The organism is Brevibacillus sp. WF146 (assembly GCF_001673705.2).
Taxonomy (GTDB): domain Bacteria; phylum Bacillota; class Bacilli; order Brevibacillales; family Brevibacillaceae; genus Brevibacillus; species Brevibacillus thermoruber.
The window spans coordinates 533357-591027 of record NZ_CP109943.1 but is presented as its reverse complement, the minus strand read 5'-3'; the positions used below and the strand labels follow the sequence as shown (position 1 = coordinate 591027).

At 55.2% G+C, this 57671-nt stretch carries 54 protein-coding genes and 1 pseudogene (2 of these 55 running past the window's edge); 5 read left to right on the top strand and 50 right to left on the bottom strand.

Annotation, left to right across the window (positions count from 1 at the left end; all coding sequences use genetic code 11):
* Together A6764_RS02960 and A6764_RS02955 are read right to left on the bottom strand one after the other, a co-directional pair.
* Positions 1-2707: the 5' portion of an RHS repeat domain-containing protein gene (locus A6764_RS02960; RefSeq protein ID WP_065067409.1), read on the bottom strand. It extends 2735 nt beyond the left edge of the window; only the first 2707 of its 5442 coding nucleotides appear in the window; its start codon is at positions 2705-2707; the stop codon falls past the left edge of the window.
* Between the two features lie 23 nt (positions 2708-2730).
* Entirely contained in the window at positions 2731-3495 is a 765-nt protein-coding gene (locus tag A6764_RS02955) for a hypothetical protein (RefSeq protein ID WP_264622390.1), read from the bottom strand.
* A 380-nt stretch (positions 3496-3875) separates the two neighbouring features.
* Here A6764_RS02955 and A6764_RS02950 point away from each other — a divergent pair, with 380 nt between their 5' ends.
* Positions 3876-4298 carry a DUF2243 domain-containing protein gene (locus A6764_RS02950; protein WP_319800799.1) on the top strand — a complete coding sequence of 141 codons (423 nt, stop codon included), beginning with the start codon at positions 3876-3878 and terminating at the stop codon, positions 4296-4298.
* Between the two features lie 326 nt (positions 4299-4624).
* Here the strand turns inward: A6764_RS02950 and A6764_RS02945 are convergent, their stop codons facing one another.
* From A6764_RS02945 to A6764_RS02930, 4 genes and pseudogenes are all read right to left on the bottom strand, one after another.
* On the bottom strand, positions 4625-7123 hold the full coding sequence (locus A6764_RS02945) for a C1 family peptidase (RefSeq protein ID WP_176703308.1): 2499 nt from the start codon (positions 7121-7123) through the stop codon (positions 4625-4627).
* Between the two features lie 148 nt (positions 7124-7271).
* Positions 7272-7376 (bottom strand): annotated as a pseudogene (locus tag A6764_RS02940) (transcriptional regulator); the annotation flags it as partial.
* A 75-nt stretch (positions 7377-7451) separates the two neighbouring features.
* The gene (locus A6764_RS02935) at positions 7452-7691 is read right to left on the bottom strand and encodes an ATP-binding protein (protein WP_319800810.1); all 240 of its coding nucleotides are present in this window, start codon (positions 7689-7691) and stop codon (positions 7452-7454) included.
* Positions 7692-7707: 16 nt separating this feature from the next.
* Positions 7708-8151 (bottom strand): IS21 family transposase, encoded by a 444-nt coding sequence (locus A6764_RS02930; protein ID WP_065067412.1) that lies wholly within the window; start codon positions 8149-8151, stop codon positions 7708-7710.
* Between the two features lie 99 nt (positions 8152-8250).
* On the opposite strand from A6764_RS02930, the gene A6764_RS02925 reads away from it, so the two are divergent.
* Both A6764_RS02925 and A6764_RS02920 read left to right on the top strand, forming a co-directional pair.
* Positions 8251-8973 (top strand): tyrosine-type recombinase/integrase, encoded by a 723-nt coding sequence (locus A6764_RS02925; protein WP_065067413.1) that lies wholly within the window; start codon positions 8251-8253, stop codon positions 8971-8973.
* An 18-nt stretch (positions 8974-8991) separates the two neighbouring features.
* The gene (locus tag A6764_RS02920) at positions 8992-9672 is read left to right on the top strand and encodes a helix-turn-helix domain-containing protein (protein WP_065067414.1); all 681 of its coding nucleotides are present in this window, start codon (positions 8992-8994) and stop codon (positions 9670-9672) included.
* Between the two features lie 139 nt (positions 9673-9811).
* Here A6764_RS02920 and A6764_RS02915 read toward each other — a convergent pair whose 3' ends face one another.
* From A6764_RS02915 to A6764_RS02905, 3 genes are all read right to left on the bottom strand, one after another.
* A complete protein-coding gene (locus A6764_RS02915) occupies positions 9812-12085 on the bottom strand; it encodes an Ig-like domain-containing domain (RefSeq protein WP_264622388.1) in 2274 nt (757 codons plus the stop codon).
* A gap of 199 nt (positions 12086-12284) precedes the next feature.
* Positions 12285-15455 (bottom strand): S-layer homology domain-containing protein, encoded by a 3171-nt coding sequence (locus tag A6764_RS02910; RefSeq protein ID WP_065067417.1) that lies wholly within the window; start codon positions 15453-15455, stop codon positions 12285-12287.
* A 440-nt stretch (positions 15456-15895) separates the two neighbouring features.
* On the bottom strand, positions 15896-17104 hold the full coding sequence (locus A6764_RS02905) for a TolC family protein (RefSeq protein WP_065067418.1): 1209 nt from the start codon (positions 17102-17104) through the stop codon (positions 15896-15898).
* A 280-nt stretch (positions 17105-17384) separates the two neighbouring features.
* Between A6764_RS02905 and A6764_RS02900 the strand changes: the two genes are divergently transcribed.
* Entirely contained in the window at positions 17385-18038 is a 654-nt protein-coding gene (locus A6764_RS02900; RefSeq protein WP_065067419.1) for a YigZ family protein, read from the top strand.
* A 127-nt stretch (positions 18039-18165) separates the two neighbouring features.
* Positions 18166-18417, top strand: a complete 252-nt coding sequence (locus A6764_RS22335) for a hypothetical protein (protein WP_413541981.1) — start codon at positions 18166-18168, stop codon at positions 18415-18417.
* A 348-nt stretch (positions 18418-18765) separates the two neighbouring features.
* Here A6764_RS22335 and A6764_RS02890 read toward each other — a convergent pair whose 3' ends face one another.
* From A6764_RS02890 to bioF, 41 genes are all read right to left on the bottom strand, one after another.
* Positions 18766-23304: an S-layer homology domain-containing protein gene (locus tag A6764_RS02890; protein ID WP_319800798.1), complete on the bottom strand. Its 4539-nt coding sequence runs from the start codon at positions 23302-23304 to the stop codon at positions 18766-18768.
* Positions 23305-23465: 161 nt separating this feature from the next.
* Positions 23466-24566, bottom strand: a complete 1101-nt coding sequence (locus tag A6764_RS02885; RefSeq protein WP_029100340.1) for a glycosyltransferase family 4 protein — start codon at positions 24564-24566, stop codon at positions 23466-23468.
* 16 nt (positions 24567-24582) lie between these two features.
* Complete coding sequence (locus A6764_RS02880; RefSeq protein ID WP_255309711.1) at positions 24583-25332, bottom strand: WecB/TagA/CpsF family glycosyltransferase; 750 nt, start codon at positions 25330-25332, stop codon at positions 24583-24585.
* A gap of 90 nt (positions 25333-25422) precedes the next feature.
* Positions 25423-25878: a 3-hydroxyacyl-ACP dehydratase FabZ gene (fabZ, locus tag A6764_RS02875; RefSeq protein ID WP_029100342.1), complete on the bottom strand. Its 456-nt coding sequence runs from the start codon at positions 25876-25878 to the stop codon at positions 25423-25425.
* A gap of 163 nt (positions 25879-26041) precedes the next feature.
* Positions 26042-26560 carry a CDP-alcohol phosphatidyltransferase family protein gene (locus A6764_RS02870; RefSeq protein WP_029100343.1) on the bottom strand — a complete coding sequence of 173 codons (519 nt, stop codon included), beginning with the start codon at positions 26558-26560 and terminating at the stop codon, positions 26042-26044.
* A gap of 188 nt (positions 26561-26748) precedes the next feature.
* Positions 26749-26997 (bottom strand): DNA-directed RNA polymerase subunit beta, encoded by a 249-nt coding sequence (locus A6764_RS02865; RefSeq protein ID WP_029100344.1) that lies wholly within the window; start codon positions 26995-26997, stop codon positions 26749-26751.
* Between the two features lie 28 nt (positions 26998-27025).
* The gene (locus A6764_RS02860; RefSeq protein WP_065067423.1) at positions 27026-27847 is read right to left on the bottom strand and encodes a flagellar hook-basal body protein; all 822 of its coding nucleotides are present in this window, start codon (positions 27845-27847) and stop codon (positions 27026-27028) included.
* Positions 27848-27864: 17 nt separating this feature from the next.
* Entirely contained in the window at positions 27865-28836 is a 972-nt protein-coding gene (locus A6764_RS02855) for a flagellar hook-basal body protein (protein WP_065067424.1), read from the bottom strand.
* Positions 28837-28842: 6 nt separating this feature from the next.
* Positions 28843-29859: a rod shape-determining protein gene (locus A6764_RS02850; protein ID WP_029100347.1), complete on the bottom strand. Its 1017-nt coding sequence runs from the start codon at positions 29857-29859 to the stop codon at positions 28843-28845.
* Positions 29860-29974: 115 nt separating this feature from the next.
* Positions 29975-30259, bottom strand: coding sequence for a sporulation transcriptional regulator SpoIIID (gene spoIIID, locus A6764_RS02845; RefSeq protein ID WP_003388385.1), 285 nt, complete (start codon positions 30257-30259; stop codon positions 29975-29977).
* 242 nt (positions 30260-30501) lie between these two features.
* A complete protein-coding gene (locus A6764_RS02840; protein WP_065067425.1) occupies positions 30502-31242 on the bottom strand; it encodes a M23 family metallopeptidase in 741 nt (246 codons plus the stop codon).
* 91 nt (positions 31243-31333) lie between these two features.
* Positions 31334-32338: a stage II sporulation protein D gene (gene spoIID, locus A6764_RS02835; RefSeq protein ID WP_065067426.1), complete on the bottom strand. Its 1005-nt coding sequence runs from the start codon at positions 32336-32338 to the stop codon at positions 31334-31336.
* A gap of 169 nt (positions 32339-32507) precedes the next feature.
* On the bottom strand, positions 32508-33833 hold the full coding sequence (murA, locus tag A6764_RS02830; RefSeq protein ID WP_029100350.1) for a UDP-N-acetylglucosamine 1-carboxyvinyltransferase: 1326 nt from the start codon (positions 33831-33833) through the stop codon (positions 32508-32510).
* An 18-nt stretch (positions 33834-33851) separates the two neighbouring features.
* The gene (locus tag A6764_RS02825; RefSeq protein ID WP_065067427.1) at positions 33852-34598 is read right to left on the bottom strand and encodes a YwmB family TATA-box binding protein; all 747 of its coding nucleotides are present in this window, start codon (positions 34596-34598) and stop codon (positions 33852-33854) included.
* Between the two features lie 139 nt (positions 34599-34737).
* On the bottom strand, positions 34738-34968 hold the full coding sequence (locus A6764_RS02820; RefSeq protein ID WP_065067428.1) for a DUF1146 family protein: 231 nt from the start codon (positions 34966-34968) through the stop codon (positions 34738-34740).
* Positions 34969-35091: 123 nt separating this feature from the next.
* Positions 35092-36618, bottom strand: a complete 1527-nt coding sequence (gene nuoN, locus A6764_RS02815; RefSeq protein ID WP_035296081.1) for an NADH-quinone oxidoreductase subunit NuoN — start codon at positions 36616-36618, stop codon at positions 35092-35094.
* Positions 36619-36621: 3 nt separating this feature from the next.
* On the bottom strand, positions 36622-38157 hold the full coding sequence (locus tag A6764_RS02810; RefSeq protein ID WP_044898613.1) for a complex I subunit 4 family protein: 1536 nt from the start codon (positions 38155-38157) through the stop codon (positions 36622-36624).
* Positions 38147-40063 (bottom strand): NADH-quinone oxidoreductase subunit L, encoded by a 1917-nt coding sequence (gene nuoL, locus A6764_RS02805; RefSeq protein ID WP_029100355.1) that lies wholly within the window; start codon positions 40061-40063, stop codon positions 38147-38149. The genes A6764_RS02810 and nuoL overlap by 11 nt, the downstream gene beginning before the upstream one ends.
* 18 nt (positions 40064-40081) lie before the next feature.
* The gene (gene nuoK, locus A6764_RS02800; RefSeq protein WP_029100356.1) at positions 40082-40393 is read right to left on the bottom strand and encodes an NADH-quinone oxidoreductase subunit NuoK; all 312 of its coding nucleotides are present in this window, start codon (positions 40391-40393) and stop codon (positions 40082-40084) included.
* Positions 40390-40899 (bottom strand): NADH-quinone oxidoreductase subunit J, encoded by a 510-nt coding sequence (locus A6764_RS02795; protein ID WP_029100357.1) that lies wholly within the window; start codon positions 40897-40899, stop codon positions 40390-40392. Before A6764_RS02795 ends, nuoK begins: the two co-directional genes overlap by 4 nt.
* A gap of 2 nt (positions 40900-40901) precedes the next feature.
* The gene (gene nuoI, locus A6764_RS02790; RefSeq protein WP_029100358.1) at positions 40902-41315 is read right to left on the bottom strand and encodes an NADH-quinone oxidoreductase subunit NuoI; all 414 of its coding nucleotides are present in this window, start codon (positions 41313-41315) and stop codon (positions 40902-40904) included.
* Positions 41316-41357: 42 nt separating this feature from the next.
* Positions 41358-42371 (bottom strand): NADH-quinone oxidoreductase subunit NuoH, encoded by a 1014-nt coding sequence (nuoH, locus tag A6764_RS02785; RefSeq protein ID WP_176703311.1) that lies wholly within the window; start codon positions 42369-42371, stop codon positions 41358-41360.
* On the bottom strand, positions 42368-43516 hold the full coding sequence (locus A6764_RS02780; protein WP_065067429.1) for an NADH-quinone oxidoreductase subunit D: 1149 nt from the start codon (positions 43514-43516) through the stop codon (positions 42368-42370). The genes nuoH and A6764_RS02780 overlap by 4 nt, the downstream gene beginning before the upstream one ends.
* A gap of 3 nt (positions 43517-43519) precedes the next feature.
* On the bottom strand, positions 43520-44584 hold the full coding sequence (locus A6764_RS02775) for an NADH-quinone oxidoreductase subunit C (RefSeq protein WP_264622387.1): 1065 nt from the start codon (positions 44582-44584) through the stop codon (positions 43520-43522).
* Positions 44581-45099 carry a NuoB/complex I 20 kDa subunit family protein gene (locus A6764_RS02770; RefSeq protein ID WP_029100362.1) on the bottom strand — a complete coding sequence of 173 codons (519 nt, stop codon included), beginning with the start codon at positions 45097-45099 and terminating at the stop codon, positions 44581-44583. Before A6764_RS02770 ends, A6764_RS02775 begins: the two co-directional genes overlap by 4 nt.
* Positions 45090-45461, bottom strand: coding sequence for an NADH-quinone oxidoreductase subunit A (locus tag A6764_RS02765; protein ID WP_029100363.1), 372 nt, complete (start codon positions 45459-45461; stop codon positions 45090-45092). The genes A6764_RS02770 and A6764_RS02765 overlap by 10 nt, the downstream gene beginning before the upstream one ends.
* Positions 45462-45713: 252 nt before the next feature.
* Entirely contained in the window at positions 45714-46454 is a 741-nt protein-coding gene (locus tag A6764_RS02760) for a DUF6042 family protein (RefSeq protein WP_029100364.1), read from the bottom strand.
* Positions 46455-46638: 184 nt separating this feature from the next.
* Positions 46639-47043, bottom strand: coding sequence for a F0F1 ATP synthase subunit epsilon (locus A6764_RS02755; protein WP_065067430.1), 405 nt, complete (start codon positions 47041-47043; stop codon positions 46639-46641).
* Positions 47044-47070: 27 nt separating this feature from the next.
* The gene (gene atpD, locus A6764_RS02750; RefSeq protein WP_029100366.1) at positions 47071-48480 is read right to left on the bottom strand and encodes a F0F1 ATP synthase subunit beta; all 1410 of its coding nucleotides are present in this window, start codon (positions 48478-48480) and stop codon (positions 47071-47073) included.
* A 47-nt stretch (positions 48481-48527) separates the two neighbouring features.
* The gene (atpG, locus tag A6764_RS02745; protein ID WP_029100367.1) at positions 48528-49391 is read right to left on the bottom strand and encodes an ATP synthase F1 subunit gamma; all 864 of its coding nucleotides are present in this window, start codon (positions 49389-49391) and stop codon (positions 48528-48530) included.
* A 75-nt stretch (positions 49392-49466) separates the two neighbouring features.
* Entirely contained in the window at positions 49467-50978 is a 1512-nt protein-coding gene (gene atpA / locus A6764_RS02740; protein ID WP_065067431.1) for a F0F1 ATP synthase subunit alpha, read from the bottom strand.
* A 29-nt stretch (positions 50979-51007) separates the two neighbouring features.
* Entirely contained in the window at positions 51008-51535 is a 528-nt protein-coding gene (locus tag A6764_RS02735) for a F0F1 ATP synthase subunit delta (protein ID WP_065067432.1), read from the bottom strand.
* Positions 51532-52035 (bottom strand): F0F1 ATP synthase subunit B, encoded by a 504-nt coding sequence (atpF, locus tag A6764_RS02730; RefSeq protein WP_035296097.1) that lies wholly within the window; start codon positions 52033-52035, stop codon positions 51532-51534. The genes A6764_RS02735 and atpF overlap by 4 nt, the downstream gene beginning before the upstream one ends.
* A 260-nt stretch (positions 52036-52295) precedes the next feature.
* The gene (atpE, locus tag A6764_RS02725) at positions 52296-52517 is read right to left on the bottom strand and encodes a F0F1 ATP synthase subunit C (RefSeq protein ID WP_029100371.1); all 222 of its coding nucleotides are present in this window, start codon (positions 52515-52517) and stop codon (positions 52296-52298) included.
* A gap of 48 nt (positions 52518-52565) precedes the next feature.
* Complete coding sequence (atpB, locus tag A6764_RS02720) at positions 52566-53381, bottom strand: F0F1 ATP synthase subunit A (protein WP_065067433.1); 816 nt, start codon at positions 53379-53381, stop codon at positions 52566-52568.
* Between the two features lie 76 nt (positions 53382-53457).
* Entirely contained in the window at positions 53458-53826 is a 369-nt protein-coding gene (locus A6764_RS02715; RefSeq protein ID WP_029100373.1) for an ATP synthase subunit I, read from the bottom strand.
* A gap of 11 nt (positions 53827-53837) precedes the next feature.
* The gene (locus A6764_RS02710) at positions 53838-54047 is read right to left on the bottom strand and encodes an AtpZ/AtpI family protein (RefSeq protein ID WP_029100374.1); all 210 of its coding nucleotides are present in this window, start codon (positions 54045-54047) and stop codon (positions 53838-53840) included.
* 204 nt (positions 54048-54251) lie between these two features.
* Positions 54252-55442: an acetyl-CoA C-acetyltransferase gene (locus A6764_RS02705; protein ID WP_065067434.1), complete on the bottom strand. Its 1191-nt coding sequence runs from the start codon at positions 55440-55442 to the stop codon at positions 54252-54254.
* Positions 55443-55533: 91 nt separating this feature from the next.
* Positions 55534-56367, bottom strand: coding sequence for a malonyl-ACP O-methyltransferase BioC (gene bioC / locus A6764_RS02700; protein ID WP_264622386.1), 834 nt, complete (start codon positions 56365-56367; stop codon positions 55534-55536).
* Positions 56348-57076 (bottom strand): alpha/beta fold hydrolase, encoded by a 729-nt coding sequence (locus A6764_RS02695; protein ID WP_264622385.1) that lies wholly within the window; start codon positions 57074-57076, stop codon positions 56348-56350. Before A6764_RS02695 ends, bioC begins: the two co-directional genes overlap by 20 nt.
* A protein-coding gene (gene bioF / locus A6764_RS02690) for an 8-amino-7-oxononanoate synthase (protein WP_065067436.1) crosses the window boundary here: on the bottom strand, positions 57073-57671 show its end. Its footprint extends 601 nt past the window's final position; 599 of the gene's 1200 nt are visible here — the last part of the coding sequence; its start codon lies off the right edge, out of view; its stop codon occupies positions 57073-57075. The genes A6764_RS02695 and bioF overlap by 4 nt, the downstream gene beginning before the upstream one ends.

Below are 57671 nucleotides of genomic sequence, written 5' to 3'. Positions count from 1 at the left end.
CCCTGCCCAATTCGTCGTAATCAAACTGGTACGTAAGGGTCTCCGTCGTTTCCGGAGACGTCTCTACTTTCATTTTGATGACCGTCGGATACAAGCCATAGCGGTCATAGGATTCAATTTTTTTATCAAAAATTTTCTCATCCGAACCTTTTGTAGCTTCCACTATCGTGGAAACCAGCTTCTGGCTGTTGTACTGGTACACGCGGCCAATTTCTTCCCGTTTCGTCGTCGTTCCATCCGGATACGAATCGACGATGTGCTCCGTTTCCAGCAATTTGTCAGCATTATAGGTATACGATTCCTCGTGAAAATGATTGGGATTTCCGGCTGCTGTCCGCTTTATCTTCGTTAGCAACCGCAGGTAATAGGTCGTCGGTGTGTAGGTCCATGTCGTTTCGTTGCCTTGCGGGTCCACCAATTTGGTCAAATCACCGTAGCTGTTGTAGCTGAACGCCGTGATCTGAGCGTACTTGCTCAGCCTGCTTGCAACACTGTCCAAACGATTGATGTCGGGTGCCAACAGAAATTGGTACACATCTGCATCGTCGGTAAACGAAGCGGGACGCCCCAAAAAACGGTACTCGTACCGTGGCTTCGTCTCTCGGCCGCTGTACAGATAGCTTACATAGCTGACGGGATGGTAGCGGTATTCTTTTTCACCTTCCGTTAACGTCAGAGGGGCAAAAATTGTGTCCGAATCCGCTCCAGTGCCGATGTACGTCTTGACTGATTGCGGCAAAAATGTTTTGTCCGGATTGGGTGTGAAGACTTTTTCCTGGTTCGGGTTCCCATGCTGTACAATTTGCGTTTTGACGATCGAACCTTCCCGCAGGGTCTGATTTTTCAGCCGAACAGACACATCCTTGGACGACTTCCAGATTTCCTTATTCGTCAGCGGATAGTAAATTGTATGCGAGTACCATCCCTGCTTCTGACTCTCCGGGTGAGGCGTCTTGGCAAAGCGAATGTCAACTGCTGTCACCGGATGATACGACGTATAGGTCAGCTTTTCGTCATCGTGGTACAACCGGACCACGCCGCGGCTGAGAAAATCAGGTTCGTCCGGCTTATAAGGGCTGTACGTATAGGTAATTTGCAGGCCTTCCACCGGGTACGACACCTGGCGCAGCAAATCGTACCTGGTGGTGCCGCGTCTCTGGAAGTCATCGGTGGTGTAGACCGTCGATTCCATTCCGTTGTAGTCAAGTGGAATGTTTGGCGGAAAGTAATACCCGGGTTTCAGGTTAAACTCTGCCTCGCCGAATACCCCCGAATCGTGATAGGTATACTCCGCAATTGTCTTGCTGCCGGTGCCATTGACGTCGTATTCGATGACCCTGCTAAATGTGGGGGTCACATCCCAGTCGTACTTTATATGCTTTAACAAGCGGCTTTTGGACGTATCGGCATACACCTTGAGCTCTCTAGCCAAATTTCTGATGCGTTTGTCTATAACGATGCAGCGACCGACGCTGTCGATGATTTCAATCGGTTTCTCCTTGTTTTCCGGAATGCGGTAGACGATTTCATCTCCATACGCATTGGTTTTGGTGACCACATGCGTATCACCATCTTGGTATGACCTCTCTATGGAAAATTGGTACAAGTAGCCGTTGTACTTCAACGAAGCAATTCGTTTCACACCGTTGATTTCCCACATTTGGTACTCCATAGAGGCGCCGTGATAAGGATAGTTTACCCAGTCTCCTTCTTTGGATTTAGACTCAAGCACTGTGCCGTCGTCCAGTGTAAACACATAACGCTTACTATCCTTTTCATGAGTACGGTTGCACCAATACTTGGATATGCCTTCCTCGTAGGTGCAGCGGATGTTTTCTCTGTCGATCTCCTCAAACATGGGGATATTCCATTTCCATCCCACGGGCATGTGATACTTTTGCTGGTGTCCACTACTCCCTTGCGATCTGTTTGCACTATGGTTGTCGTAGTAAATCCGCTCTATCAGCGCATCCAGAGAGGAATACTGCCGTTCCAGCCTGAGATCCATCCCGTGTTTTCCTTCCAGATACACATCCGTCTCTTTTATATTGGCTGTGCGGTACAGTTCATCGACAAGGTTCTCGGTATTGCGCTTATACCGGTAGGTTAGCCCTTCAGGGTCGTACTGTGCATCTGGCGGGCTGGAAGTGAGACCTGAATCGGCGAGAGACGAAAGCGGCGCCTTTGCCTTGTTTCCCTTGGTTTCCTTCCAGCGCTGGTAATGCTGCTCAATGACTGGAAGCGCCTGTTTGAGCAGTGTGTACTGCTCCTGGCCAAGACGACCGATTTCGGACATGACCGCCTCGTCCGTCCACTGGTATTTTTCCACTTTCTCGTCCTGGGACAAGAAGCGGTCCAACAGCGGATAAAAATAGGCGGCAATCTGCAAGGTTTTCCGATCAAACGATTGGTACATGCCCCAGACGACATCTGTCGACAATGAATCCCACGTAATCGCCATCACTTCATCTTTTGTAAAGGAAGGGATTTCGTCCGATTGTTTTTGTTGCAGCTCTTTCGCAGCCTGTAAGACTTCTTTGTATGCAGACAACCATGCTTTTGTGTCCGCTGGTTGTCCGTTGCTGTTCTCAGATACGGGTGTCGCAGATAAACGTTCATCCACCCGGGCAGATGTAACAGAAGGCACCAGCAGGGATATGGTAAGAACAGAAGAGAGGAACCCGCGCATCCATTTTTTCACACTCATTGCTACCTCCTTATTGATATGCATCAGGATTTATATACTTTTTTCCGGATCAGGTTGCCGTTGTTGTCATAGATGAATTCAATTTTCAATACACCGTTTTCGTACAGGTACTGCAGTTGGTTCCTGGCATTATACGTGTACGTGAAATTGCGCAAAGCACCAAAGGCTGAATCGATACCGTTAGAGGCGGACAAATCATTCGGCTCGTTTTCTGACGGAGGACAACCCATCATGTTACCTGACGTATTATCACTTTGCTCGTTACCTGTCGGGTTATCACTCGACTCGGTATCTGTCAGAGTGTCACTCGGCTCGGTATCTGTCAGAGTGTCACTCGGCTCGGTACCTGTCGGAGTGTCACTCGGCTCGTTTCCTGTCAGATTGTCACTTGGCTCGGTATCTGTCGGGTTGTCACTCGGCTCATTACCTGTCAGAGTGTCACTTGGCTCGGTATCTGTCGGGTTGTCATTCGGCTCATTACCTGTCAGAGTGTCACTTGGCTCGGTATCTGTCGGAGTGTCACTCGGCTCATTACCTGTCAGAGTGTCACTTGGCTCGGTATCTGTCGGGTTATTACTCCCCTCGCTATCTGTCGGGTTGCAATTCATCACGGTACCTGACGGGGTGTCACTTGTCGGCCGTACAATATCTGGTTGCTCTTCACCCATACCTGGATTTTTTTCACGGGCTGTTGGTAGTTCGGAAGTGGCCATTGTTGCTCCAGGTGAAATCAGTACGGTAAGACCCAAAACAAATATCAACACCAGATTCATCACTTGTCTTCCCATGTTCACTACTTCCTTTCTGTAATGTTTTGATTCATAAATCAAAATAGAAACTAGATGCCAATTATTCCAAATTTTATCTAAATAGGACAAGCCACATTTGTCAATAGGGAATTTATGGGGCAGGCAACAGGCTTGGACATTACGATTCAACTGCTTCGTGTCTAGTGTAATCGGACGTGCACCTCCCCCGACTCATCAACATGTCATTGCAGATGTGAGGCAGTCGATGTTCATAAACAACTCTCCTCTACCCGAATAGGTAAAGTTAGGCATAAAATAACCACTCGAATTGCCGAGTGGTTTCAGTTTGTAAAACATGGCTTTTTTTACCTTGAACTGGCCATAATGCTAGTGAAGGAAAAGGAGGTCGGCAGCAAAACGTGAAGACGACAGCGATGGGAGCGTTTTTGTTTGGTGTCGGTATGATTGGAATGCTTGATGGCATTGTCTTTCATCAAATTCTGCAGTGGCACAGTGTAAACATGCATACGGATCGCGTACACCAAATTATCAGCGACGGCGTTTTTCATTTATTCGTGACCTTGATCATCTTTGTCGCAGGCATCCTGTTATGGAAAGGGAATCCTAAAGACTCGCCTCGTACATTCTGGGGCAGCTTTTTACTGGGGGCCGGCACATTTAATTTGCTGGAGGGTATCGTTAATCACCACCTCTTGCAGATTCACCACGTCAAGCCAGGTGATCATCAATTCCTGTTCGATCTTTCATATGATGTAGTGGCCCTGCTGCTGCTTATCACAGGCTGGATCGTGCGGCGCCGGTGGGTTACCCAAAAAAAGTGACAATATAGGAGATACTTGTTTACCTGTATGAACTAAAATTTGAACTGGAAATTGGCTTTGGAAGTTAGACAAAGGTGAGGCACAACATCCTTCATTCTGCTCCACATTCGAATTCAATTTGGACAAACTCCCTCTACTGCCAATGGCAACGAGGGAGTTTGTCTGAACTAGCTAACACCGTTGACCCTGCGCTTCAAAGAAGGTATCCACTTTCTGAAGATACCTAATAATCAATGAACGAACGCGGATACTTTGCTGACAAAGCAAGGATTGTCTGTAATTCGGTATATCTTCGCTGTAGCGGAGATCGAAACTCAATTTTTCAATTACGCCCAGTTTACCTTGATGTTGTCAAGGTACGCCATGTATGCCGCTGTCGGTGTCACAACTTTAAACGTGATAGTCTGCTGCCCCGTGCCAAGTGTGATCGTACTTGCACTTCTCCACACTTCATCGGTTTCTGTGTGCGTAGCTTTCAGCACTCCATTCACATACACCTCAAGCTGCGGACTACCGCCCATAATAATGTCGCCCTTGTAATCATAGTTCAGTTGGCGTACAGTAGCCCCAACAGGCACATCCACCGTGAATTCCATCTGCACCGTTTTGTTGTAGGCGTAGATGTAGATGCACTTATTCGTCGAATCGTATGTGAATGTCCCCGTGAAATTGAAGTTGTAGTTTTGATCGGAGAAGTCTTCTAGGATAGTTATCGGAGTTACCCCGCCGCCCGTTGTCGTTCCTTGCACCGTCGGACTTGTGCTGGAATCATAGCTGTTACGTGCCACAACAAAGTAGCTGTAGGTCGTACCCGGCAACAGCCCGGTATCCGTGTAGCTAGTCGAAGTACGTCCACTTACGATCAATTGACCGTTGCGATAGATGTCGTAGCTGGTTGCACCTGAAGCAGAGTAATTGAGCGTCAGGCTGTTGTTGGTCGGGCTTCCGACAGACAGAGAGCAAGCCCCTGGAGCAGATCCACCGCTAGAACCGGGACTAACCGTCACACCACTACCGCTTACAGCTACGTTGTCGATGTAAACGGAATCCGCACCAGAATCGACACTACCGTCTTTTTGGTACTTGAAGGTAATCTCTGTGGTACCTTTCGGCAGGTTGTAGGTGAATTGCGTCCAACCTGTCGTGCCGGAAGCACTCAGAATTTCCGTTGTACCAGCCAGCACCTTCAAGAAGTCGTAGTTCTTCTCGGAAGATGTACTGTAGTAGAAGGACAACGTTCCACCAGATGGAGCTGTCACTTTAAACGATGTTTGCGACACTTGGCTGTGCGAAATGTCTTTGTTGGTGTAGGCGTAAGAACCAGCGTACTTCGATGCCGTGGTGCGAATCCAGTCACCAGTGAACGGGATGTTGAACGTACCGTCTTCAAAGTCTTCCGTGATGGTAACAGGGGTAGCACCGTATGCTTTCAAGCTGAACCAGCCAGTATAGAAACTGTTGAATGGATACACCCAAAGGTAGTAAGTCTGTCCTACGGTAAGTTGTGCTTGAATCTGCGGGTTGTTACCCATACCAGTGTCGTCATCCGTTTTAATAAGCGACTGAGCGTTACTGTACAAGTCCATCTTCAAGTCCATATCGCTGTCGGTTTCAAAGGTGTAAGTATCAGTTGCCGGAGCAATGAATTTGAAATAGACCGACTGGTTCGCAACAGCAATCTCATTGAAAAGTGTCGAAGCGTTCGGGATGGAAAGTGCATCTGCAAACGACGTACCCATTCCAGAGCCGCCACCAACATGTGCGCCGATGGAATTGCTTCGGGTAGCCCCATAAGCGTTTTTCGCACGAACGAACCAGTTATGCGGGCCTACTGGACAATTGTCTACAACCGTGGTGCCGGTGAAGTTCTTTACGAAAACACCGTCGCGATAGAGATCATAGTTGGACGCTCCGATTGCCGATACAGACAGTGTTACGCTGTTCGATCCAATAGAAGAAAGGTTGAGTCGAACATTCTGAGGTGGATGATTGGTGTATCCAGTTATGTCGGCATAACAGGGGTTGCTATGCCTCATGCTGAGATACACATTATAGGGAATATATCCATACCCATTATCACCCCAGCTAGTGCCCCAAGAGTTACGAACGATGAACCATTGATTGACATCGTCGTAACCGACTGCAACTACAGCATGTCCACCACGCGAAGATTCGCCTTGGGGAACTGGGCCGATCACACCGCCGGGACCAGGATTGTCAAAGTTAGAGTAAATGTAGATGCTGAGAATGACAGGATCGCCTGCAGCAATACGAGTCTTGATGTCATCGATAAGCGTGCTTCCGCTACTGCTAATCGAAACGCGGTTTGCAATATCCCAGCCAGCTGCAGCATTTTGTTGATCTGTAGTCAGCGGTTCATAGAACTGCGACTCGTAATCACGGTGATTGTGATACGGACGCTCTGTTTCTGGACAAACACCACGATTTTTGATGTTATCAAGTCCGTCACCTACATACATTCCTTCATCTGGGTAATTCGGATAGTAGATGTACAACGGAGAAAGCTGTGTCGGATTAGAGCCAGCGTTTCCGTACTTGCTTTCATAATACTCACGAAGTGCTGCAGTAGCAAAGGCTACGCAAGTTCCAAACGCTCCTTGGTTACGAATTGGCCCAAAGTTGGGTCGCAAGTCCACCGAAGTCGGAAGGGCCATGACAGAAACACCACTATCAAGCAGTTTCCCATCTGGAGTATACTTCTTCCCGCCGTGATACTTGGGAACTTTATCTTCCTTCGGGTCTTTCCCCTCCTTTACTCCCAACCCGTAGGTTGAAAAGTCTTTCGGATCGAACGGCTTTTTCATAAACATCTCTCCTTCTTTTACTTTTGTGGAAGTATTTTTGAGCAAACAAAAAAACCACTCGTATTGCGAGTGGTTCCTTTATTAACCCATGGTATAATTTTAACACCAGATAGGAACAAACGTTTCTCATTATACTATCAATTTCCTATCAAATCTGTATCAATTTATAGACCTCTAACTTCAAAGCAAACGCCAGCTTGTAAAATGCTCTTCCTCTGATCCTATAGTAAGTTGACTGTGACATACCAAGATCAATCGAAAATTCCCCAGTAAGAGAATATTTATACACCCCTTAGGGGGCGGAAACATGAACTACTCCTTCGTGTCTTCATGCCCTTCTGGTCGAAGAACCCCGCCTTTTTCTTTTCCTCGATGCTGTACTTTCTCCCTTGATATTGATTGTGGTGGAATGATGCAGTAAACGATCCAGGATGGCTGTAGCCAGAACAGATTCCCCGAAGATCTCTCCCCATGAACCATACGACTTGTTGGAAGTCAGGATGATGGAACCGGTCTCGTATCGCTCGGAAATCATTTGGAAGAAGAAATGGGCTGCCGGTTCGTCCATCTTGTGATAGCCGATCTCATCGATGATCAAGAGACGCGGCTTGGTAGAGCCGTTTTGGTTTACCGTGCCAATCCACCGTAAACCGTCCCCAATCGACTTGGGCTTGGTATCCGGGATCTGTTTCAAACCGAACGGTGGTTTTGTTGATGACGGTAGGCCGGAACGGTTTCATGAAGACTCGCAGAGTGGTAATCCCGCCAGAATACCCTTTTGTCTTGATTTCTTCCAGAATCACTCTGGCATTCAGGCAACCTTCCTCCATTCGAAGGCGAACGTAGTCCTTGAACGGATCCAACTTGCTGGGACGGATGACCTTTCGCTGATAGGGTTCAGGTTCCTTCTTGCTCAGCCACTTACGAATCGTTTTTCGATCCCTCCCCATTTCCTGCGCGATCCGAGTAATACTCATACCACGTTTTCTCATCTCATGAATCATGTAAAAGTCCCCATTCTTTACCATGATTTCTCTCTCCTCCAAGGAGAGAGTTTGCGATGAAAGTAGGGAATTTTCAACCGATTCTATTGGGGATTTTATCGTTGATCTTCACAGACGCATCATTTGCGTACGTTTCTTCGCTACTTGTCCGAAGAAAAAAACTACAAAACCAACAGCATCATTCGGATGATCGCAACATTTCGCTCCTTCTTCCGGTTCCTCGAACGGGAGGAGTACATTCAGAAAAACCCGAGCAACCGACTCCAGGCTCCCAAGAAGCCGGAGAGCATTCCCAAATACCTAACCAAAGAAGAAATCGAACGGCTCTTGTCCGTCATTAATCAAGACAAAGACAAAGGAAAACGAATCTACACCATCATCCAAACGCTTCGATATACCGGCCTGCGCATTTCCGAACTGACCAACCTCAAGATTGAGGATGTCAACTTTGAGGAAGCGTCGATTACTGTGTGGCATGGAAAGGGAGACAAATACAGGATCATACCGCTGCATCCTGAGCTGGCGCCGATTCTTCGAGACTACCTGGAGAATGTACGGCCCAAGGTCAGCTCTCCCTATTTCTTTGTCACCAAGAAAATGGGGACAAAAATGACTCCCGGCTATATTCGCCTGACGATTCATAAGATCGCCGAAGAAGCCGGGATTACCAAGAACGTTACGCCGCACGTTCTTCGACATTCCTTTGCGACGTCTCTTTACAAAGATCATGGCGTGGATTTGCTGCGGATCGGGAAACTGCTCGGCCATGCTTCGCCGCGGGCGACCTCGATCTACACCCACACCACCCCGGAACATCTCCGGGAAGCATTGGAGAAATTATCGTAGGATGAGGAGGGAACAGCTATGGAGACCAATGAACGCGTGGAAGTGATCATCGAACTGTTTCGGGAAGGCCATTCGGCAGAAGAAATCGCCGATTTGCTCGGATACAAAGGAAAAGGTGGTGTCAGCGGCTACATGCGCCGGCATGGCTACCGCTGGGATTGGACGATCAAAAACTACGTCCCTGATCCTTTGGCGAAGCGCGAACCATCCGAGAATGTGGACGAATCCACCTTACTTTTTAACCCTTCTACAAGCAATTTGCAAAAAAGTGTAATAGATAGCCAGACTTTGCCGGCAAGCAATAATTTGCAGGCGAGCAATGAACAGCCATTTGAAGATGGCAATGTCTTTACAGAAACCAGCAATCCTTTGCAAGAAAATGACGAAAACAACGTCGTCGCGTTCCCAAATCAGACGGGGCAAATATTAGCTGCAGCACCGAACCCCATATTACCGCCGGAATTACTGCAAGGTTTGCAGGAGATCCTGCAAAACAAAGACAAGCTATTGAACATGGTCACGGATCGGCCGCAGCCGTTGCATATGAAACGGTACAGGGGACCGGCAGTGACAAAGACCGTGCAGATACAGGCGCAGCTGTCGGAACGGTTGACGGGGTTCGTAAACAGTACAGGTTACACGGTAAAGGATGTGGTCAATAAGGCAGTGGAGGAATTTTTGGAGAGGTATGGGGGATAAGAGTGAGTATGAGCACTTTCGCTTATAAAAAAAGAAGAGTCTATCCTTAATATTAAAAAAGATAGACCCTCACAACTTACAATGCATTTATAAATAATAATGCAAACAAAAGCTCCCCCAAAAGGGGAGCATTTTATTATTACTTAGAAATTTTCCCATCTGCCACAACGTTACCGTTGGTATCAGCAAGATCGGAACCTTTGAACTCTACTTCAATAGAAGAAGTGATGGCAAAGGTGTCAGCATTAGCTGCGGTAATTGTCAACGTATCACCATTTACGCTGAAAGCACCAGTTGTAGCAAGTTGTACTTCTGCTCCGCCTACTCGAACTTTCACACCTTTTGTTGGAGTAGCAGCATCGAGATCTTCGGAGAATACAACTTGAATAGTCTTATCATCTACAACCTTAATTTCTTTTGCTACCGGCAGAACATTTTCTGTCAATTCAACGGTAGTTTTGTTTTTATCTTTAGCAAAGGTGTTACCATCTACATCCTTCACATTTACAACTTCCAGCTCACGCTCACCAGAAACTTTCACATAGTTAGCCGGCAGGGTGATAATTACTTCATCACGTTTACCGTTAAAATCAATTGCTGTTGTAGACGGGAGAGTAACTCCATCAAGTTTGTAGTTTGCAGCTGTAAGAGCCGCAGCATCTACATCATCGGAGAAAGTCAGTGTAAATTGACCAGGAACGGTAGTTTCTGTTGCTGTAACAACTTCAAGTGTAGCACCTGCGTCACTACCAGATCCTACTGTTACGGTAAACGTAACTTCTCCTGCTTTGTTATTGAAAGCATCTTTTACTTTATCAGCCGGAATGGTTACTTGGTACGTTCCAGCTTTAAGAGCACTGTTTTCCAGAAGTTCAGCTTGTGTTACTTTAAGTTCAAGGTAATGATCTTCTCCTGCGTCAGGAGTACCATTTTGGTTTACATCATAACCCACTGTAGTTGCGACAGCAACATCATTGAACAGAACTGGAACGCCGTCTTTTCCGGTATATCTAACTTTTACTTTATTCAAAGTATCATGATCTACTACTTCATCAAACTTCAAGACAAAAGTATCTTTGTTTGCTTGGTTCAAGCTAGCATTCAGTAATTTCGGGGCAGTTTTGTCAGCGCTAATAGTAAACGTTTTGGAAACTTTGTCCCCTGTGTTACCTGCCAGGTCTTTATACCCAGAGATTTCGACAGTTGCGTTCAGGAAGGAGCTGCTCCCCAATTCTGGTGTCAGGTCAAGAGTATAAGCCGTGTCATCTCCATCAACTGGTTGCAGAGTATTGGTTGCTGTATTGCCATTTACTTTAACAGCAACACCTGTCAGATCAACCACTTCACTGAACTTAACTGTTACTTTAACTCCTTCAGCAGTCAAAGTTGCTACCGGTTTAACAGTGTCTTCAGCAACTTTAACAATTGTTGTCGCTGGGTTAGGATTGATGTAGTTACCAGCGGCATCTTTTGCACCAGTAATTGCAATTTCATATTGTGCAGCTGCATCCAAGCCTGCCAGTTTCACTTCTTTACTACCTTTTGTGAACGAAGGTTGCGGATTTAAAGCTTTACCGTTTACAGATACAGTTCCGACGGTATTCAAAGGCTCACTGAATTTAACTGTAACATCATATTTTCCACCTGCTGCAGGAACATATGTTGCTTCAGCAATTGTAGGCTTAGTAGTGTCAGTTACAGTGATATTTTGTTCGTACTTCTCGATCTTTTTGCTGTAATCAGCTTCAGTACGAATTGCGGATGTTGCGCTGTTGTCAATGAAAACATTGTAGACGCCTTTGAAGAATTGATTATTAGCTACATCAGCTTTAACCGTCAGAATTTTACCATCTTTAGAAAGTTCCGCTGTCAGGTTAGAAACAGGGGCTGCCGTACCTACTGGACTAATAGTTACGCCTTTCAAAGCACCAGTAGTAGAATCCACAACATCAGCTTTTACAACAGGAACTCCGAATTTAATTTGGAGCTCTGCACCGTTAATAGCACTTACGCTCTCAACTTTCAGTTCACCACCGTCTACCGGCGGCAGCAGGTCTTCATCCTCTTCAGGATTGTAGGAACCTGTACCATCTACGATGGTGTAAGGATTCTTTTCAAAGTGATCCAGACGAGCCGATTCCGTAACAGCGTTCAGCTCCTCTTCCGTTTGTGCGTTCAGAGCGCTCAGGAACGGAGCAGCTTTACCATTCTCGTCAACAAAGGTAGTGCTGTCGAGATTGTCGAGGATTTCATCCAGAGCCGTATCCAGGTGATTGATGAAAGCATCGATGGAATAGTATTTATCTACATTGCCGCCAACGTAAAAACCAGCGTTCGGCTTAGCCATAGCGGAAGCGGCCATGCTAGCTACTACTGCTGTCGAGAGTACAGAAAGCACCAGCTTTTTATTCACGTACTACCCCTCCAGATTTTGATAGGAATTTTTGTCTTATATATTGAGAAACACGCTACGCTGGTAATCCTGTTGCGTGTGTTTCTCCTTATCTGAACATCAATGTACGATCGACAAGCATTGCATGGGGAGCAGAGGGGAATCCCTCTGCCCCATGCCATTCCATGCCATCAACCGTAACTACGGAAGCGGATCCGAATTAAATTTCAATGGTGTGAGGACCTTCGGATTTACCGTCTTTGGATGCTTCGATGACTGCTTCAGTCTCACCAGCTTTGCCCAGGATGGTTACTTCGAAGTCACCATTGCTATTTGCTGTAGCTTGGCCGGAACGAGTGCCGATCGTCACCTTCACAGTTGCGCCTGCTGCGGCTTTACCGGTCACTTTGTACTCAGCCAGCATACCGCCGAGTTTCGGAGTTACAACCACGTCTACGGAATCTTCGTCAATCAGGTCGACGATCGGATCATCAGGAACAACTTTACCGGAAGCGAACTGCTTGAAGAAGTTCGTGGTGTATTCTTCTACCTCGTCATCATCGTAGTCTCTCTTCGCATCATCTACGGAAGAAACTTTGATGACGTAATCCCATACGTTACCATCGTCGTCGGTTTCTACGAGGATTACGTAGTCGCCTTCGTCGATGCCGTCGCCTTCTTCCATGTCATATGCGTTGATGAAAGCAGTTTTGGAGTTCAGGGTGAAGGTAGCTTTTTGCGTTTTACCATCTTGATCTTTGTACTCGAAGTAGAACTTGTTGCTGCCATCTTTCTTGTCAACGCGAGCAACCGTCAGAGCATGCAGAGATGCTTCTTCCAGCTCATCCTCAGTTGCCGGTACGTATTTGCCGTCGCCAAAGAAGTCTGCGACATCGATGTCTTGAGCACCGTCAACTACTTCGATAACATCCTTCACGATGACTTCTTCGCTGGAGTTCAGGCTGAACGCGATGAAGTCGCCGCGGTTGATGTTTTTGTCCAGCAGATCTTCAAGATCGTCGTCCAGTTTGAAGGTTTTGGTCGTTACCTTACCGGTGTCGCCGTCTTTGGTAATAACCTCGATTTCGTCGTTGTCGCTGCGGCCGCCCAGTTGGGTAACCAGACCGTAGAGCGTTTTGCTGCCCAGGCCTTTACCAGCTACAACGAAGATTGCGTCTACTTCTTCTTCCTCTTCATCTACGGCATAGTATACATCCAGGCCGTTTTTGTCAGCGATGTCGGCAAACTTCGCAATGCCCGGATTTTTCAGCTCGTAACGTTTGCCCGTGATTTCGCCGGTCATGTCGAAGATGGCCGTGTCGGAAGTAACGGTGTAGAGACCGTCTTTATCCTTGATGGTTTCATCATCTTCGTCGGCAGCGTCATTCCAAGCTTTGTCTTGCAGGTGTTTCAGCTTGGTCGGGAGAACCTTGACTTTCTCTGCATCGCCTTTGGAATCCAGCGTTACTTCCAGCAGCAGGATGTCTTGTTTGTCCGGGATAAAGTCTTTTTCGATGTCATCCGGATTGTTTTCGTACGTTTTGCCGTCTGCACGGTACACGTCTTCCGGTTTGATTGCGATATCCAGCTCTTTACCTTTTTCGGTGATGATGCCGAATTCGTATTTGCCTTTATCGTACTCGGCTTTGCGGGTCAGGATCGCTTTGAAGCGGCGATCGTCCACGCTGTCCTTGGTTTCGATGTGGCGGATACGGCCGGATGCATCCAGGTACAGTTTTACTTCTTCGCCTTTCAGGTCGCGAACCAGATCCCAGTTGCTGGAGTTCAGTTCTTTCACATCTTTGTTCGCGTTGTCGGAGTAAGTGGAGCCCGGACGGAAACGATAGGACTTGCCGTCGATTTCCAGACGGTTGTCGCCGTCGTTGCGAACGATTACGCGTTCCACTTTCCCTTCAACTTGCGTGCTGTTTGCGAATACCAGCAGCTTCTTCTTGTTGCCGTTTGCGTAGTAGACGCTGTACACGTCCATTTCTTTCAGGTCGGCCAGTTTCGCCGGCTTGTTGTCGCGGAATACCAGGAAGTCTACGCCCTCTTCCAGGTCTTTCAGCGCGGTGAAGTTGCCGCCATCCAGATTCTCGATGCGCTTCTTCTCGGCGTCGATTTTCTTGATGACTTCGGAACCGTATTTGTAACCTTCTTTGGTTTGGTTCAGCGTTTGGTCGTCGATTACGTGGATGTAGCTGATTTTGTTGTCTTTATCCAGAACGACTTTGGCGGAGAAGGTGTAACCGTTGTTCGCCTTGATGATTTCCTTGATACCTTTTACGTTGCTGTCATACGGTTGGAAGTTGAAGGTAACTTTGGTATCTTCGGTGAAACGATAGGTTTTGCCGCTGCCGTCCAGTTCGATTTCCAGATCGCTCAGATCGGAGGATTTGCTGATGTCATCCACATTGAACTTGGACTTGTCGTTCAGGTAGAAGGTACCCAGACGGTCCATAACCACTTCTTCGTCCTCGGAACCTTCCATCCACACAACGGTGTTTTCCTTGTCGTCCTTGATCCACACTTGTACGTGTTGACCAGCGAACTCGTTCGGGTTGATGCCGTCAGCCACTTTGAACGTGGTGCCTTTGGTGCCCATGCCGGCGTCTTTGCCGCTCAGGGTGATTTCGTTGGCTTTCAGCGAACCCAGACCGATTACCGGTACGTTGGATACGATCGGCAGGTCGCCTTTGCTGTCGCGAGCCCACTCCATGTCGTATACGTCAACGTCCAGGTACTTGGTCAGCAGCGTATCGTCTTTCACTTCAAAGCGGATGTCGGTACCGAACTCAACTTGCTCCATCAGTTTCACGCGGAGCGCGTTGTCCATCATTTTGAAGATGTCGCCGCGAGTAGCCGCGTTGTTCGGAGCGGAGATGTTTTTCGCAATGTTCAGCTTGGCAGCTTCTGCGATCATGTTGTTCGGCCATACGCCTTTAACAGCCGGCTCGTAACCCAGAACGCGAACGATCATGGTTACGGCTTCCGCGTAAGTAACGTTGTTAGCAGGACGGAAGGTCTTGTCCGGGTAACCTTTTACGATTTCTTGACCGGATGCTACGTTAACGAAGCCTGCAAACCAGTCGCTCGGTTTCACGTCGGTGAAGTTGGACTGGAATTGAGCCAGTTTTGCACCTTCCGTCATGTTTTTCAGACGAACCATCAGGGTAGCGAACTCAGCGCGGTTGATGGTACGGTCTACACCGAAATCACCGTTGCCGTAACCAGCAACCAGGTTCAGTGCTGCCAGGCGTCCTACTACTTTCTGAAGATCCGCGTCCATTTTAGGAGCTTCGGTGTTGTTTGTATCCTCGGCAGCGAATGCCATCGGTGCTACAGTAAGTGCGAGTGCACTTGCCAGTACGCTGTTAACAACCTTTTTCATAACCTTGGGTTCTCCTCCTCTGGAATAAACAATTTGTTCTTGGGGAATATTTGTTTTCGATCTATCTTTCTTTTTAAAGCCCGAATCCTGCAAGCGCGTGTCACCTCCTTTCGCAGGACTGCATTGACTTTTTTGCCCGAATAAATCTCTAGTATATTCAGTATTGTGTAAATGCGGCAATCCCTAGTGTAACACAGTTGCTAGAATTCGTGAATCTTTTTTACACAATTCCCCGTTTTTCGTGTGACATCCTATTAAACGCCTCAGATCTGAAAAAGTTGCGGTGCCTCCGAAAAAGTTTTTAAAAATTTTTGTGGCCGTTTTCCTCACTGGTTATGTATGTGGTGACACCCGCCACAACTCGTATTATAGGGCAGGTCGGTCGGACTGTCACCCATGAATCTTTTTCCAATTTGTCTGAGGAGTTTACAACTTTACACTTACTTTCCTGTAGCTGTCTCGAAGTTCACGACAGCCAGGTTGTAGTCGCGCACGGCCTGTTCGTACTGGTTTTCCTGATCGGCGAGTGCTTCTTCGGCCTGAATGACTTCCAGCGTGGTCGCCAGACCGTTTTCATAGCGCAGGCTGGTCAGGCGATAGCTCTCCGCCGCCGCTTCCTTCGCCTTTTTCTTGAATTCGATGCCCAGCTTCGCCGCATTCAGGCTGTAGTAGGCTTCCGCCACTTCTCGGGAGATGGTGCGCTTCTGTTCCTCGATCGCCAGTTTTGCCTTTTCCACGTTGTTGCGGGCGATCTTGCCCGGGTAAGTGGACAGCGCGGAATACTCCTCGATCAGCTTTACATTCAGTTCGGCCAGATGTAATTCTTCCTGCTTTTGCGTGATTTCGATACGCTGCTGCAGCGCCTTCTCCTGTGCCTGCTGCAGTGTCATCGACGGGGCGGCCACCTGTTTGTTGTCGTTGGACAGCTTCCATTTCTTGTTCAAATCCACCCCGAGGAATTCGTTCAACTTCATGCGGGCGATCTCCACGTTGTTTTCCGCCGCCGCCAGCGCTGCCTGTGCGCCAGCTACGCCCATCTCCGCCTGCAGGATGTCCGTTTTCGCCTTGGTGCCAACGTCAAAATGAGCTTTGGCCACTTTGAGCTGGGTCTGGGCGCGCTCCAGGCTTTGTTTCTTCAACTCCAGGTCGGCTTGTGCATGCAGCAGGGCGTAATACAATTGTTGAGCGCCCAGCTTGATCTGGTTCTCCGTTGTCTGTACCGCCAGCTTGTTCAGCTTTTCCGTCATTTTCGCCTGCGCGCTGGACACGTATTTTTGCTTGGCGGCGTCCAGCGAACGGACGAATTCGGACGGGATCTCCGCCACCGTATCGTATGTAAGCTCGGCGTTGACGCTCGCGTTTTTCTCATCCAGGCGGGCCTGCTGCAGCTTGGGATTCGTCTTCAGCGCCTGTTCCACTGCTTTTTCCAGCGTCAGTTCCTCTGCGGCATCCTGCGCGGTTGGTTGAGTGGTTGTGTCGGCTTTATCGGTCTGGTTCGATGGAGTGGTTTGTGTCTGTGTCTGATTGGGCGTCTGAGATGCTGTCCCGTCGTTTGAAGACTGGGCCATGGCCCCTGCGCCGATCGACGTAGCTACAATCGCAGCCAGCGAGATGGTCAGCCATTTCTTCGGCGAATATGGAAAGTTCATGGTTCTACACTCCTTTTCGCTTTTTTGTCGGTTCCGACAGTACGGAATCTTTCAGTTTGTCCCAAGATCACTATATCATAGTTGAATGTTTCGTACACGAAGAATCTTCCGCATCCAGTTTTTTCCCCTTACAATGCACACTTTACCATGTATACACCTCCGCTCTTCCCGTTAGTACATGAAAACTGTCCCGTGTTAGTACGAATGAGCGGCGAAAAAATTTCACCATTCGCGAAGCGCGCGGGAACGTGCTATGCTAACCCTTGAGGTGATGTGTAAGATGCTGCGGCAGTACAAAACAGTTGCCGGGTATGGCGAAGGCGAAATCGTCATCGAGCGTTCCCGGTTTATCGGATATGCCCAACGCGTCACAACGGAAGAAGAGGCGGCCGCGTTTATCGCCATGATTAAAAAGAAGCACTGGGATGCGACGCACAACTGTTCCGCCTTTGTCATCGGCGAAAACGACCAGATTCAGCGCTCCAGCGACGACGGAGAGCCGAGCGGCACGGCCGGCAAGCCGATCCTGGAGTGCATCAAAAAGAACGGCGTCAAGGACACCGTGGTCGTGGTCACCCGTTATTTCGGCGGGATCAAGCTGGGGGCGGGCGGCCTGGTGCGCGCCTACACGGCCGGCTGCGTCACGGCGCTCAAGGCTGCGGGCATCGTCGTCCACACCCTGCACCAGCAGGTATCGGTTACCGTCGACTATCACTGGTGGGGCAAGGTGGAAAACGAACTGCGCCTCGGCCAACACCGGGTCACCGCCACCGACTACACGGACAAGGTAACGGTTCACCTGCTGATTCCGGAAGGGGAACAGGACGCCTTTGTGGAACGGATGACCGATTTGACCAACGGACAGGCCGACATTGTGTTGGGGGAAAACGAGTACGTGGAAGTGCCGGTCGAGGCGGTTGGCGGCGACGACTAACCCGAATCAAAAAAGCTTGTGTGCCGCACTGACATTGTCTACGATGAGAGGGAAGCAAGAAACCAACAATTCGTAAAGGCGGGGAGCGCGGTGGGGAAAACGCTGGACGAGCTGTTTGACAAGCTGGATGCTGTTGCCGAGCGGATGGAGCAGGGGTTTCGGGCGATCGACAAGCGGTTTCAGGATGTGGACAGGCGGTTTGAGCAGATTGACGAGCGGTTCGAACAAATTGACAAACGGTTTGAGCAGATTGACGAGCGGTTCGAACAAATTGACAAACGGTTTGAGCAGATTGACGAACGGTTCGAACAAATTGACAAACGGTTTGAGCAGATTGACGAACGCTTTGAACAGATTGACAAGCGATTTGAGCAGGTAGACAAGCGGTTCGAACAGATTGACAAGCGATTCGAACAGGTTGACAAACGGTTTGAGCGGATCGAGGAGCGCTTGGACAAACACGAGCGCCGCATGATCAGCGTGGAGGAGATGACGGCCTCTCTCATCCAGATGGTCGGTCATACGAACGCCCGCTTGGAAGAAGTGCAGGCGGACGTCCACGATCTCCACGCGGCGTTCAAACAAACCAACGAAACCGTGACCTTTCTGGACAAGAAGGTATGGGAGCAGGAGAAGCAGTTGTTCCTGCTGCGCGAGAGGCTGGACAAGTATCTGGACGACAAAAACAGAAGCTGAAGAGGGAGCTCCTCTTCAGCTTCTTTCGTTGTTACTGCTTCGGCAGTTTTTTCAGTTGGACCATGACGCGGATGGTGATGACCGCCATCTCGGCGCGGGTCAGGTTGGACTTCGGCAGGAAGCGGTACGTCGGCTTCTTGGCTGCCGGATCGTTCGGTTCGCCGGCCATAATCTTCGCTTTGGCCACCGCCAGTACGGCAGGCTGCGCATAGTAGCCCACGTCCTTGGCATCGGTAAACATTTTCGCCAGGGCCACTTTCGCAGCATCCGGCGTGCCCAACTTCAGGTTGAGCGCGCGGGCGATCATAATTGCCGCTTCTTCGCGGGTCAGCGGATCGTCCGGACGGAAGTAGCCCGGTTCCTTGCCGCGGACGATGCCGGCGCGGGCCGCCGTTTCAATGTATTTGTACTGGTAGTCCCAGGTGTCCCGTACCGGACGCACGTCGTTGAACGTCGGCGCGGATGGCGTGCGGCTGTCGACGTACGGACCGTCATTGATTGGCAGGTCGAGCGCCTTCACCAGCATGGTGGCAAACTCGCCGCGCGTGATGTCGCGGTTGGCCCCAAACGAGATGGCACTGTAGTTCGGCATGATCCCTTTGGCGTACAGCGTCTCCATCGCGTCACGCGCAAAGTCGTGATTGACCACGTCGTCAAACGACTCTTTGGTCTTCATGACCATGTAGTACCCAAATCCGGCAAACGGCACCGTGATGGTTTTCTTGCTCGTATTGACGACCCCGCCAAGGTTTTGCCATTCATCCCCATTGTGATAGTACACCGTCAGGATGTTGTTGGCCGCATTAACGATGGACGGGTCGTACTGGATCGTCAATGTACCCGGCTTGCTCGGAACCAGGTTGTCCTCGTAGCGATCCTTGAAGGTATCGATGTCGTCCCCGTCGCTGTAGTACGGATCGCGTCCGCCCGGCGCGTTTTTGTCACCGGCATCGATGTAGTAGAGCGGGCTGGCGTAGTTGAAGTTTTCATTCAGCGTCAGCTTGGACTTCATGTCATCGTCCGGAATCGCCACCTGGCCGGTCGTCCGGTCGGCAATACCGAAGTACAGCTCCACATCGACAAAGATGTCCTTGGTCGGATTGGTGACTTCTTCGCCCTCCAGCTTGTTGGGCGGCGAAACCAGTACGGTGCCGGTCGGGAACTTCAGCTCCAGCTTCTTGTCAAAGACGCTGAACGACGTTTTCTTGCCCAGCACGTCGCGGTACTCGGCACCGTTTACGGACGAGTTGGCGTTGAAAATCTGAACCTCGTCGTTGTAGGACGTGCTGCCTACGAAGACGGTGTACTTGATCTTGTTCAGGCCCGCTTTCAACGGAACGGTAGCGGTAAACACGTAGTAGGATTTCGGGACCGGTTTGCCAAGGTCTTCATTGTACTCGAAATCCCGCTGCGTGGTGTTGGTTACCTTCGCTTCCGTTTTGCCGAACATCACCTTGGTCGCATTTTCGGCAAAGACCTTGATCGGCACGCTGTTGGCGTTTACGACGATGTACGGATCGCTCTCCTTGGCTTTTACCGGGGAGATAATCTCCCAACTGTTGGTGGTCTGGTCAATTTTCACCTCGTATCGGACCACCGCGCCATTGCCGTCCTCGGCCACGATCGTGTAGGTGGTGGTGCCGTTCTTTTTCAGGGTAAGCGGGAAGAGAGCCAGTTTTTGCTCCTGCTCGTCGCTTTTGGTTACCTCATCCTGAATTTGTTCCAGCAGGTCGCCGTAGTCGCTGCTGCGCATCTTGGCCCGGAACGACGTCTTGCTTTCCGCGTCGAAGTTGTACTCCTGGAAATCACGGCGAAGCCCGGACGGAATCTGGTTCAGCGTGTCGTTGTAGTCCTGGTTGTCTTCCTTTTGTTCCCAGTCGCCGTTTTCATAGCGGAAATCGGCTATGCGCTTGCCGTTTTTCTCAATATAGACATGCTCCGCGTCCTTTACCGTAAACGAAAACTCGCTCAGGAACTTGGCGCCCGTCCTGTAAGCCGTATCCGTCGGTTGTTTGACCAGTTCGTTGTCCTTGCCGTTTTCACTGATTTCCAGCTTGACGTCTTCAATCGTCGGCGCTTTGGACGTGATGAACAGGATCTTGTACGTGAAGCTGACGGACGGCTCGGTGGTCAGCGTGATTTCCAGCGTGTGTTCGCCTTTGGACTTGATGTTGTTCTGCAGGGATGCCTTGCTGATCGTAAAGCTGTTGTTGGTCCCCAACGTCGGGGTAATCGGTGTTCCGTTCAGCTTGACTACAATGTTGCTGGACGTCAGGTCGTAGTTGTACACCTTCCCGCTCAGCGAAACGAAGTCGTCGTCACTCTTGATCTGATACCCGCTCTCAAAGCTGCGGACCTGTCCGGAACCGTCGATGTACGTCAGTTGGAGATACGGCGCAATCTGGATGTTCAGTTTGTACGTGACGGAAAGCGCCGTTGAGCCGTTGGTGTACCTGATCTCCAGATCCCCTGTACCCGCCGGCATGTTGGACAGGGTAAACTTGAACTGCGTAGCATTCAGCGCGTCCAGATTATAGCTGATCGGGCTGCCGTTGTACGTTACGGTGTAATCGGTCTGATTACCGCTCATGTTCACCGTCTTCAGGTCTACCGTAAAGGTGGCTTTCCCCAGCGGGTTGACCGTGTACTCGGACAGCTTGGTCGAGTCGATGTACGCTTCGACAAATCGCGGTTTGGTATCGTCCACATAGGTAAACCTGTACTCGTACCCGTTCACCTGATAGAACCCGGAATCCGTCTGTACGCCGGTTGTCGGATCGGTGGTGGTGTACTCGTAGCTCAGGGTAACCCGATAGGTGACGCCGTCTTCCAGAATGCCGGTGTCCGCACCGCCGCTCGCGATCGCGCCGGTGATGGCGTACTCGGTAAAGCCGCTACCCTTGTACGTTCGGGAAGCAGGCGTAATGTTGTCAACCGAGAACGTCCCCCCGGTTTTTTCGTTTTTGTACTCCAGCTTGAACTGCTTGATCGTTTGCTTGTCGGTCTCTTCAAATTGCAGCAGGGCCGTACCGCTGATTTGATACTTGTCGGTGTTCGGAGTGCCCGTTCCCGGCAGCGCAGCCACCTGGCCCAGCACCAGATTGGTCACAGGTGTCGGCGGTGTTCCCTGCTTTTGAATGGTTACGTTGTAGAACTGGTTGGCGGTATCCTGTGAACGGGACACCACATGGATCGTCCGGCTGATGACGCCCACTTTTTTGTTGTCGTTGTAGACGGTAAACTCCAGCCGGTTTTCTCCCAACTGCGAAGGCAGGTTGGCGGCGAATGCGCCGGACGTGACCCTCGCCTCCACTTCGTCGCCGGTGGTCACGTTTTTCACGACGACCTTCTCGGCGTTCTTCACCTTACCGTCCACATTCAGGGTCAAACGGTTGGTCGACGCCACGGTAATCAGCGTGGTGGCCGACGTGAGCGGCGTGTCGTTCACGCTGATGCTGTCGATATACGGCGTGTTGTTGTACTGCACGTAGAATTGATAGTGTTCCTTGGTGACGCTTCCCACCCGTTCATAGAACGAGATGACGTTCAATCCCGGCTTCAGGGGAACGTCCCAGAACGTAAAGTTGTTGGTGCCGCTCAGGGTCGGCGACGTGGAGCTGAGATCTTCCACGGTTTGTCCGTTGTTGGTGGTAATTTTCAGACGCAGGTTGGCGCCTGTCACACCCGCTCCGTAGATCCCGCGGAGCGTAATTTTGTTTTCCGCGTGCAGCACCGGATTGGTGACGCTTGTCCCCTGGTTCGGGTAATCGATCAGGACAATCGGGCTGTTCTGCGGCCGATAATCGTAATACTGCAGGCTTTCATAGCCGGTGTTGACCGACACCACCTTGATGACGTTGATGCCGTTTTTCAGATCGATGGTGCCGACGGGAATCTCGGAGCCGTCGTTTTTGGCTGTCGGAGCCGTAATGGTCTGGACCGGTTTCCCATCCAGCTGTACTTCCAGCACGGGGCTGGGGTCCAGATTGCCGGGATCCGTGTATTTGATCTTGAGATTGGTCAGCTTGCCGGAATTGGTGACGAGCGCTTCACTGGCGCTGTTCCCGTTGCCCGGCTGGGACGGATTGGCCGGCGGGACCAGGTCGGACGGCGGCACGATCTGCAGCGTCGCCCCGGTCTGCTGTTTCACCAGCTTGTAGTACATGGTGGCTTTTTCGGAGCCAAACCATACTTCCACTTTGGTGACCGCGCCGTTACGATCAATAGTGATCGGCGGAAGCGTCAGGGTCTGTCCGACAAAGGCGGGGGCAGGATTGTAGACGACCTGCGTGCCGTCCACTGCCACGGCGACCGTGTTGCCGGAGGCGGCCGTATTGGTCAGGACGATTCCGTTGATCGTTCTGTTTTTGACTTCTACCGGATTGGAAAAAGTACCGAAGGCATTTGTCTCGGAGCTGTCCACCACGATGGACGACGGGTTGGCAATCGTCCAGGTTCCCGCGGCTGACGCGGGCATCGCCGGAACCAGACCGGTCACCAGCAGCAGCATCGTCAGACATACTGCGAGCCAACGCCGAAATTGCTGATACGTCTTCTGCAAAGTCTTCACCTCTCCACATGTTTTTCTGCGTGATTTTGTCCCCTGCCCGAGAGAGTAAGGGACGCCTTTCTCGTCATTTCTTTTATCGGAAAAACATCGGTTTGGCTTAAGGAATTTTGTTAAAAAGCGGAAAAAATCCCCTGCTGGTGATCCAGCAGGGGATTGCCTGTCTAGTGGCTTCGCCGTTCCGTATACTTGATTTTCAACCGTCGGACCGCGTTGATCAGCGGGCGGTGACGGCGGCCGACGAGACCGACCACCTCGGTGGCCACGTGCATCGCGAACAGCAGCACCGCCATCACGATAATGGTTGTCCATTTGGTCGTTTTCGTCAGCACGATCGCCATCGTGCCGAAGAAGATGCTGACCGAATAGATGGTCAGGACCGTGGCCCGATGCGACAGGCCCATGTTCAGGAGACAGTGGTGCAGATGCCCTTTGTCCGGGCTGGAAATCGGCTTTTTGTTCACGATCCGGCGAACGATCGCAAAGAACGTATCCCAAAGCGGAACGCCCAGCACCACAATCGGGATGATGAACGAGACGAACAGCGCCTCTTTGAAGCCCATGACGGACAGCGCCGCCAGGTTGAAGCCCAAAAACAGCGAACCGGTGTCCCCCATGAAGATGCGGGCCGGATGAAAGTTGAAGTACAGAAATCCCAGGATGGCTCCCAGCAGTACGAAACAGTAGATGGCCACGTTTTCATAGCCGGGGCCGTTCACCAGCGCCACGACCGCCATGGTGGCAGTGGCAATCGCCGATACGCCGGCGGAAAGCCCGTCCAGACCGTCGATTAGGTTGACCGCGTTGGTGACGCCGACGATCCAGAAGATCGTGATCGGGATCGCCAGCCAAAGCAGCCAGCCGCTGGTAAAGTCAATGCTGCCTTCGTACGGCAGATTGACGACACCGATTTTCAGGCCAAACGGAACGACGACCACGGCCGCCGCCGCCAGTTGGCCGAGCAGCTTCCATTTGGGCGAAAGCTGCAGTTTGTCGTCCAGTATCCCCACCGTCATGACGATCGTCCCGCCGATGAAAATCCCCAGCATTTCCTTGAAACTGGAATACGGAACAAACAGGAAAAACGAGACGAGATAGCCCGCGTAGATGGCCAGACCGCCCATGCGCGGCATGATCCGCGTATGCACCTTGCGCTGGTTGGGCGCATCTACGGCGCCGATGGATTCTGCCAGTTTTTTTACAAAGGGTGTGGCCGCAAAAGCCACGATCAGCGAAGTCAGAAACCCGAAAATCATCGTTGACATCGGCTGTTTCTCCTCTCTACGGGTACCTTTCGGAGCGGTTTTCCCCTTTTTCCTTCAAGACTGTCCAGACAAAGCGCGGAATGGCCAACTGCCGCTTCCAGCGCGACGGCTGGGCCAGCAGCCGGTACAGCCACTCCAGATGCAGCCGCTGCCACAGCTTTGGCGCCCGCTTTACTTTCCCGGCAATGACGTCAAAGCTGCCGCCCACTCCCATCATCAGGGACGCTTGCAGTTGATCGCGATACCTGGCGATCCACTCGTCCTGCTTGGGAGAGCCCATCGCCACAAAGAGCAGATGGGGTGCATTTTCCGCAATCTCCCGCACGATTGCCGGCTCTTCGCCTTGTTGAAAATATCCGTCCCGATACCCGACGATGCGCGCACCCGGATACCGTCCCGCCAGCTTTTCCGCCGCGAGCCGATTCACCTCCGGGGACGCCCCCAACAGATATACTTTCCACTGGTGCCGGTCCGCCGCCGCCATCAGCGCTTCGAGCAAATCGACGCCCGTGACGCGCTCGCTGATCGGCTGCTTCGTCCACCTGGCCGCGTACACGATCCCGATGCCGTCGGGAACAACGTAGGCTTGTTCCAGGATGGCGCGCAGCGAACGGTTTTCCCGCGCCAGCATGACGATCTCCGGATTGGCGGTGACGACGTGCGTCTTACGCCCGCTTGCGATCCGTTCGACAAGATCGGCGACCGTTTCGTCAAAACCGCGCGTGGAAAACGACACACCCAATATGTTTGCGACCTGTTTGGTCAATAGTTTCACCTTCATTGTCTAGACGCTATGCGTCTAAAAAAAGTTGCACATTAGCCATTCTACCCGAAAAGAAAGGCACATTCAAGAAATTCATGAATGTGCCTGCTTCGCGTCGACCAGAGCAAACATCAGCTCGCCCTCGACCGCGATCTTGTCGTTTACCCTCGCGATACCGCGACATTTGCTGATGGAGCCGCGCACGCGCGTCATCTCCACTTCCAGGACGAGCGTGTCGCCCGGCTTTACCTGCTCCTTGAACCGGAGGCCGTCAATGCCGGCAAACAGTCCCAGCTTTCCCTTGTTTTCTTCCATGTACATCGCCACCCCTCCCACCTGGGCCAGCGCCTCGACGATCAGCACGCCGGGCATGACCGGGTAGCCGGGAAAATGGCCTTGGAAAAACGGTTCGTTGATCGTTACGTTTTTGATCCCCACGGCCCGTTTGCCCAGTTCCAGCTCGACAATCTTGTCCACCAGCAAAAACGGGTAACGATGGGGAATGATCGCTTGAATGTCGACCGCGTCCAAAGGCGTGCGCAATTCCATAAACACCGCTCCATTTCCATACTTTATGCGTTACATCCGTGCATGAAGAACATACCGCAAACTGAGAATAAAGACAACCCCCCGTCTCCGACGTCAGACCGGGGTTAAGATAAAGGGGCACTTCCTCCCTGAGGCGGAAGTGCTCTTTTCCATCCGCTTTGCATCACAACACGCGGTTCAGCAGCCGAAACTTCACCAGGTAAATGGCCGTGGTCACAAAGGAAAACGCGATCACGCTCCAGAGAATCAGTTCGCCGTACTGGTACCGGTACATGACCAACGGAAAGGCGATGTAAAACAAGACCGTGGTCAGCTTGCCAAACGCGTTGGCCGGCACTGTCTTTTTCCCGCGAAAATGGAAGAAGCCGGCGGCGATGATCATGCCCGCATCGCGCGCAAAGAAAAACAGGGCGGCCCAAAGACTGATCCGCTCTGTCAGAAACAACGAGGCGATCACTGCCATCATCATCAACTTGTCTGCCAGCGGGTCCATCATGATGCCAAACGTGGTCACCAGTTTGTGCTTCCGCGCAATGTACCCGTCCGCTATATCGGTAATTCCCGCCAGGATGAGAATGCCCAGGGCGATCTCCACATGGTACGGAAACGGCTGAAAAAAGACGTATAGGTACAAAGGGATGAGAACGATGCGAAAGACGGTAAGCGCATTGGGAAGATTCACGGATACCCCTCCGTATGAAGATCGTCACTCCCTATTTTCGCCACTTCATTATTATACTCTTAGGACAGCGGGCTCAACAAGAGCTGGAAGAATAAGCAAGGAGCGTCATCTTTTCCCGCCCCGGAACAAAAAGAAGAGGCCCCTCACCTCCATCGGATGGGGCCGTCTTCTGCTGCCGGATGTCTGTGTTACGTGTCCTGAAAAATCAGATCGTACATATGCTTGTAGGTGTTCAGATCAAACACTTCGGAAGCCGGTTTGTGTCCCAACACGCTGTATCCGATGACCAGACCGATGACCAGCGAGAAAAACATCAGAAACGGGATCAAGAGGATTTTTGCCAGTCGGAACGGCCACGCTTGACCGCCCCGGAGCTGCTCTCTCTCCCGGGCCTCCTGTCCGTCACGCGGGATACGTTTTCCCTTTCCTTGGTCCATTGACGTCTCCTCCGACATTCCGAGTGGATTAGCGGCTGCGCAGGGAGTTGGCGATTCCCATCATCTGATCGGCAATCGCGATCGCGCGGGCGTTGAGCTGGTAGGCCCGCTGGACGTTGACCAATTGTGTCATCTCTTCCTGCAGATTGACGTTGGAGGCTTCCAGCGCTCCCTGACGGATCTTGGCGGCAGATTGTTCATACTTGGAGTACGGCGTCATTCCGGACGCAAGCTCCGCATCGTATTCATTTTCCCCTACCTGTGTCAACTGGTCGGGGTTGGGTACCTTCCACACGCCAATCTGTCCCACCGTTGTTCCGTCGTTGGTGACGACTCCCTCGGGAGATACCTGCAGATTGCGAACGGGGCCCGTGATCATGATGGGGGTCCCGTCCACGTCTGTCAGCAAATCTCCTGCGGCATTATGCAGGACATACGAGCCCAGCTTGTCGTCGAACCGCACCTGAAAGGCTCCGTTTCGCGTAAAGCGGTACGCTTCCCCCACCATCGTCCCGTTGTTGTCGTAGAGAGGCCGGCTCACCAGGAAAAACCCTTCCCCCTCGATCATCAAATCCGTGGGGACATCGGTGATCTTGGCGCTGCCCGGGGCCATGTCCAGTTTGGTCAAGCCGATCCGCGCCCCGCTGCCGATGCGCAGCCCGGGCGGAGTCGAGCGCTGCTGCCTGTCCGCGGCCGGCTGTTCGTTCAGCGAATCGGACAGCAGTTCGGAAAACGATGCCGTACGCCGCTTGTAGCCGACCGTATCGATGTTGGCCAGGTTATTGGCGGTCGTGTCCAATGCCTGCTGGACGCTGCGCAGCGCCGCGCTCGAGATGTTCAGTGACTGCATCCACGCTACCTCCTATCTTACCCGTTTACCCGGCCGATTTCATTGGCCGCTTTTTCCAGCGTGCCGTCCACCGTGGTAATCACGCGCTGATTGGCTTCGTACGCCCGCAGCGCCGTCATCATGTCGGTCATCGTCTGGGCAGGGTCCACGTTGGCTCGCTCCAGCCAGCCCTGCTTCAAGCCGAATCGCCCTTCCACCGCCGGGTCGGTGTACTGGCCCTGCGCTCTCGCCGTTCGGTCATTCTGCAGGGCCTGCTCCAGATCCTCCGGCTGTCCGCCGCCTTCCCAGCGGTAGATGTTGGTGCCCTCCCGCACGAGCTGCAGCGGATTGGTCACCACTTTCAGGCCCAGCCGCTCACTGCCGCCGGGCAGCGGAAAGGCATTGCCCGCCTCGTCCGCACGGTACAGGGCGCCGTTGTCACCGATCTTCAACTGTTGGCCGGCGCTGTTCGCCGGATCGGCCGGATCGTTCACCCGGATGGCCCGGTTCTGGTCGTCCAGCACGTAGTAGCCGTCCGGCGTCACCAGGTAGCCGTCCGCATTGACGCTCCAGTTGCCGTTGCGCGTATAGCGGATCTGGTCGGGCTGGGCAGCCTGTCCGGGGTTGTCCAGTCTGGCCACGCTGAAAAACAGCCGGCGCTCATTGCCGTCCTGATCCGGCTGCAGGTTGTCCAGCAGCGCCACATCGTACGGATTGCGCGTCTCCGCGATGTCGCCCTGGCGGAAGACCGGCAGCGCCTCCGACATGTAGACGCCGGTGTGCAGCCGGCCGATGACGGCAGGCTGTCCGCTCATGGTGGGCAGTCCTTGAATATCCGGTCCTTCCTGATCGCGGATGCGCGCAATCAACTGTTCCGGAAAGGCGCGCATGACGCCTACGTCCTGCTTGTAGCCCGGTGTGTTGATGTTGGCCAGGTTGTTGGCCAGCACTTCCTGACGCTGCTGCATCGCCAGCATGCCCGCAGCAGCCGTATACAAGCCTCTGATCACGCGGTATTACCCCCCGAAAAACTTCTTTTTCCGATACGCGGGCGCCTTGTCCAGATAGTCCAGCATCATGCCCGTCCCTTTGGCCACGCACATCATCGGATCCTCCGCCACCAGCACGGGAACCTTCAGTTCGTCGGCCAGCAGTTGGTCAATCCCGTGCAGCAGCGCGCCGCCGCCGGTCAGAAAAACGCCCTTATCAATAATATCGGCAGAAAGCTCCGGAGGTGTTCGTTCCAAAACGGATTTGGAGGCTTGTACAATCGCACTCACCGACTCGGCCAGGGCTTCCTGGACTTCGTACGAGTGGATGGTAATCGTCTGCGGTAACCCGCTCACCATGTCCCTGCCGCGAATGTCCATTTCGTCCTGGCGCCCGCCGGAAACCGTTCCGATTTGCATCTTGATGTCCTCGGCCGTACGCTCCCCGATCAGCAGCTTGTATTTGGTTTTTATGTACCGCATAATGGCCAGGTCAAATTTGTCGCCCGCTACTTTGATGGAGGAAGACGTGACAATGTCCCCCATGGACAGGACCGCTACGTCGGTCGTACCCCCGCCGATATCCACCACCATGTTGCCGGAAGGTTGAAAGATGTCCATTCCCGCTCCAACCGCCGCCACTTTCGGCTCTTCCTCGATAAACACCTCGCGCGCTCCGCCGCTGCGCTCAGCCGCTTCGCGGATCGCTTTCTGCTCCACCGAGGTGATGTTGGTCGGACAGCATATCAAAATGCGCGGGCGAGCAAACAGGCTTTTCCCGCCGATTTTGGCCAAAAAGTGTTTCAGCATGGCTTCCGTGATCTCAAAGTCCGCGATAACCCCGTCCCGCAAAGGTCGAATCGCCACGATGTTGCCCGGGGTGCGCCCTACCATGCGGCGCGCCTCGTTCCCCACGGCCAGTACTTTATTGGTCTGATTGTCGATTGCTACGACAGACGGTTCATCCAGGACAACGCCCTTGCCTTTCACAAAAATTAAGACATTGGCCGTACCCAGGTCGATTCCGATATCTTTGCCAAACATGAAAGTCCTCCCTGTTCCAGTTCATTCCTATCATTTATCATAGGCGGTTGCACGTGAGAGGACAAGGAAATTCTTCCTATTGTCAGGAAATATTTTCATCGCAAACCGGTACCGCTTAAACGCTCTCCTCCTGTTCCACCCGGACTTTTTTACTTCTCCGTTTGTATTTGATCTTGGTCGCTTCCCCTCCGCGGAGGTGTCTGATGGCCTTGTGGTACTCCAAAATTTCCTTTACCTGGTTCGCCAACTCCGGATTTATCTCAGGCAGCCGCTCTGTCAGGTCTTTGTGCACCGTGCTCTTGGAAACACCGAACTCTTTGGCGATCATGCGAACCGTATTGCGCGTCTCCACAATGTATCGACCGATCTTTATGGTTCGCTCTTTGATGTAGTCGTGCACGCTACTCGCCTCCCTGTATCAACATTGTCTGTTACAATATATGGGGGGGTGCGGACACATATTCTACGTTTCCAAGCCTGACAAGCCGGCACGACCGCATCTTTTTTCAAGAGCGTGTACACCCCGGCCGACAACACGCTTTCCCGGCGAACAGAAAGAAACCTGCAGAGACGTGGCCCTGCAGGTTTTTTGGCATGCTTTTGTGTTCGCTCCCGGATTGGGCGTTCGCGTCAGCGGACGGCTTACTGATGTTCCGCTTCCGGCTGGACGAGGTACTGCTCCGGATTGACTGGCTCCCCGTCCACGTGCACTTCGAAGTGGAGGTGAACGCCGGCGTCTTTTTCATAGACGTTGCGTCCGGCCGTTCCCAGCACCTGTCCCTGGGTGACCTGGTCGCCCGGCTTCACGGTGACGTTCTCCAGGCTCTGGTAGACCGTGACCAGCTTGTCGTCGTGCTCGATTTCCACCTTGAAGCCGACAAGCGGGTCGTTTCCCACCTTGGTCACTTTGCCGGCGAGCGCGGCGGTGACATCGAAGCTTTTGCCGTCTGTCGCTTTCAGGTCGATCCCGGTATGCGGGATGTACGTGTCCTTGTACGTGACGAGCGCCTTTTGCTGTTCGTCCTTGGACGCCTGTTCGTCATAGAAGCCCATCCCCTGCTCGTACTTCACACCCTTGCCGACCGGCCAGGCGAGCGGCTGCGGGTTGCCCGCCACCGGTACCGCACCGTCCTTGCCGGCGGATTCATCGGCGGGAATGGCGGTGCCGTCCTGCGGTGTCGTGACGGCCACGCCGCCGTTGTCTGCGGTTTGTCCCGGCACCGTATCGGTGACGCTGCTCTGGTACCACATCACAATAGCGAGAATGATTGCTGCGGTGCCGATGTAGATTGCCGGAAACGCCCACTTCTTGCCCAACATGTTTTTCCAGGAGCTTGCCTTTTTAAATGGAATCGGTTGATTTTGATTTTTTTGATCTTCCATTGTATTCATCACCTCATCCCTCAGTATCGCCAGTTTTTTGGCGGATAAACCTGAGAGTGAGGGAAATCTTGAAAATTTGCGCAAAGCGGCGCTAGCCTTTCAAGACGCTGCCGCAGTCCTCCAGCGAGATCCCCTGGTAAAAGTATTTGACGATCTGTTCCGCGTTTTTGCCCGCCTTGGCCATCCCGTTGGCTCCCCACTGGCTCATGCCGACGCCGTGCCCGTACCCTTTGGTCGTGATGTACACCTGGCCGCCCCGCAGTTCCAGGGAAAAGGCCGAGGAGTTGAGCCCCAGCCGTTCGCGAAACTCGCGACCGCTGAATTCCTTGCCGCCGATGCTGATTTTGCCCACGCGATTGCCCGTGGTCCGTTCCACGATCCGGTACCAGTTCCCCCCGGTAGCCGTCTCCTGTGCGATGCGCACCCCCAGTTTTTGCTCCAGGTCGGCCACCGGCAGCACCTGCGTCTTCTCGTAGCTGGGCGACTGGATGTCCCAGGGGCTGGCGACGCTTTTCAAATAGGGCACCGGCTTTTCAAAATACTCGCTGGCGTTTTCGGTAAAGCCGTTGCTGGTGGAAAAAAACGTGGCGTCGATCGGTTCCCCCTGATAGGTGAGAACCACCCCCGCCGTCGCCTGCACTGCCTGCCGGATGCGCCCGTTTTTCCAGTCAAACTGCTCCTTCCACAGCTTCCTGCGCTGCTGCTCGTCCAGGTACGCCTGGTGTTTGACCGTATCCAATACCTGCGCCCCCGCCGGAACGTCGTCAAACTTCTTTTCGCTCAGCCGTCTGACGATGTAGGTGCGCGCCGCCATGGCCTGCGCCTTGAGCGCCTCCATCTCGAATTCGGCCGGCATTTCCGCCGCGACAACGCCCTCGATATACGTCTCCAGCGGGACGGTTTCCACCGTCTTTTTGTTGGTGCGGTACACCTTGACCTCGATCGGCGGACGGTTCGACGCCGGAGCGTGCGGGGCGACGGCAGCCACGTCGGCGCTGCCGTTAGACGGGGGAGAAAACAGAGACACCAGTGCGGCAGGCATCAACACGAGCAGTATCGGCAAACCGATGAACCAAACGATCAGGTAACGTTTCATGCGACAGCTCCTCCCCGTTTTGTGCTGGACAATTTCAGTCTATGTACAAGCAGCGGGAGGTAGAACGAGAGAGTCAGAGAGACGGAAGTGCGCCTTTCTCGCCTGTACGGCACAAAAAAAGACTCCCCGCACAGGGAAGTCTCTCTGTCTATGCTTTTTTGTTCAGCCATCAGGCAAAATTGGGAGAAAAGCTGACTTTCACAGTCTCGGACGCCGCCGCTTCGCGAACATCCGCTTCCGGGGACAGCCGCTCGACGTCGGCGCCCAGTTGGCGCAGCTTTTCCGTGAAGTTGACGTAGCCCCGGTCGATGTGGTGCAGGCCCGAGACCTCGGTCTCGCCCTCCGCCACCAGGCCGGCCAGCACCAGGGCCGCTCCGGCCCGCAGGTCGGTGGCCGTGACCTTGCTGCCGGTCAGCTTGGCACCGCCTTCCACAATGGCGCTGCGTCCTTCGATCTTGATATTCGCGTTCATCCGGCGAAATTCCTCGACGTGCATGAAGCGGTTTTCAAACACCGTTTCCGTCACGATGCTGGTGCCTTCCGATACCAGCAGGAGCGCCATCATCTGCGACTGCATGTCCGTCGGGAAGCCGGGATACGGCAGGGTTTTGACGTCAACCGCCTTGATCGGGCCGCTGCGGCGGACGCGAATGCCGTTTTCCTGCTCGTCCACCTGCACGCCCATTTCCCTCAGCTTGGCGGTGACTGATTTCAAGTGATCGCAAATCGCGCCTTCGATGAAGACATCGCCGCCGGTAATCGCCGCCGCCACCATAAACGTTCCGGCTTCGATCCGGTCCGGAATGACACAGTGGGTGCAGCCCTTGAGCGATTCCACGCCTTCGATGCGGATCGACCCGGTGCCGGCTCCGCGGATTTTGGCGCCCATGCCGTTGAGGAAGTTGGCCAGATCCACAATCTCCGGCTCTTCCGCGGCATTTTCAATCACGGTCGTCCCTTCGGCCAGGGCTGCGGCCATCATGATGTTTTCCGTCGCGCCCACGCTCGGAATATCCAGGTAGATTTTCGCGCCCTTCAACCGGCCCTCGACACTGGCTTCAATGAAACCTTGTCCGATTTCAATTTTGGCGCCCATCGCCTCAAAGCCCTTGAGGTGCTGGTCGATCGGGCGGGTACCGATGGCGCAACCCCCGGGAAGTGCGACGCGCGCCTTTCCCTGACGGGCGAGAAGCGGCCCCATCACCAGAAAGGACGCACGCATTTTGCGAACCAATTCATAGGAGGCTTCCACGCTCGTCAACCGGGAAGCCTGAATCGTCAGCACTTCGCGATCATATGTAAGGGAAATTCCCAACGATCTCAAGAGGTTGCATATGGTTCTGACATCGTCCAGAGCGGGTACGTCGTGAATGACGCATGTGCCCTTTTCTGCCAGAATGGATGCTGCAATGATAGGGAGTACGGCATTCTTGGCGCCGGAAACCTTGACCTTTCCCGCCAATGCCTTACCACCGCGGACAATGATTTTATCCAATGTGTACCCCTCCGCGTGCTAATATTCCGCTGTGATAATCGGTGTACCTACGGTGATCCACGTTCCAGATTGGCTGTCTCGGTGTGTAGCCACCTGTAGATTCATCTTCGTTTTACCGTTTAACGCGATAAACGGTTTCCACGCCGGGGTGTACCCGGAGATGCTGACAACCGTCTCGTCCTGCAAACGTTCCAGTTCTTTTGCGTGGAGGGTGCGAAAAATCGACAAAATTTTACCCTCCTGTTGATCAACACTCAGTTTAACACTGTACATTCCGCGAACACAAGTGCTAATTTGCGGAATCAGGTCGGCTTTTGTCAGGGCTTTGTCGAAAGAGTCCTGTATCACACCTATATATGGTAGGGAATCAGGGGTTCCGGTCAGAGACAGCACAAGATATGCATCATAGGCCCCCTGACGAGGGACCCCCGTGACCTGGAACCGTCCTTGTACCCCTTGCCGTTCAAACAGGACTTGGTACACATGGAGATTGGATTTCCGCGTCAGTTCGGCTTGCGGTACCGGAATGTCAAGTCGATGTGCCCATGCTTCGGCCAACTCTTTGATGTGTGCGGGACCAGATACCTGGCCCAATTCCGTGCGGATTCGCACCTGGATCGATACTCCTTCGGCTCCGGAGCCTTCCACCGCGTCGAGCAGCTGCGCCGCTGCCGGCCGTTCCGGCTTCGCCTCTGCGGGCATCCGCCAAACCGTCACCCCCGCAGCCAACAGCAGCAGGATCCACCACCCCGACCATTTCCCCATCGTCTTCCTCTCCCTTTTCACGTGCTTCTCTTTGTACCTCTTAGTTTGCACGGAAAATTGGAGGGATATACCAGCGGGCGTCGAGAGACTTCGTCCGTCGAACCGATACGCGGACCAGACCGCCTGCGTTCGGATGCGGTCAGGAGAAAACATGTCCGATCATCAGGGACCAGCCCAGATAGTCAAGGAAAAAGCGGGCCACTTCGTATCCGATCACGAGCGACAGCAGGATTTGCAGCAGCTTGGCCTGCGCGCTATCCGGTTTTTTCAGAAACAGATCGAAGCGAATGGCCTGCAGCCCCCACCAGCTCAGCGCGATGAAGAGCACAGTCAGAATGATGCTGACAACCCCGTAGATTTCTTGCTGCATGTTTTTTCCTCCTTATCCTATATCGGCAAACCCGCCCGGTTCCATAAATGCGGCCTGTGCAAAAAAAGGGGCGGCCTGTCGTGACAGCCGTCCCCTTTATTGTACCTGATGTTTGCCCGTCCATCACTGAAACTCTGGCGGCAGCATGTCGCCAAAGTTGAACGACGGGTTGAACTGCGCCTGCAGATAATTGGTGGCGACGCCCGGAAGCGCGCCGAAGAATACGGTGGCGGCGGCGAGGACCAGGACAAAGGCACCGATGCCCTTTGGCACCGCGAGCGGCGCTTCGGTCGTGCCCGGCCGCATGTACATCTGCCGGATGATCCCGAAATAGTAGTAGTAGGACACCACGCTGGTCGCGATCATGATCGCCGCCAGCCAGTAGTTTTCCTGCGCGATGGCGCCCATGAATAGATAGAACTTGCCGAAGAAACCGGCCGTAATCGGAATCCCCGCCAGCGACAGCAGGAAGATGCTCATTGACACTGCCAGCAGCGGCGAGCGGTGGTACAGCCCGGCAAAGGCCTTCAGTTCTTCGGTCTGCTGGTCGCGCGTGACGACCATGATCACGGCAAACGCGCCGAAGATGACGAGCAGGTAGGCGAACAGGTAAAACATGACTTCGCCAAAGAACAGGGTCGTCGGCGGGACAAACGGCACCAGCAGGTACCCCGCCTGGGCGATCCCGGAGTAGGCCATCATCCGCTTGACGTTGGTCTGGCGCAGCGCCATGGTGTTCCCGATGATCATCGACGCGGCCGCCATCACGGCCAGATAGAGGCTGCCCTCTTCGAAAAAGAATCGGCCTGCCTCGCCGGGAACCTGAAAGAACGCGATCATCAGCAGGCGAAACACCAGCGCGAACCCGGCCGCCTTGGAGACGACCGCCAAAAAGGCGGTAACCGGCGTCGGCGCCCCCTGGTAGACATCCGGCGCCCACATGTGGTTGGGCGCGGCGGAAATTTTAAACGCCAGCCCCACCGCGAGAAAGGCAAACGCGGCGTACACGAGGAACTGGTAGCCTGCCAAGGACGCGTGAACCAGCCGGGAGGAAATCTCGTAAATGTTGGTGGTTCCCGTCAATCCGTACAGGTATGACATCCCGAACAGCGTGACCGCGGTGGCGATGCCGCCGGACACGACGTACTTGAATGCCGATTCGTTGGAATGCAGCGACGTTTTGCGCAATCCGACCAGCACGTACGAGGAGAGCGACAGCAGTTCCAGCCCGACAAAGAGTGTGATCAGGTCGGCCGACGACGCCATCACCATCGCGCCGAGCAGGCCGGTCAGCAGCAGGTAGTAGTATTCGCCGCTGTGCTTCACTTCGCCCTGCTTCATGTAGGGAATCGACAGCAGCAGGGTAAAGGCCGCGCCCGCCAGGAACAGCAGCTTGAACGCGTTGCCGTAGTCGTCGATCCGGATCATGTCCGCCATGTAGCTGTACGGTTTGTCGAGCGCGTTCATAGTGACGAAGACAAACACGCCGGCCAGCACGACGCCGACCAGGGTCAGCCAGCCCAGCACCGTTTTGCCCAGCCGTTTTCCGGCAAACAGGTCCAGGAGAGACAGGAAGGTGGCAAAGCCGAGAATGATCCATTCGGGCAGAAGGTAGCTCCAGTCATACGAGAAGATAGTATTTACGTCCATGGATTACCCTCCTATCCCCGTCACGATGGGTACGAGCGTTTTCAGAGTCTGCTGCATCGGATTGCCGAGCACCGCGGGATAGACCCCGATCAGGATGATGAAGCCGAGCAGCACCACCATCGGCACCACTTCCATCGGCTGGGCGTCGGCCAAGCCCTTCAGCCGTTCCGGCGTTGGGCCAAACGTCGTGCGCAGGATCGCCCGCAGCAGATAGGCGGCCGTCAACACGATGCCCAGCGTACCGATCGCGGCGTGAACCGGCCTGTCGCCAAACAACCCCAGGAAGGCGAAGAATTCGCTGATAAAGCCGGACATGCCCGGCAGTCCCAGGGAGGCCATCCCCGCCGTCAGCAGGATGCCGCTCACAAACGGCATCGATTTGGCCAGGCCGCCCAGCTCGCTGATCATCGAAGTTTGCGTCCGTTCCCAGATCACGCCGATCAGGAAGAACAGCAGCGCGGAGATGAAGCCGTGAGAGACCACCTGGAACATCGCTCCCTGAAACCCGATCGTGTTCATCGCGGCAAATCCCAGCAATACGATGCCCATGTGGCTGATACTGGAGTAGGCCAGCACCATTTTCAAATCCTTCTGCACAAAGGCGAGCACCGCTCCGTACAGGATGTTGATCAGCCCCAGCACCGCCATCCACCCGGCAAACTGGTACGCCTGTTCGGGGAAAAAGCCGATGCCCATGCGCAAAAGCCCGTATGCCCCCATTTTCAGCAGGATGCCGGAGTGGATCATGACAATCGCCGGCGGCGCCTGCACGTGTACCTTCAACATCCAGGTGTGGAACGGGAACACAGGCAGCTTGACCGCAAACGCGATGAACAAGGCGAGAAACAGGCCGAAGCGGAACGCCGGCGTCATCGCGGCGGCGGCCGGATGGTCGGTCGATGCCAAAATCGTCGCGATCTTCTCCATGTTCAGCGTTTGCAGGAAGACAAACAGCACGATAAAGGCGATCAGCATGACCGCCGACCCGATCCCGTTGTACAGCAGGAACTTGTTGGCCGCCCGTTCGCGCTCTCCGTATCCCCAGATGCCGATCAGAAAAAAGGTCGGCACCAGCGTCAGTTCAAAGAAGATAAAGAACAGAAACAGGTTTTGCGCGGCGAATACGCCCAGCATGCCGATCAACAGCAGGTGAAACAGGATGAAGTATTCCTTCAGCCGTTTTTTGACCTGCCAGGAGGCGACCGCCGCCAGCGTACCGACAAGCGCCGTCAGGACGATCAGCGGCATCGAGACGCCGTCCACTCCCAGCTCGTAGGCGAGGTCAAACGTAAACATCGCCCCCCCTTGGGCGAACCCGATCGGGATGGAAATCCACTTGGCGCTCTCGACAAATTGCGGCTCCGCCGTCTCGTAGTTGAAGGCGGCGAACAGCATCAAGGACAGCGCCAGCGGCAGCAGCGTGCCCAGCACCCCAATCTGTTTGATCACACCGCCCTGATGACGCGGGACGAACGCCAGGATCAGGATGGCCAGCAGCGGCGAAAAGACGATCAAACTAAGCAGGATACTATTGACCAAAGAATCCACCTCCCTGCGCCGTCAGGCTGATCGCGACAACCAACAGCAGCAAGCCGAACAGCACCACGGCCCCGTACGACTGCACCTGGCCGTTTTGTGCCCGGGCATGCAGCGAGCCGATGCCTCTGGTTATTTTCGCGGTCAGGGCCACGAGACCGTCCACCACGTACCGGTCGATCAGATCCAGCAGCAGTCCGAGCCAGCCGAGCGGACGGACGATGACGTAGTGATACAGTTCGTCGATGTAGTATTTGCGGTAGGACAATTGATACAGCCACGGCATCGCTTCCGGGATGGCGTCCGCCGGAATGTAGCGCTTGCCGTACATCAGATACGCCAGCACAATGCCCAGGAGCGAGACCAACAGCGCCACGATCTGCAGCCAGGCGGCGGCATGGCCCGTTCCCTCGCCAAATCCGGCGGTAATGGCCGCGCCGGTTTCGCCGGAAAGCAGCCATTTCGTCAGATACGGGGCGTACGGCGTGTTGACAAAGCCGGCCCCGATGGCCAACACGGCCAGGATCAGCAGCGGGCCGGTCATGACCCCCGGCGATTCGTGCCCGTCGCGCCTGCCCCGCGGCTCCCCGGCAAACGTCAGGAAGAACAGCCGGAACATGTAAAACGCGGTGAAGAACGCGGCGATGATCGCCAGCCACAGCAGGTCAAAGCGGTGCGCCTCGTACACGGCGCTGAGAATCGCCTCTTTGGACCAGAAGCCGGCAAACGGAAAAATCCCCGCAATCGCCAGACAGCCGATCAAAAACGTCAGCGCGGTCACCGGCATCTTTTTCCACAGACCGCCCATCTCAAACACGTCCTGGGTATGTACCGCGTGGATGACACTGCCGGCCGCGAGGAACAGCAGCGCCTTGAAAAACGCGTGCGTCATCAGGTGGAACGTCCCCGCCACATAGCCGGCCGCGCCGGCCACCCCCAGCGCCAGCATCATGTAACCCAACTGGCTGACCGTCGAGTAGGCGAGCACCCGTTTGATGTCGCGCTGCGTCAGGCCGATGGATGCGGCAAAAATGGCCGTAAAGCCGCCGACGTAGGCCACCACGTCAAGCGCCGTTTCTGAAGCGAGAAACAGCGGATACGTGGCCGCCACCAGGTAAACGCCGGCCGCCACCATCGTCGCCGCGTGGATCAGGGCGGACACCGGCGTCGGCCCTTCCATCGCGTCCGGCAGCCAGGTGTGCAGCGGGAACTGACCGGACTTGCCGACCGCGCCGACGAAGATCAGGATCGCCGCCAGCGTAATCATCCACGGCTCCAGCTTGCCGAGCGCAATGCTGTCAAAAATTTGCGTGAACTCAAAGCTACCGGTCCACCAGAACAAGAGGCAGATGCCGATAAACAAGCCCAGGTCGCCAATCCGCGTGACGATGAACGCCTTTTTCGCCGCCGCCTTGGCCTCCGGCTTGAAGTAGTAGTAGCCCACCAAAAGGAACGAGCAGACCCCTACCAGCTCCCAGAAGATGTAGACCTGCAGCAGGTTGGGTGAGATCACCAGGCCCAGCATGGAAAAGGTGAACAGGGCCAGGTATTGGTAAAACACGGGGAAACGCTCGTCTCCGTGCATGTATCCCTTGGAATAGATTTGCACCAGCAGGCTGACCAGCGTGACGATCACCAGCATCATGGCATTCAGTTGGTTCACTTCAAAGCCCATGGTGATGACGATGTCGCCCACCTGCAGCCAGTCGAGGGAGAACGTGTAATCGGACGCTCCCTCCTGAAACCTCTGCCAGAACGTCAGCGCCGCCACCCCAAACGACACGGCGGTCAACAGGATCCCGACGGCGGCAGCTCCTTCTTTCAACTGACGGCCAAACGAGACGATCACGATGAAAGCAAGAAGCGGAAACAGAGGAATCAGCCACGCGTATTGCATAAGGGTATCCATCTTTGTCCTCCTTTTCGTCTAGCGTTTCATCGAATCCATCTCGTCCACGTTGACGGTCTCCTTGTTGCGGTACAGCGCGATGAGGATCGCCAGCCCCACCGCCACTTCGGCTGCTGCCACCGTCATCGTGAACAGGGTGAAGATCTGCCCCGTCACGGCCGGGAACAGCCCGTACTTGGCGAACGCCACGAGGTTGATGTTGACCGCATTCAGCATCAGTTCGATGGACAGCAGCACAATGACCGCGTTTCGCTTGGTCAGCGCCCCGTACAATCCGACGCAAAACAGAATCAGGGCCACCAGCAAATAGGAGGTAATGTTTACGCTCATTCGCTGTCCCCCTCCTTTTTCGCCATGATGATCGCGCCCACCAGCGCCACCAGCAGCAGGACGGATACCAGTTCAAACGGAATGACGTACTTCGTGAAAATCTCCACGCCGAGCTGCTTGACGCTGGCCGTCTGCGCTGCGGCTCCCTCCGGCGGCGCCGTCCACACGGTCTTTTGGATGCCCCAGAACATCAGGCCGAACAGGCCGGCGACAAACACCAGGCTGAAGATGTTCTTCCAGGAACGTCCCGTCCCTTCGTCGGAAGCGTTGTGTTTGGTGAGCATGATCCCGAACAGCATCAGGATGGATATGGCGCCCGAGTATACCAGCACCTGGGCCACGCCGACAAACTCGGCCCCCAGCAGCACGAACAGGCCGGCGATGCTGATAAACGTGATCCCGAGCGAAATGACCATGTGCACCACCCGGGTGAAGCTGATCATGAAGACCGCGCCGCCGATCGTCAGAAGGGAGAGGATGAAAAAGGCCAGAAATTCGCCGGTCATGACTAATTCTCCTCCCTGACGTTGGTATTGTTGTCGTCCAGCCATTTCAGGTCCTTGTACAACTCGTCCCGGCTGTACACGGCCAGCTCGTAGTTGTTGGTCATCACGATCGCTTCCGTCGGGCACACCTCCGTACAGAGGTCGCACAGGATGCAGATTTCAAAGTTGATGTCGTAGGTGTCGATGATTTTCCCCTTTTTCTCCGGATCGGGATGGGGTTTGCCCGTCAGCTGGATGCACTCCGTCGGGCAGATGCGCGCGCACTGGTTGCAGACGATGCATTTTTCCGGCGAGAAGTGCTGAATGCCGCGAAACCGAGGCGGCATCGGAAAGGGCACGTCCGGGTAGAAATGGGTCACTTTTTTCTCGGTCAGCTTTTTAAACGTATACCCCAGGCCTTTGGCCAGTCCTAGCATGTGTGTCACCCCTCTGGACAAGATCGTGATACGGCTCGGCGTCTAGGAGAACATGCCGTTTTGGAAGGAAATCACCACGGCGGTCAGCAGGATGTTCAAGAGCGCCAGCGGCAGGAGTACTTTCCAGGCAAACGACATCAACTGGTCGACGCGCAGACGGGGGAACGTCGCACGCACCCAGAACTGGAAAAAGACGTAGAGCGAGAATTTGAGAACAAACCAGACAATTCCCGGAATGAAGGAAAGACTCGGATGAATCGGCAGCCAGCCGCCCAAAAACAGGATGGTCACCAGGGCGCCCATACCGAACATGTAGACGTATTCCGCCAGCATGAACATGGCAAAGCGGAACCCGGAGTACTCCACGTGGTAGCCGGCCACCAGCTCCGATTCGGCCTCCGGCAGGTCGAACGGCGTGCGGTTCAGCTCCGCCTGCGCCGCCACGATGAAGACCGCAAAACCGAGAAACTGCGGCACGATATTCCACACGTCCTGCTGCGCCAACACGATGTCCCGCAGGTTCATGCTGCCGGTCATCAGCACAACCCCCACCACGGACATGACCAGCGGCACTTCGTAGCTGATCATCTGCGCGGCGGAGCGCAATCCGCCGATCAGCGAATACTTGTTGTTGGAAGCCCAGCCTGCCGTGATCACGCCCAGAACGGTGATGCCGGACAAGGCGATGTAGTAGAGCAGGCCGATGCCCAGATCGGCAAAGCGAATGCTGTCCGTAAACGGCATGACGGCCAGGACGCCAAACGCGGGCGCATACGCCAGGATGGGTGCCAGCGTAAACAGCGCCTTGTCGGCGTGCTGCGGCCTTGTGTCTTCCTTCAACAGCAGTTTGGCCACGTCAGCCACCGTCTGCAGCAGACCCAGGGGACCGACACGGTTGGGACCAATCCTCAACTGCATCCAGCCAATCACCTTGCGTTCAAAATAGATCGCGTAGGTGACGAACCCCAGCACGACGAGCAGCAGCGCCACCGCCGCCAGAGCGAACCAGAGCGCGGTGCCCCATGAGGGCGTTTGTTGCAACAGATCGCTCATCAGCAGTCAACCTCCCCGAGCACGATGTCGATGCTGCCCAGGATGGCCACCATGTTGGCGATGTTTTCGCCCTCCAACAGCTTGGGCAGGATCTGCAGATTGTGGAACGACGGGCGGCGGAACTTCAGGCGCCACGGCTTATCCTTGCCGGTGCTGGCGATGTAGCAGCCGATCTCCCCGCGCGGCGACTCGATCCGCACGTACGCCTCGCCCGCAGGCGGACGAATGACGCGGGGCACTTTGCCCATGACTTCTCCCTCGGTGGGAAATTGATCGAGCGCCTGCTCAAGAATGCGCAGTGACTGTTCGATCTCCGCCATCCGCAAATGGTAACGCGCCAGGCAGTCGCCTTCGGTAGCCGTCGGCACGTCAAATTCGAAACGGTCGTAGATGCAGTACGGCTCGTCTTTGCGCAGGTCCCACTTCACCCCGGTGGACCGCAGCATCACGCCGGAAAGCGAATAATCCAGCGCGGTCTTCTGGTCGAATTTGCCGATTCCCCGCAGCCGGTTGATGAAAATCTCGTTGCCAGTCACCAATTTGTGGTAATTGTTCAATTCCTTTTTCATGTATTGGACAAACTCTTTTACCTTGTCGATCCAGCCCGGCGGTGCATCCCACTTCACGCCGCCGATGCGCATGTAGTTGAACGTCATCCGCGCTCCGCACAGCTCATTGAACAAATCCAGGATGCTTTCCCGGTCGCGGAAGGCGTACAGGAACGGTCCCATCGCCCCGATGTCCAGCAGGTACGTCCCCCACCAGACCAGGTGGCTGGCCACGCGGTTCAGCTCCATCGCGATCAGCCGCAGGAATTGGGCCCTCTCCGGCACTTCCACGCCCATCATCGTCTCGACGGCGTGACAAAGGACGTAGTTGTTGGTCATGGCCGAGACGTAGTCCATCCGGTCGGTATAGGGAATGATCTGCGTATACGTCAGGTTTTCCGCCAGCTTTTCCGTCCCCCGGTGGAGATAGCCCATCACGGGAGTCGCTTCCTTGATGGTCTCCCCGTCAATCTTGACGACCAGGCGCAATACGCCGTGGGTACTGGGGTGCTGCGGTCCGACGTTGAGGAGCATTTCTTCCGTCCGGATGCCCGACTCAGGAGATGTCGTGGCATTCGTCAATAGGATGTCGCGGTTCATCTGCTACACCTCCTCGTCGTACTGCACGTAATCTTTTCTCAGCGGATAGCCGACCCACTCGTCCGGCAGCAAAATTCGACGCAATTTGGTATGTCCCGGGAAATAAATGCCCAATAGGTCGAATGTTTCCCGTTCGCTCCAATCGGCACCGCGCCAGATGTCCATAACAGACGGGACACTCGGTTGTTCGCGGTTGGTTTTGACCTTTACCGCCAGGCTCTGCCGATTTTTGTAGGAATAGAAATGATAGTACACTTCCATGCGGTCTTCGTAATCGACGCCGTGCAGATCGGACAGGTAGTCGAACGCCAGCGCCTCGTCTTCTTTCAGAAACCGGGCCACTTCATGCCAGCGCTCGTTTTTCACCACCAGCGTCGGAACGTCTTTGGACAGCTCGTTGATATAGGCTGCTTCCAGCACGTCCGCACCGAATGTTTCGGAAATACGGGCCACGTATTTGTCCAGATACGGCTGATTTTTGGAAGGCGGTTTGGGCGCTGCCGCTGTCTCGTCCGCTCCTGCCGCCCCGCCGGCCTTTGCTTTCGCCGCTGCGGCTGCTGCTGCCGCCGCTTTTGCCTTGGCCGCCGCTGCAGCTTTCGCCTTGGCGTCGGCGTCGCCGCCTGTCGTCTCTCCCACTCCGCCGGCCTCTGCCGCTTCTCGCGCGGCCTTTGCCTTCGCCGCTGCGGCTGCTGCTGCCGCCGCTTTTGCCTTGGCCGCCGCTGCCGCTTTCGCCTTGGCGTCGGCATCGTCGCCTGTCGTCTTTCCTGCTCCGCCGGCCTCTGCCGCTTCTCGCGCGGCCTTTGCCTTCGCCGCTGCGGCTGCTGCCGCCGCCGCTTTTGCCTTCGCCTTTTCCTCCGGCGTCATTTCCGAGACGGGCTTGGACGCGGCTGGCTGAGCTTCAGACGTTTCGCCGCCTGCGGCCTGCGCATCCGAAGGGGCTGCCGCTGTTTGCTCTGTCCCCTCCGCCTGCTGTTCTTTCGCTTTTCGCAATGCCTCCGCCTTGGCACGGGCCTCTGCCGCAGCCTTCGCTTTTTCTTCCGGCGTCGGTTTGCGCTTTTCGTCGCTCATTGGCTGGTCACCCGCTTTCCGGTCTTCGCCTCGTAGCGAATCTTCTCCTGCAGCTTGTTAATGCCGTAAATCAGCGCTGCGGGGTTGGGCGGACAGCCCGGAATGTACACATCGACCGGCACGATCTGGTCTACGCCTTTCACCACGCTGTACGATCTCACGTACGGCCCGCCCGCCGTGGCACAGGAGCCCATGGCGATGACCCATTTGGGTTCCGGCATTTGGTCGTACAATCTGCGCAGCAGCGGCGCCATTTTTTTGGTCACCGTGCCGGCCACGATCATCACGTCGGACTGACGCGGGGAGGCACGGAAAATGACGCCAAAGCGGTCAAGGTCGTAGCGGGAGCCGCCGGTTCCCATCATCTCGATGGCACAGCAGGCCAACCCAAACGTCAGCGGCCAGAGGGAATTGCTCCTCACCCACCCCTTGATCGTTTCCAGCGTCGTAAACATGACGTTGCGATTCAGTTCTTCCTGCAGTTCAGGCGCGATGCTCGTGAGATCTAGTTCCATTCCAGCACCTTCTTTCTCCAAGCGTAGATCAATCCAACCACCAGCAAGGTAATAAAAATCACCATCTCCACCAGGGCAAACAGGCCCAACTGGTTGTAGGCGACCGCCCATGGATAGAGAAAGAGGGTTTCCACATCAAAAATGACAAACAGCAGGGCGAAGATGTAGTACTTGACGTTGAAGCGCACCCAACTGTCCCCAACGGGAATGTTACCGCTTTCATAGGTGGCTTGCTTTTCCGGCGTCGGCTTCTTGGGACGCAGCAGCGGTCCGATGATGCTCACGGTTGCCACCGGCAGCAGCACCCCAAGGATCAGGAAAATCGCCACAATCACGTAATTGTTGGTGTAGACCTCACTCACCGACGTTCCCTCCGCTCTGTGAAAAATATGAAAAATTTCGAACGCGATGCCGATTCAACGACACTGGTCTTTTTTCGTGCAGCATCCGGAAGCAGGTCACGCTGTTGATCCAATCTGACACTGTTAGAAAAAAATACCTTCATCATTATAGCAAATCGCCAAACGAGTGTCTAACGAAAGCCCCCCCTTACAAGAAAAGGAAAAAACTTAGGGAATCGTCCCTAAGTTTTTCCAAACCACAAGAATCCGGTTTTATTGAACATTCGAGGAGAACTCCTGCCCGAGGAAATCCTCGTAGATGCGCTCCCATACGACCGTGAAGGTCATCGGCTGGTCGTCCGGAATCTCCAGCAAGTTGTCAATTGGCTCTTCCATATACGGCGTCAGCTTGATCAGCACTTCGGTCAGCATCGCGTCATTGGTGTTCAGCATCTCTTTCAGTTCTGCCTTGGTGTAGGTAAAGGTGTTTTCCTCGTGCTCATGCAGCTTCAACACCAAACGGCTGAACATCGGATGGACCAATGCCTCCAGCTTGATGTGCGTCAGGGCAAACTGTTCCGCCTCGGTCAGTTGGAACAAATCCATCGTGTCCGGGAACGGATAAACGGGGATGTCCCACACGTCGCCCTTGTCCAGAACCAGCCCCCACTTGGTCAGCAGTTCGATGGCCTCCTCGCGGGATGTCGGGTACTGATAGCCGGAGCGCTCCAGGAACTCCTTGTGTTTCTCCACGTGCGCTACGTAGGCGTTGTAGTCTTCTTCCGACTTGAACTTTTCCTTCTTCGGCGTGGAAAACACGTGCTGCAGTCCTTTGAAGCCGTCCAACTGCTTCTTCATTTCTTCCTTGCTTTCGCATTTGGTTACCACGTAGCACAGCGCTTGAAACAGGACGTTCATGTCATGAGACAGCACGTTGTACCAGCCGTTTGCCGTATATCCGCTGGGAATGACTACGCCTGTTTGGTTATTGCGAATATCGCGAATGGTTTGCATGACTTACACTCTCCTTCTTTCCGATCGCCAGTGCCGTCCCGCCCCTTCGCCTTTCCGGGCAAACGGCACGCCTCGGCAGAGCATTAGGTTTATTATAACGGAAACCGCAGGTCAGTACCAACTGGAAAAAAATCGTCCCGCTACAGGAAAAATCCCCGCAGCCGGGTGGCGCGGGGATGTTTGCTTACAGATTGTTGGTCACATCGAGACGAGCCATGGCGCGCTGCAGGGCGCGTTCGGCACGGCGAATGTCGAGGTCCGGATGCTTGTCGATCAAACGCTTTTCGGCGCGTTCTTTTGCCGCCTTGGCGCGTTCCACGTCAATGTCCTCCGGAAGTTCTGCCGTCTCGGCCAAAATCGTCACCTTGTCGCCGCGAACTTCCATGAACCCGCCGCTTACGGCCATGCGAATCTCTTTCTCGCCTTCCGTCTTGATCCGAACAGGCGCTATTTTCAGCGGGGTTACCAGCGGCATGTGGTTCGGCAAAATACCGAGATCCCCCTGCACGCCTCGGGCAATGACCATGCTGGCTTCGCCGCTGTAGACAACCCGTTCAGGAGTTACGACTTCCACTGTCATCTTGCTCACTTACTGGTCTCCCCTTTCCAGGGTGTCTTACGCCATGGTCTTCGCTTTCTCAACCGCTTCCTCAATCGTACCAACGTAGAGGAATGCCGCCTCAGGCAGATCGTCGTGCTTGCCTTCCAGGATTTCCTTGAAGCTGCGGACCGTTTCCTTGAGCGGGACGTATTTGCCCGGGAAGCCGGTAAACTGCTCGGCCACGTGGAACGGCTGGGACAGGAAGCGCTGGATGCGGCGGGCGCGAGCTACGATCAGCTTGTCTTCGTCGCTCAGCTCGTCCATACCCAGGATCGCGATGATGTCCTGGAGCTCTTTGTAGCGCTGCAGGATTTTTTGCACGCCGCGCGCCACTTCGTAGTGCTCTTGTCCGACGATGTCCGGGGACAGCGCACGGGAAGTGGATGCGAGCGGGTCAACCGCAGGGAAGATACCCAGCTCGGCGATGGAACGCTCCAGGTTGGTGGTGGCGTCCAAGTGTGCGAAGGTCGTAGCCGGAGCCGGGTCGGTGTAGTCGTCCGCCGGTACGTAGATCGCCTGGATGGACGTTACGGAACCTTTTTTCGTGGAGGTAATGCGCTCTTGCAGTTGCCCCATCTCGGTTGCCAGCGTCGGCTGGTAACCTACCGCGGACGGCATGCGGCCCAGCAGCGCGGATACCTCGGAACCCGCCTGGGTAAAGCGGAAGATGTTGTCGATGAACAGCAGCACGTCGCGGCCTTCTTCGTCGCGGAAGTACTCCGCCATGGTCAGACCGGTCAGCGCCACGCGCAGACGCGCACCCGGCGGTTCGTTCATCTGACCGAACACCATCGCGGTTTTCGGCAGAACGCCTGCGTCTTTCATCTCGTGGTACAGGTCGTTCCCTTCACGCGTGCGTTCGCCTACGCCGGCGAATACGGAGATACCGCCGTGCTCCTGCGCGATGTTGTTGATCAGCTCTTGGATGGTAACGGTTTTCCCTACGCCGGCACCGCCGAACAGACCGATCTTGCCGCCCTTGATGTACGGTGCGAGCAGGTCGATCACCTTGATCCCGGTTTCGAGAATTTCTACGGTCGTCGCTTGTTCCACAAATTCCGGCGCTTTGCGGTGGATCGGGTCACGGCGCTCCACTTCGCCCAGTTCCTTCAGGTCGATCGGTTCACCCAGCACGTTGAATACACGGCCCAGGGTTACCTGACCAACCGGTACGGAAATCGGAGCACCGGTGTCAATCGCTTCCATGCCGCGCACAAGACCGTCGGTGGATGCCATCGCAACGGTACGTACGCGGTTGTCGCCCAGGTGAACCGCAACCTCAACGGTCAAATCAATGTCGCGCTCCCCCGCGTTTTGCGCTTTGTGTTGAATCTTGATCGCATTGTAAATGGCAGGCAGGTGTCCGCGTTCAAACTCGATGTCTACAACGGGACCCATTACCTGAACCACGCGTCCTTTCGCCATCTTACTTCTTCCCTCCTGTGAAACTGATTTGGGCGTTTACCTAGACATTACGCTTGCGCATTCGCACCTGCGACGATTTCGGAGATCTCTTGGGTAATGGCCGCCTGACGGGCACGGTTGTACTCCAGCGTCAGTTTGTCGATCATGGCGGTTGCATTGTCCGTTGCGTTGCCCATCGCGGTCATGCGGGCTCCTTCCTCGGACGCCTTCGCATCCAGGAGCGCGCTGTACACGAGCGTTTCTGCATATTTCGGCAGCAGCACCGACAGCACTTCTTCGGCGGACGGTTCGTATTCGTAGTTCACCTTGCGCTGTTCCCCGCTCTCCACAGCGTTCAGCGGGAGCAGGCGGGTGACCGTCGGCACTTGCGAAATGGCACTTTGGAATTCATTGTAGCAAAGGTACAGCTCGTCGATTTTTTCGTCGGCAAACATCTGAACCGCCGCGCTGGCGATTTTCTTGATGTCGGCAAACGTCGGGTTGCCCGGCAGTCCCACGACCTCATCGATGACCGGGTAGTTGCGCTTGCGGAAAAAATCGCGCCCTTTGCGCCCCAGCACAAAGATGGCGTATTCGTCCTGCGATTTGTGCTTTTCCTTGATGGTCTGGAGCACTTTCCGAATGATGTTTCCGTTATAGCCGCCAGCCATGCCGCGGTCCGAGGTGATGACGATGTACCCGGTCTTTTTCACCGGCCGGGATTCCAGCATCGGATGTTTTACCGCAGTCGTGCCGCTCGCGATGCTGGCAATGACCTCCCGGATCTTGCGCGCGTACGGACGTGCCGCTTCCGCTTTCTCCTGGGCGCGGCGAAGTCTCGCTGCCGCCATCATCTTCATCGCCTTGGTGATTTGACGCGTATTCTTAAAGCTTTTGATACGGCCTCGAATTTCGCGTATTCCTTTAGCCACTCACTTTTCACCACCTTGGGGGTGCATGCCGAACCGCAGACGGCCGGCATGCAACAGATCTCATTCTATATCCGCTTAGCGGCTAACCGAAAAGCCTTTTTTGAACTCTTCGATCGCTGCGTTCAGTTCTTTTTCATCCGGAAGCTCTTTCGTCGTGCGAATGTGTTCCAGCAGATGCGGCTTGTTGGAATCGAGGTAGGAGAGGAATTCCTTCTCGAAACGGCGTACATCCTCTACCGGAATATCGTCGAGATAGCCTTTGGTTGCCGTGTAGATGATGGCAACCTGCTTCTCCACCGGCATCGGATCGAATTGGTTTTGTTTCATGATTTCCATCAGGCGCTGACCGCGGGTCAAACGGGCTTGCGTCGCCTTGTCCAGGTCGGAACCGAACTGCGCAAACGCTGCCAGCTCGCGGTATTGGGCCAGCTCCAGCTTGAGCGGACCGGCTACCTTTTTCATCGCCTTGATCTGCGCCGCGCCACCTACACGGGATACGGAAAGACCCGTGTTTACCGCAGGGCGCTGACCGGCGTTGAACAGGTCGGTCTCCAGGAAGATCTGACCGTCGGTGATGGAGATCACGTTGGTCGGAATGTACGCGGAAATGTCACCCGCTTGCGTTTCGATGAACGGCAGTGCGGTCAGGGAACCGGCGCCCATCTCGTCGGAGAGCTTCGCAGCACGCTCCAGCAGACGGGAGTGCAGGTAGAAGACGTCACCCGGATACGCTTCGCGGCCCGGAGGACGGCGGAGCAGGAGGGACATTTCGCGGTATGCCGCCGCTTGCTTGGACAGGTCGTCGTACACGCAGAGGACGTGCTGTCCTTTGTACATGAAGTATTCACCCATGGTTACACCTGCGTACGGAGCCAGGAACAGGAGCGGAGCCGGGTCGGACGCCGTCGCGGACACCACGATGGTGTACTCCAGGGCACCGTGCTTGCGCAGGGTTTCCACGATGTTGGCAACGGTCGATTGCTTTTGGCCGATTGCCACGTAGATACAAATCATGTTTTGGCCTTTTTGGTTGATGATGGTGTCCAGCGCCACAGCCGTTTTACCGGTTTGGCGGTCACCGATGATCAGCTCGCGCTGACCGCGGCCGATCGGAATCATCGCGTCGATCGCCTTGATACCGGTTTGCAGCGGCTCGTGAACGGATTTCCGCGCCATAACGCCAGGGGCCGGGCTTTCGACCGGACGGAATTGCGTCGTGTTGATCGGGCCGAGGCCGTCAAGCGGCTGACCGAGCGGGTTTACCACGCGACCGAGCAGCGCTTCGCCCACCGGCACCTCCATGATGCGGCCGGTGCGCTTAACGGTGTCGCCTTCTTTAATGTCGCGGAACGGACCGAGAATAACGACACCCACGTTGTCCTCTTCCAAGTTGAGTACCATGCCCATGACGCCGTTTTGGAACTCGAGCAGTTCCCCCGCCATGGCTTTTTCCAAACCGTGAACGCGTGCGATACCGTCACCGATCTGAATGACCGTGCCTACGTCCACAACTTCGATTTCAGATGTAAAATTAGCGATCCGCTCTTTGATGAGGGAGCTAATCTCTTCTGGTCTGATTGCACTCACGATTATTCACCCCATTCATCCAAACGATCTTATTGCTGATGCGCGAAGTGTTCCAGTTTCGTCTTGATGCTGCCGTCGTACAGCCGGTCGCCGATCTTGATCACGACGCCGCCCAGAATGGACGGGTCCACGACCGTTTGCACGCGCAGCTTTTTGTTCAGCTTTTGTCCGAGCTTTTCCGCCAGCTCCGCCTGTTCTTCGGCACTCAGCGGCTTGGCGCTGGTCACGGTCGCTTCGGCGATGCCGCGCGCGTCGTTGGCCATCCGCACAAAGGAGCGGTAGATGTCCACCAGTTGTCCCTCACGTCCGTTGTCGATCAGGACGTTGAGGAAGTTGTGCGTCTCTTCGCTCACATGGCGTTTGAACAGGTCGTCGGCCAGCGATTTTTTCGCCGCACGCGCGATGTGCGGGTGGAGCAGGATCTTGCTCAGATCGGCGTTCTGTTCAATCGCGTCCACGACCGCCTTCAGATCCGCTTCAATCTGGTCGAGCTTCCCACGCTCGCTGGCTACTTCAAACAGGGCGCGAGCGTAGCGCTTGCTTACCGCGCCGCTCATAGGCGATCTCCCACTTGAGCGAGGAATTTGTCAACAGTCGCTTTTTGCGTCGCTTCATCCAGTTCTTTCTCGATGATCTTGGACGCGAGCAGAACGGACAGACCGGTCATTTGGTCGCGCAGTTCCGCTTTCGCTTTCTCCACTTCACGCGCCAGTTCCGCGCTTGCGTCCGCTTTCAGACGTTCAGCGGCAGCTTGGGCGTCAGCCACGATTTTGGCTGCTTCATCGGACGCCTGCTTCGTCGCGCGGTCGATGATCGATTTGGCTTCGAGGCGAGCTTCGTCCAGCACGCGGCGCTGTTCGGCCAGCAGTGCTTCCGCTTCTTTGCGGCTGCGCTCAGCCGTGGTGATTTCGTTTTCGATATGCTGACGACGCTTTTCCATGACAGCCACGATCGGGCCCATGGCAAACTTGCGAACCGCCAGCAGCAGCAGCAGGAATACGATAGCTTGGGTCAAGAGCGAGCCCCATTCGAGGGCTACGGCACCAAAGTCGAGCATTCGTTTCACTCCTTCCTTGCAAACAGGAGAATGTATCTCTACGGGTAAAGCCGTTTGTTTCCGCAAGAAAACGTGGCATCGCCGCGCACCTGGCGAGGCGAGCCGCGCAGCGACGCACAAGATGTGCGAGTGTCGGCGGTGCGCCGTACGGGACGTCGCGCTCAGCCGACACCGGTGTCAATGGGAACGCGTTCACCGCCCATTGACCAAAATAGAGGCGAAGGTCAAGCCCCCGCCTATCATTTCGATTGTTCGCTCGCTTACAGACGACCGAAGAGGATGAAACCAATCGCAACCGCGATAATCGGAACCGCCTCGACGAGACCGAGACCGAGGAACATCAGACCCATCAGGTTACCGCGTGCTTCCGGTTGGCGAGCTACGCCTTCAATTGTACGGGAAATTACCAGGGAGTTGCCGATTGCTGCACCCAGAGCAGCCAGACCAAATACGATACCGATTGCAAGAGCCAAACCTTCCATTGTAAAAATACCTCCTTAGTGTTGTGAAAAATAAACATCTACTGCGAATTAATGTTGGTCATTCACTTGTTGAGAAATGTACACCATCGCCAGCGTGGTGAAGATAAAGGCTTGGACCGAGCCGACGAATACGGAGTAGCCCAGCCACAGGAACAGCGGAATGCTGCCGAAGATCCCCACGCCAAGCAGGAACGCGATGAGAACCTCGCCCGCGAAGATGTTACCGAATAGACGCAACGGAAGCGTCAGCGGCTTGATGATGAACTCTTCGAGGATGTGAATCGGGTTCAGGAACGTGTGCTTGAGCCAGCCGCCAAAGCTTTTCTTCATCCCCAGGTAGTGGGCGTACAGAAGAACCACCAATGCCAGCGCAAAGGTTACGCTCGGAGTGGCGGTCGGCGATTTCCACCAGCCGATGGAGGCGCCGTGGCCGTGAGGATCGTTAATCTCCTCCTCCAGCTTCGCCAGCTTCTCCTTCTTGGCCTCTTCCGTCGTGGAGAGCGTCAGCATGTCTTTGACGGTATCGCTCACATACTGATTCTCTGCAGGATTGTTGTGAATCGCTGTGTTTACGTTGAACAGAAGGCCAAGCTGGTTCCCGAAGAAGATGTAGAGGAACAGCGTCAGCGCCAGCGAGACATAACCGGCGGCCTTTTTCGGCTCGATGTAGCTTTTGGTGATGCCGGCGACGAAATCGACAATCCACTCCATCACGTTTTGCCTGCCTCCGGGAACGCCAGAGGTGAGGTTGCGGGTCATCCCGATGCAGAAGAACAGCACAATCAAGGCTGTAACCACAATTGCAATGATGGTCGAGATGTCAAACACCATGCCCAACCATTCAAATCGCAAAGAGTAATGCATGTATTTCACCCCTTTCTTCCGTGCGAATCTGTTGCACCAACAAAGTCAGATCGAAAAAAATGCTTGTCAATCCAATCTATTTGAAGGAGCGATAAACAAAAAAGAAGCCTAGAACTTGAAAGAGGAAAAGGCCGATCAGCACGCCGGAAAGCACAAACAGATGGGGAAAGCGGATTGTCATAAAGACGGCAAATCCGGCCACGAGAAGGCGCTGCAGCATGCCAGTTCCTTTCGGCCGCACATTCGGATCGACAGCCATCTGGCCGATCCGCCAGGTTTTGCTGGCCAGCAGCGTGCCGCTGAGGACACTTCCGCCCATACCAAGCAGGAGGCTTTGCAAAAACATTCGATACTGAGGCAACAGGGCCCAGAGTATCGCAACCAGGGCCATACAAACAAAAGCATAGCGGAAAGCCGCTCGCATAGCCGAAGTAAACGTTTGCATGTTCAATCTCCCTACAGGTAACCGCGGACTATGCGGTAGACGCTGTACACGCCTATACCCAATCCGGCGAGCAATCCGATCATCATGAACCACGGTTTGGTGGCCAGCAGGCTGTCGACGTACCTGCCCAGATAGACGCCTGCGATGACGCAGACGGCCAGATCGGCGCCGATCAGGCTGACCAGCGTGATGGCCCGCCACGGATTATCGATTTTCGGCACTGGACCGCCCCCTTTCATACACAAGGAGAGGGCAGGTGTCAAGTGCCCCTTTGCCCTCATCCATATTAACGAAGATTTATTCCCTTTGTCAACGTGCGGCTCGTTCTGTACACAAAGCGTTCACATTTGAAAACAGCGAACGTTTTCTTACAAAAACCGCCAAGTTGTACGTCACCGGGACCATGGAAACCGAAGCCTGTCCGCTTATAGTTTCTCGACGACCGTGGCCACCCCTTGTCCGCCTCCGATGCACAGCGTCGCCAATCCATATTTTACCCCTGAACGCTTGTGCAATTCGTGAATCAGCGTGACCAGCACGCGCGCACCGCTGGCGCCGATCGGGTGTCCGAGGGCGATCGCGCCGCCGTTTACGTTCAGTTTGTCGCGCGGGATGCCCAGCGCCTTTCCGACTGCCAGCGACTGGGCGGCGAACGCCTCGTTGGCCTCGATCAGATCGATCTCGTCCAGGGAGAGTCCCGCCTTGGCCAGCACCCGTTGCGTCGCCGGTACGGGTCCGATGCCCATGATGCTGGGGGTGACCCCGGCGCTGGCGTTGGCGACGATCCGGGCCAGCGGCTTGACGCCCAGCTCGGCCGCCTTTTCGCCCGACATGATCAACAGGGCGGCCGCTCCGTCGTTGATGCCCGACGCGTTGCCCGCGGTAACCGTTCCGTCCTTTTTGAAAGCCGGCCGCAGCTTGCCGAGCGACTCCACGGTCACGCCCGTGCGGGGAAATTCATCCACCTCAAACAGGACCGGGTCTCCTTTTTTCTGCGGAATCGGCACCGGCACGATCTCGTCGCGAAAACGCCCCTCGGCCAGGGCACGCTGCGCCTTTTCCTGGCTCCAGGCGGCAAACTCATCCTGCTCTTCCCGGCTGATCCCGTACTCGGCACAGAGGTTTTCCGCCGTGATGCCCATGTGATAATCGTTGAACGCACACCACAAGCCGTCGCGGATCATCGAGTCGACCACCTTTTGATCGCCCATCCGGTAGCCGCTGCGGGCCCCTTCCAGCAGGTACGGGGCCTGGCTCATGTTTTCCATGCCCCCGGCCAGCACCACGTCGGCGTCGCCGCAGAGAATCGCCTGGGCGGCCAGGTGAACCGCTTTCAATCCGGAGCCGCATACCTTGTTGATCGTCATCGACGGCGTCTCCTGCGGCAGTCCCGCGCGGATCGCCGCCTGGCGCGCCGGATTTTGTCCCAATCCCGCCTGCAGCACGTTGCCCATGATCACTTCGTCCACCGCTTCCTTCGCAACGCCCGCCCGCTGCAAAGCCGCCTCCAGCACGACGGCTCCCAACTGCGGCGCGCTGACGCCGGACAGCGATCCCTGAAAACTGCCGATGGCCGTGCGCACTGCGCTGGCGATCACTACCTCTTTCTGACTCATCTGGATCACTCCTTGGAAAACAGCATGAAGGTCTTCATCATACAATTCCCTTTTTTCACAAAATATCCTGCCGTTCCGGGCGAACCGATTTTTACCTTCCCTCGGGCCGATGAGCCGCCGCATAGACCAGTTCGTACGTGACGGGAATGCCCTCCGCTCCGCCAAAGCGGCTCCGGTACGCCTCCATCATTTCCGTCAGCAGCCGCCGCTGTCCCAACCCGGCGCTGTCCGAAGCCGGACCGGTGCTGGCGCCGACCCCCTTGACCGCGTGCAAAAACGAGCGCACGTCCGGATAGTGGAGCCGCACCTCCCGGGTACGTATGCGCACGCCGGCAAAACCGGCCCGATCCAGCATCGCTCGCCACTCGTCCGGCGTGCAGAATGACAGCCCGTGCCGCTGCGGCTCCCGCCGGAGCTTGCGGTAGGCCGCCGCGAACGAGTCGTGCAGTTCCCAAAACGTCCGCGGCCCAAAGGTGGCAAAGCGCAGCGAGCCGCCCGGCCGCAAGAGCCGGTACAGTCCCTCCACCGTCCTCTCCGGCTGCCGCAGCCATTGAAAACAGGCGCTGGAGACGATCAGATCGGCCCACTGCTCCGCCTGCTGCCAGACCCACTCCTCGACGTCGGCCAGCACAAACCGGCACGTCTGCCCGGTCGGGCCAAGGCGTCGCCGCGCCGCTTCCAGCATGCCCGGCGCGATGTCCAGCGCCAGGTACTCCGCGCTGGCGCAGCGGCCGCTGAGCAGGCTGGTCAAACCGCCCGTTCCGCAGCCGACTTCCACCACCCGGCGAACCGACTCCGCCGCCGGCGGCATCTCAGCCTCCAGCGCTGCCGCCAGTTCCGTCGCCATCTCCCGCTGCACCAGGGCGTACCGGTCGTAGGTGTCGGCCTTTTCACTGAACCGTCTGCTAACTGCTGCTTTCCACACCGTGTTCCACCATCCTTTTGATCGCCTCCGCCACCGCCTGACGATGGACGAGCGGCAGCGCGTGGCCGCCCCCGTCGATTGCCTCCAGCCGGGCTGCCGGTATCCTCGCGGCCAATTCCTCCCCTGCCGCGAACGGGCAGATCCCGTCGGCCGTCCCGTGAATCACCAGCGTCGGGCAGGTGATGCTCCCGAGAAGCGGACGGAGGTCTTCCTCGCGCAGGTAGGACAGTCCGGCCGCGAGTGTCGACAGGGGCCATGCGTCGCAAAAAGAGACGGACGGATCGGCACGGTCACGCTGCCGCTCCTCCGCCGTACACATCGACTGCCAAAACGTCCGCATCACGCCCGTCCGATCCGCGTACAGCGCCCGCTCCATCCGCTGCACCTGCGCGTCCAGCCAGCCGAGCCGCCGCTCCTCGCGGGGACGGACAAACCGCGCCGTCGTGCCGATCAAGACGAGCCCCACGGCCAATCCCTCGGCCGCCAGCCGCTGCGCCAGCATCCCGCCCTGCGACCAGCCGACCGCGATCAGCGGCAGGGAAGCAGTCGATAAGGCCGCCTGCCGGGCGATCTCGTAAAACGCTTCAGGCCGGTCCGCCCTGGACAGGTCGGGGACGGCGTGCTCACACTCCGGAAACTGGCTGCGCATGCCGCGCCACGCCTCGTCGGACATCCCCCACCCGTTCAGCCACAGCATCGCCGCCTTCATCCCGTCTCCTCCTCCCGGGCTGCCGCAGCGAACTGCATCTGCCGAATAACCTCCTCCAGCTCCTCACGCGTATGCGTCGCCATCAGGGAAAAGCGGATGCGGGCGGTGCCTTCCGGTACGGTCGGGGGGCGGATGGCGACGGCGGCGATTCCCCGCTCCTCCAGACGTTGACTCAACCGGAGCGCCTGCCTGTTGTCGCCGACGATCCACGGAATGATCGGCGAGTCGCCCTCCCCGACCGCAAAACCGCACGCCCGCAGCCGCCGGCGAAACCAGGCGCTGTTTTCCCTGAGCCGGGTGCGGCGCCAGCCTTCCTCCTGCACCACTTCCAGCGCCTTGCGGACGGCGGCCACCACCATCGGCGGCAGCCCGGTGGAGTAGATCAGCGGGCGCGTCTTCGTGACCAGGTAGTCGATCAGCACGCGGTCGGCGCAGACGTAGGCCCCGTACACGCCAAACGCCTTGCTGAACGTGCCCATGATCACATCCACCTGGTCGTGCAGTCCCAGTTCGTGACACAGCCCCTCCCCCCTTCTGCCTCTCACGCCGCCGGCATGGGCCTCGTCCACCATCAGCATCGCGCCGTAGCGCGCTT

Excerpts from the sequence above, each read along its gene's own strand:
- A6764_RS02955 (WP_264622390.1), bottom strand. The coding sequence starts at position 3,495 with ATGGGAAGACAAGTGATGAATCTGGTGTTGATATTTGTTTTGGGTCTT.
- A6764_RS02945 (WP_176703308.1), bottom strand. The coding sequence starts at position 7,123 with ATGAAAAAGCCGTTCGATCCGAAAGACTTTTCAACCTACGGGTTGGGA.
- A6764_RS02935 (WP_319800810.1), bottom strand. The coding sequence starts at position 7,691 with ATGGACGAACCGGCAGCCCATTTCTTCTTCCAAATGATTTCCGAGCGA.
- A6764_RS02930 (WP_065067412.1), bottom strand. The coding sequence starts at position 8,151 with ATGGTAAAGAATGGGGACTTTTACATGATTCATGAGATGAGAAAACGT.
- A6764_RS02920 (WP_065067414.1), top strand. The coding sequence starts at position 8,992 with ATGGAGACCAATGAACGCGTGGAAGTGATCATCGAACTGTTTCGGGAA.
- A6764_RS02910 (WP_065067417.1), bottom strand. The coding sequence starts at position 15,455 with ATGAAAAAGGTTGTTAACAGCGTACTGGCAAGTGCACTCGCACTTACT.
- A6764_RS02905 (WP_065067418.1), bottom strand. The coding sequence starts at position 17,104 with ATGAACTTTCCATATTCGCCGAAGAAATGGCTGACCATCTCGCTGGCT.
- A6764_RS02900 (WP_065067419.1), top strand. The coding sequence starts at position 17,385 with ATGCTGCGGCAGTACAAAACAGTTGCCGGGTATGGCGAAGGCGAAATC.
- A6764_RS22335 (WP_413541981.1), top strand. The coding sequence starts at position 18,166 with ATGCTGTTGCCGAGCGGATGGAGCAGGGGTTTCGGGCGATCGACAAGC.
- A6764_RS02885 (WP_029100340.1), bottom strand. The coding sequence starts at position 24,566 with ATGTCAACGATGATTTTCGGGTTTCTGACTTCGCTGATCGTGGCTTTT.
- fabZ (WP_029100342.1), bottom strand. The coding sequence starts at position 25,878 with ATGGAATTGCGCACGCCTTTGGACGCGGTCGACATTCAAGCGATCATT.
- A6764_RS02865 (WP_029100344.1), bottom strand. The coding sequence starts at position 26,997 with ATGGACCAAGGAAAGGGAAAACGTATCCCGCGTGACGGACAGGAGGCC.
- A6764_RS02860 (WP_065067423.1), bottom strand. The coding sequence starts at position 27,847 with ATGCAGTCACTGAACATCTCGAGCGCGGCGCTGCGCAGCGTCCAGCAG.
- A6764_RS02850 (WP_029100347.1), bottom strand. The coding sequence starts at position 29,859 with ATGTTTGGCAAAGATATCGGAATCGACCTGGGTACGGCCAATGTCTTA.
- A6764_RS02840 (WP_065067425.1), bottom strand. The coding sequence starts at position 31,242 with ATGGAAGATCAAAAAAATCAAAATCAACCGATTCCATTTAAAAAGGCA.
- spoIID (WP_065067426.1), bottom strand. The coding sequence starts at position 32,338 with ATGAAACGTTACCTGATCGTTTGGTTCATCGGTTTGCCGATACTGCTC.
- A6764_RS02825 (WP_065067427.1), bottom strand. The coding sequence starts at position 34,598 with ATGGGGAAATGGTCGGGGTGGTGGATCCTGCTGCTGTTGGCTGCGGGG.
- A6764_RS02820 (WP_065067428.1), bottom strand. The coding sequence starts at position 34,968 with ATGCAGCAAGAAATCTACGGGGTTGTCAGCATCATTCTGACTGTGCTC.
- nuoN (WP_035296081.1), bottom strand. The coding sequence starts at position 36,618 with ATGGACGTAAATACTATCTTCTCGTATGACTGGAGCTACCTTCTGCCC.
- nuoL (WP_029100355.1), bottom strand. The coding sequence starts at position 40,063 with ATGGATACCCTTATGCAATACGCGTGGCTGATTCCTCTGTTTCCGCTT.
- nuoK (WP_029100356.1), bottom strand. The coding sequence starts at position 40,393 with ATGAGCGTAAACATTACCTCCTATTTGCTGGTGGCCCTGATTCTGTTT.
- A6764_RS02795 (WP_029100357.1), bottom strand. The coding sequence starts at position 40,899 with ATGACCGGCGAATTTCTGGCCTTTTTCATCCTCTCCCTTCTGACGATC.
- nuoI (WP_029100358.1), bottom strand. The coding sequence starts at position 41,315 with ATGCTAGGACTGGCCAAAGGCCTGGGGTATACGTTTAAAAAGCTGACC.
- A6764_RS02780 (WP_065067429.1), bottom strand. The coding sequence starts at position 43,516 with ATGAACCGCGACATCCTATTGACGAATGCCACGACATCTCCTGAGTCG.
- A6764_RS02775 (WP_264622387.1), bottom strand. The coding sequence starts at position 44,584 with ATGAGCGACGAAAAGCGCAAACCGACGCCGGAAGAAAAAGCGAAGGCT.
- A6764_RS02770 (WP_029100362.1), bottom strand. The coding sequence starts at position 45,099 with ATGGAACTAGATCTCACGAGCATCGCGCCTGAACTGCAGGAAGAACTG.
- A6764_RS02760 (WP_029100364.1), bottom strand. The coding sequence starts at position 46,454 with ATGCAAACCATTCGCGATATTCGCAATAACCAAACAGGCGTAGTCATT.
- atpD (WP_029100366.1), bottom strand. The coding sequence starts at position 48,480 with ATGGCGAAAGGACGCGTGGTTCAGGTAATGGGTCCCGTTGTAGACATC.
- A6764_RS02735 (WP_065067432.1), bottom strand. The coding sequence starts at position 51,535 with ATGAGCGGCGCGGTAAGCAAGCGCTACGCTCGCGCCCTGTTTGAAGTA.
- atpF (WP_035296097.1), bottom strand. The coding sequence starts at position 52,035 with ATGCTCGACTTTGGTGCCGTAGCCCTCGAATGGGGCTCGCTCTTGACC.
- atpE (WP_029100371.1), bottom strand. The coding sequence starts at position 52,517 with ATGGAAGGTTTGGCTCTTGCAATCGGTATCGTATTTGGTCTGGCTGCT.
- atpB (WP_065067433.1), bottom strand. The coding sequence starts at position 53,381 with ATGCATTACTCTTTGCGATTTGAATGGTTGGGCATGGTGTTTGACATC.
- A6764_RS02715 (WP_029100373.1), bottom strand. The coding sequence starts at position 53,826 with ATGCAAACGTTTACTTCGGCTATGCGAGCGGCTTTCCGCTATGCTTTT.
- A6764_RS02705 (WP_065067434.1), bottom strand. The coding sequence starts at position 55,442 with ATGAGTCAGAAAGAGGTAGTGATCGCCAGCGCAGTGCGCACGGCCATC.
- A6764_RS02695 (WP_264622385.1), bottom strand. The coding sequence starts at position 57,076 with ATGAAGGCGGCGATGCTGTGGCTGAACGGGTGGGGGATGTCCGACGAG.